Below are 46,802 nucleotides of genomic sequence, written 5' to 3' on the forward strand. Positions count from 1 at the left end.
GGTCCGGGCAGCGTGAAGGCGGTGGGGTGTGTGGTCACGGGGTGCTCCAGGCCGTCATTCGGGGAGCCGGCCGACCTGGACGTTCTCCAGGATCCCTGCCGCGTCGGGCACGAGGATGGCCAGCGAGTAGTAGGCGGTGACGAGGTAGCTGATGATCGCGGCGGAGTCGATGCCCATGAACCGGACGTTCAGGCCCGGCTGGTACTCCTCCGGGATGCCGGTCTGGTGCAGGCCGACGACGCCCTGGTCCGCCTCGCCGGTGCGCAACGCGATGATGCTGGTGGTCTGGTCGTCACTGATCGGGATCTTGCCGCAGGGCAGGATCGGGACCCCGCGCCACGCCGGCACATCGTGGCCGTCCAGGCTCGCGGTGCCGGGCATCAGGCCGCGCCGGTTGCACTGCCGGAAGAAGGCGGCGATCGCCTTGGGGTGGGCGAGGAAGACCTTCGTCTTGCGGCGCATCGACAGCAGCTCGTCCATGTCGTCCGGGGCCGGCGGGCCGGCGAAGGTGCTGACCCGCTGGCCGTAGTCGACGTTGTGCAGGAGGCCGAACTCCCGGTTGTTGACCAGCTCCCACTCCTGGCGTTCGCGGATCTCCTCGACGGTCAGGCGCAGTTGCTGCTCGGTCTGGTCCATCGGGTCGTTGTAGAGGTCGGCGACGCGGCTGTGGAGCCGCAGGACGGTCTGGGTGAGGGACAGCTGGTACTCGCGCGGGGCGAGGTCGTAGTCCACGAAGCCGCCCGTCAGCGTCGGCTCGCCCACGTGGCCGGCCTGCACCGGGACGTCGGCCTCGCCCTTGCGGTTCATCGGCCGGTGCTGCCGGTCGACGTAGGAGCGCAGATGCGCGCCGAGGGAGGGCGCCCGCTGCGTGAGGTCCTCCACAGCGGCCCAGGGCATCGCGAGGACCACCCCGGCCGTCTCGGCCCGCACCGAGGCCGACCACAGCGGGTCGGGCTGCCCCACGGCCTCGTCGCCCAGCTGGTCGCCGTCGGTGACGACCCCGATGATCCCCTCGTCACCGTACTTGCCGCAGGTGTAGCGGGTGAACCGGCCGCGGACGACCAGGTACACCTCCGTCACGGGCTGGCCAGCCTCGAAGAGCACCTGTCCGGCGCGTACCTCCTGGGGCCGGAAGTGGCCGGCGATCTCCCGCAGGACGTCCGTGTCGGCGTAGCCGCGCAGGATCGGCAGCTCCGTGAGCGACTGCGGGATGACGCGGATGTCGTCGCTCCCGTTGTGCTCGAAGTGCACACGGCCACGGTTCGTGCGCAGTTGGAGGCGCCGGTTGACCCGGTACGTGCCGCCCTTGACGTCCACCCACGGCAGGGCCTTCAGCAGCCATCGCGAGGTGATGGCCTGCATCTGCGGTTCGGACTTGGTGGTCGTGGCGAGCTGGCGTGCCGCGCGGGTGCTCAGACTGGTGAGCTGCTCGGCCGCGGGATCAGCGGCGGGTTCTTCGACGGCGGGACCGGTGGCGCTGTCCAGTGTGGACACATTCCCTCCAGCAGGGCTGGTGAACGAACAGAGGTGACCGCAGCGGTCGGTGACGACGTGACGGCGGCGACCCTGTGATCCACTCAATCAGGACGGTCCGGGCGCGGGGTACGGCGTGAACGGGGCGGATCAGCGCTCCGGGGGTGGTAAACCTGCTGTTGGGGGCGGGGGTGGCCGACAGTGTGCTCCTGCGCCGCCGGACCGCTTCCGTGAGCCGTGTGACATCACCCTCCGCAGAGGGTTCACCACCACGAAACCACCGCCAAAACACCCGGGACACCGGCTGCGGGCGAACTTCATTTGAACCGGGTGCGCGAAGAACCCCCCCCCGGGCTGCCTGCGTCGAGCCGTACCGCCGGTTCCCCGGCACCCCATCCGGCAAGCGGCTTCAGGGCGTCCCGTGAGGCGTAGGGGTCCACATTCCATCCGCGCGTCGCCCTCACGGGTGAGTTCGCGACGCGCGAATCGCAGGGCTTCCTCGGCCGGCCCCCAGGCAACACCCACCCCCAGGCCGTCACGCCCCAAGGCACTCCCCGGTCCGGCGTCGCGATGACACGGCGGACACCCGCGGTGCCCCGTCCGTCCGGGTGACGCGCTGCGCCGCCACCACGCGCGGCGTGCCACGTCACGCCGAAGGCGTCCGCACTTCGCGCTTAGGGTGACGCCAGGAGGTGGCGGATGCGAGTGGGGTTGCACGCGCTCGGCATCGGTGACGGTGCCCGTCCGGAGGTCATCGGGGCGGTGGCCACAGCCGCGGAGACGCACGGTTTCGCCCGGCTCTGGTGCGGCGAGCACGTGGTGCTCGTGGACGCGCCCACCTCCCATTACCCCTACTCCGCGGACGGCCGGATCGCCGTACCCGCGGACGCGGACTGGCTGGACCCGCTGCTCGCGCTCAGCTACGCGGCAGCCGTCACCAGCCGGATCGAACTCGCCACCGGGGTGCTCCTACTGCCCGAGCACCACCCGGTCCTGGTCGCCAAACAGGCCGCCACACTCGACGTGCTCTCAGCCGGGCGCTTCTGCCTCGGGGTCGGGGTCGGCTGGTCGGCCGAGGAGTTCGCCGCGCTCGGGGTCCCCTTCGCCGGGCGTGGGCGGCGCGCCGAAGAGTACCTCGCCGCGATGCGCGTCCTCTGGGCCGAGGATCCGGCCTCCTTCGCGGGCGAGTTCACCCGCTTCGACGGAATCCGGGTCAACCCGAAGCCACGGCGCGGTAGCCGGCTCCCGGTCGTGGTCGGCGGCCACAGCGACGCCGCCCTGCGCCGCGCGGTCAGGCACGCCGACGGCTGGTACGGCTTCAACGTCCCGGTGGCCGACGTCGGCTCGCACGTCGCCGTCCTCGCCGACGAGTGCGCCCGCCAAGGTCGCGCCTTCGACGAGCTCACGGTCGCCGTCGCGTTGAGCGACGGCACGCCCGAGCACCTGCCGGCCCTCGCCACTGCGGGCGTCTCGGAACTCGTCGTCGTCGGCGCACCCCCGCCCGCTGCCGACGCGGCGGCCGCCTGGGTCGCGGAACTCGCCCGGGAGTGGATCATCCGGAACGAGTGACCGTGGCCGGTGCGAAGCCGGCGCGCGGCCCCGTGTACCCCATGGGCGGTGGGTCAGATACGTCCTTCTGCGGCGAGCCGCTCCACACGGCCGCCTGCCGCCAGGGTGGCTTTGGCCGCGGCCACATGCAGTTCGGTGACACGGTCGCGGATGCGCGCCAGAAGCGGCCAGTGGCAGGAGAGCTCACTGATCACTGCTGCTGCTTCCCGCGGCCGGCTGAGGCTTGCTCGATGTCCGCGCCGGAGCTGACGTGCCGCTGGGTCTCCTGGGGGCCGTGCCAGTCCAGGCACATCACGGTGGCGTCGTCTTCGAGCCGGCCGCCGGCGGCGTCACGGACTGCGGACGTCAGGGTCAGCGCGGTCTCACGCGGATGCAGGTCCCGGGTGTGCTCCAGCATGTCGAGCAGGTCGACCTGCTGCCCATGGCGCTCGAGCATGCCGTCGGTCAGCATGAGCAGACGGTCGCCGGGGCGCAGATCGATGTCCTGGACCCGGTGAGGGTGCGGCGCGTACGCGGAGAGCCCGAAGGGATGGTCCACCTCGCAGGTGATCACCTCCGCGACCCCCTTGCGTACGCGCAGTGGCCAGGGGTGACCGGCGTTGACGAGCTGGGCCTGCCCGGTGTGGAGGTTGATGCGCAGGAGCTGCCCGGTGGCGTGACCTTGGCCGTGCTCGGCCAGGGCCTGGTCGGCCCGGCGGGCCTGCTCGGCCAGGCCGGCTCCCACACGGCGCGCGCCGCGCAGAGCGCCCACCAGGACCGTGGCGGCCAGGGCGGCGTCGATGTCGTGCCCCATGGGGTCGGTCACCGAGAGGTGCAGGGTGTCCCGGTCCACGGTGTAGTCGAAGGTGTCGCCACTGAGGTCTTCGGAGGGCTCCAGGCTCCCGCACAGGGTGAACTGCGCGGCCTCGCAGGACAGCGACGCGGGCAGCAGCTGATACTGGATCTCCGCTGCCAGGGTGGGGGGCCTAGAGCGTTTGCCCCAGGTGTAGAAGTCGGTGAAGCGCCCGTTGGCGATCACGACATAGGCCAGCGCATGGGCGGCTTCCCCGACGGCATCAAGGACGTCTTCGCCGCAGTCGGTCGGCAGGAGCAGCTCCAGCAGTCCAATGGCGTCCCCCCGGTTGGTGACCGGTATGATCATTCGCTGTCCGCGGCTCGTCGCCGCCTGATACAGCCGCTGGGTACGGATCACCTGCTCGTAGACGCTGCCGAACAGGGGGATCCGTTCCGTTTCCCGCTCACCCCCCACTGCCCCGGCGGTGGACAGCCGCGCCACCGCCTTCCCCGTCAGGTCCACGATGAGGAAAGAGACCTTCGTAGCCTGAAAACGCCGCCGCAGGTCCTCCGCGACCACGTCGACGGCATCCGCCGGCGCCGCTGTCTCGGCGGCCGTCAGCAGCCGGGGAAGTCCACTCTTTCCAGCACTCACGGCCGCGGTCCCTTCCACCAGCCCCCTCACCAGCTTGGCTACCGCAGCGGTGAGCGTCAATCTGTGCCCACTCGCGGCTGCAACCGGCACACTGTGCTCCGCGGGCCCTCAGACATCAACGGCAACAGAGTTCCCGGCCAGCCCTGCGTTTCACGCTCGCCAGGAGCGGATGCGTTCGGCGGCGGTGAACACGTCGGCCTTGCCGCTGACCATGTCGCGGGCGAGCTCCACCGGGGCGTAGGGCGCATTGAGGGTGTGGCCGCTGGCCGTCATGTAGGCCACCGCTGCCATCGCGCCGAACAAGGCGTTGCGCGCGGGGAGGGGGCGGAGCTGGATGATGGTGTGCATCAGGGCGGCCGCGCGCCAGGCCTCGTCGTAATCGGCGCCGAAGGCGGGGGTGTTCACGCGGTGCCGGGCGACAGCTGCGACCAGTGCGGAGTAGTCGCGCACCGCCAGGTCCGTCATGCGGGCCTCTTGGATCTCCAGGAGCCAGCGGACGTCGGTGAAGACTTCCATCAGGCGGCGGCACCCGCTCCAGGGCGGGGTGCGTCGTCGGGGAAGGCCCCGTCGAAGGCGGCCGCATGGGCGTCGTGGAAGTCGAGCGCCGTGGAGACGAAGACCCGGCGGCGCCCTTCGAGGACGGTCGTGGCGTGGATGTAGTCCTCGACGGACATCCCCGCGGCTGCGGCGGCGACTTGCAACTGCCGCAACTCGGCTTCGGTGTAGTCCACGCTCACATCCGGCATGCACCGAAGGTACCGGATCGGTTGCGGCCGTTGCACCCGAGCCCGCGATCTGCTGCGTCATACCGAACCGAGCCTGTCATGGCGCGAAGACCTCAGGTCCCGGCGCACCGAAGGGTGCGCCGGGCCTGATGCGTGTCCTCGGCTACCACCAGATGACGGCGTATCCGTCACCACCGTTGTCGGCGGGTATCAGCGCGGCCACGGTACCGTCGCCGCCCGTGCCCGCACCCTGTGGGGCAGGCTCGACGATGCCGCTCACCGCCGGCTGGCCGCCAGGGCCGGCCAGCCCTTGGGCCACGACGGGAGGCTGGCCCTCGGCGCCCTGACGGGTCGTACCGCCGACCGAGCAGAAGCCGTTGCCGCCGGGACTGGGAGTCAGGGGGAGGAGGCCGGCGCGTCCTCCGGTGCCGCCGTCACCCCTCGCGAGGATACCGCTCGGGCCGGACAGGACGGTGTTCGCCCCGTTGGTACCGTTCACGCCGACGGCGTTGGCACCGGCCCCTCCTAGACCGACGGTCACGTTGTAGACCGTCCCGGGTGTCACGTCCACGGGACACCAGGCGAAGCCGCCGGCACCGCCGCCTCCGCCGAGGGGGACGGGGATGAGTCCGATTCCACCGCCGCCCCCGCCCGCACCCCACACCTGGACGAAGACCCTGGTGACCCCGGCTGGCGGGGTGAACGTTCCGTCGCCGACTCTGAAGTCCACGAGGTCGTGGGGGGCGGCGGCAGGTCCGGGCGGTCCAGCCGGGCCCTGCGGACCCTGCGTTCCGGGGTCGCCCTGCGGGCCGGCAGGCCCGGCCGGTCCCTGCGTTCCGGGCGGGCCCTGGGTCCCGGGGTCACCCTGCGGGCCGGCAGGCCCGGCCGGACCAGCCGGACCCTGCGCTCCGGGAGTTCCAGGCGGTCCGGGCGGGCCCTGGGGGCCAGGAGGCCCGGGGATGCCCGGTCGGCCGGGATGCCACGGACGGCCCGGGTATCCGGGGTAGCCGTGGTAGCCGGGGCGGCTCGGGCAGTACCCGGGGAAGTAGGGGAAGAGGAAGCACGGGTCGGCGAGAGCGGTCGTGGCGCCGGGTTTCACGGCGTCAGCCCGACCGCCGCCGGTGCTCTCCGCGTGCGCGGCACCTGTCAGAGCACTGGACGCCAGGGCCACGCTCGCGGCCATCGTCCACATCCGCAGACCACCTCGGCGTCGCCTTAGGGACGCCTGAGGCAGGGCTATTCGGGACAACACGTCACCTCCAGGAAGGGGCTCACAGTGCGCGGCAGACACCGCCCGGAGAGGAAGCTGGCATGGACAGCAGCGAGCCCACAGCAAGAATCACCCTGCGTTGCATGGCGTGCACATTCAGTAGCCGACCGGGTGACTCCTCGCAGCTCAGCCGGTTCCGGTCATCACGCCACCGGGGCGTCGAAGTCGATCGGGTACCGGAACTGCCAGGCGTTCTTCTCGGGCTTCATCAGCTTGAACATCGTCGGCAGCAGCGCGTCGCGGATCACCCGCGCGACCGGGCCCGCGGCCTTGCGGGCGTTGGTGCGGGCGGTCTCCTTGATGATCCGCTCCACCCGGGGCCGGCGCAGTTCCTCGTAGCGGGCCAGCGCCTGAGGCAGGGGCAGGTCGCGCAGGCAGCGGGCGAGTTCGACGGAGCTCTCCGCGGCGAGCGAGGCGCCCTGGCCGGAGCTGGAGGAGGGCGCATGGGCGGCGTCCCCGGTGAGGACCATCCGACCGCGGCTCCAGCGCACCGGCTGCGGCATGTTCTCGGTGCTGCCGGCGAAGAGCATGGTCTTCGGGTCGGTGGCCGCCAGCATCCGCCCGGCCGGGGTGGCGTCGCCTTCGCAGACCTCCGCCAGGTGTTCCAGCCAATAGGCGCCGCCGCGCTCGCGCTGCTCGTTGACCGAGAGCGGCTGCGCCACGGGCAGGTTGATGAACCACAGGCCCGTGCCGTCCGCGAAGACCTGCCAGGCGAAGAAGCAGCGCTTGCCGAAGGTCATGTGCATCATGCCGTCGGTGGGCGCGACGCCGGCGTCGGCGACCATGGCGCCGAACCCGGCCGTGCCCGCGAACTGCGGTGCGGAGGCGGTCGGATCGATCAGGCCGCGGACCGTGGAGCGCAGTCCGTCCGCGCCGATGAGCACGTCCGCCGTCGCCGTGCTGCCGTTCTCGAAGCGCGCGGTGACACCCTCGGCGTCCGCGCCCGCGTCGACGATGCGTCTGCCGTAGACGGTGGCCACGCCCCGCTCCTCGGCGGCCTCGCGCAAGGTCCGGAACAGCTCCGCGCGGAACACGAAGCGCGTCGGATCGATACCGGGCAGCGTGCCGAACTCGGCCAGCTTCTTGCCGTTCCAGCTCTGCAGCACCATGCCGTTCATCTCGGTGCTGACCGCGCGGACCGCGTCGCCCACGCCGATCGCGTCGAACGCCTGGAATCCGTTCGGCGCCAGTCCCATGCCGCCGCCGGCCTCGTCGGCCGGGCCGTCGTACGCCTCGAAGACCGTCGCCTCGATGCCCGCTTGCCGGAGCGCCATCGCGGTGACGGGACCGGCGATGCCGCCGCCGATGACCAGTGCGGAGCGGACCTTGCCGTTCGTGGTGCCAGTCGAGTTCGTCATGACGTGATAGTTGCACTGCAACTAGTCTCTGGTCAACTAGTTCGACCGTGGGTAGCATCGGGCCATGAGCACTGCGCCCCGGAGTTCCCCCCTCGCCCTGACCGTCCTGGCCCTGCTGCACTACAAGCCGCTGCATCCCTACGGCATCCAGCGGCTGCTCAAGGAATGGGGCAAGGACCAGGTCGTCAACGTCGGTCAGCGGGCCGGCCTGTACCGGACCATGGAGCGCCTGCTCGCCGCCGGGCTGATCGCCGTCCGCGAGACGGGCCGGGACGCGCAGTACCCGGAGCGCACCGTGTACGAGGTCACCGAGGCGGGCAGCGAGGCGGCGCACCGCTGGCTCGACGAGATGCTCGCCACGCCGAAGCAGGAGTTCCCCGAGTTTCCCGCCGCGCTGTCGCTCATCATGATGCTGACGCCGGAGGCACTGCGGGATGCGCTCGGCCGCCGCGCCGAGGCCCTGGAGACGGCCCTCGCGAAGCACGAAGCGGACCTCGCCCGGGAAGCGGACAGCGGGCTGCCGCGGATCGCGACGCTGGAGCTGGGGTACGTGCGCACGATGACGGCGGCGGAGCTGGCGTGGGTACGGGGCGTGCTGGCCGATTTCGCGGACGGGCGCCTGGCCTGGTCGCCCGAGGAACTGCTCGCCCACGCGGGCGATGAAGGGTGACCACCGGGGCGGCCGGGCGGCCCCGCGTCACTTCCCGGCAGGGCCGACGGTGCCGGACGCGGCACCAGGCGCCAGCAGCCCGCGCAGGACGTTGCCCTCCGTCGTCAGATAGCTGGAGCGGTAGTCGAAGCGGCGCGCCCGGGCGAACAGCAGGAAGTAGTACTTGGCGTTCTCGCTGAACCAGTACGCCGGGGTCAGGTCCCCCAGTTCCATCGGGGACACCGTCACGTCCCGGACGACCGTGTAGCCGTTGGGGACCTTGCAGTAGCGCTCCTGACGGCCGAACATCTCGCGGGCGCGTGCGCGGTACAGCTCCTTCCCGGTGGTGAGCCACAGGAGCAGGCAGGAGTTGGCGTACTCCGGGCGCAGCGGGTAGGACGGGTCGATCGCCCGCAGGGTCCGGTAGTCGAAGAGGTCCGGCGGCAGTCGGAAGGTGTCGAGCACGGCCGTCCAGCTGTCGAGGTAGCTCTCGCCGCCGGCGAGGTGGCCGCTCTGGGCGAGCAGGCCGGCGTAGAAGGCGGTCAGCCCGGACTCGACGTGGCCGGCTGCGCGGCCCGTGGTCATCTGCGCCTGCCGGAACCACAGCCGCCCGGTGTCCCGGTCGGCGAGATACCGGAAGATCCCGGCGGTCAGCGTGGTGTACCAGGTGTGCACTTCCTCGTCGCCGTACAGCGCCCAGCCGTGCCACAGACTCTCGTAGAAGGAGTCGACGGGCGGATCGAGGGTGGCGGTGGTGCCGGTCCACGCCCCGGTCTCGACGTTCATGCTGGTGCCCACCAGGTCCAGCCGCGAGCGGCGTTCGTAGACCGCGCGCAGCGCCCGCTTGGCCGCACCGTAGTAGGAGCGGTCGCCGGTGAGCCGGGACAGCTCCCCGAACTCGGTGATGCAGCTGCCGATCTCGGCGACGTAGTTGACCTGGCCGCCCACCGCGCCCGTGGAGAGGTTGACGTAGCGGTAGGGGGCGCCCGTGGGTGACTTGACGAAGGCGGGCATCAGCCGGTCCGCGAGGTCGCGGGCCAGATCCAGCAGCACGGGTTCCCTGGTCGCCAGGTACCCCGACAGCAGCCCGCCGACCAGCCGGATGATCGACTCGAAGACCTGGACCGACACGTCCTGGTCGAGGACGAGTTCGTCGCGCACCCAATGGACGGCCGCGGCCAGGTCCTCGTCCAGCTCCATCAGGTACAGCGTGTCGAGCGCCTCGACGATCGTCAGGCCGAACGTGTGACCCCGGACGAAGAAGTCCGCACCGCAGCCACGCAGCGGCCGCAGCTCGTCACGGCCCCAGGCCAGCCGCCGGTAGGCGTCCCACGACCTACGGAACGAGGCGACGGCCTCCTCCCCCAGGTCCGCATACGGCTCGGGCGCCACGGCGGCCGCACCGGCCGAGGGCACGGCCGGAACGGCAGCGACGGGCGTCAGGGCGGCCACGGCACCGAGCAGCCTGCGCCGTGACACTCCGCCAGGACCCACGAAAGTTCCCATGACCGCACACATGCCCCAAATGCGCCATCCCCTTTCCCGGCCCCACGGGAGATCACCGCATTGACGGGACATCCTTGCCGATGACCGGCTCAAGCAGCGACGCCGACCCCGCACGCCTTCCGCGTCGAGGCCGTGGTCAGGACCGGTCCGCCACGGCGGCGGTGAAACGCGCCACGAGCGCCGCAACCGCGGCACGCAGCTCCTCCCCGCCCTCGACGCGGAAGGCGAACGGCACCCTCGCCAGCCATTCCTGCACGTACATGTCCGGGTTGCGGGTGCTGCCGACCAGCACGCATCCCTCCCCCGAGGGCTCCAGCCGCCCCATGGGCGGCCGGATCCACGGGGCCACCTCGGCCAGGGGCGCGTCGAACACCACGCGGGTGGAGAACTCCCACCCCAGGCCCAGGTTCTCCTCGAGCGCCGCCACCGGGTCGAGGCCCTCGGGCGGCTCGAACCCGTGCCCGGTCGGCCGGACCGCACGGATCCGGTCGAGCCGGTAGGTGCGGATCGCGTCCGCACGATGGGAGTGGCACAGCACGTACCAGCGCCCGTAGCGGACGACGATGGACCAGGGGTCCACCTCCGCCTCCCACTCGTTGCCGGCCTCGCTGCGGTACGTGACCGACACGCGCCGCCGGGCCGCGACGGCGTCGACGATTTCGCTGGTGATGGCCGGATCGGGGCGCGCCGCGTACGGGTCCGCCGCGGCCGACGCGTACTCCCGCAGCAGCGCGGCCTGTTGGCCGACGCTCTCCGGAAGCGCCTTGACGACCTTGCCCAGGGCTGCGCCGACCAGGTCGTCGGTACCGGCCGCTGCCGGCTGGGCGCTGAGCACCGCCATCACCAGGCCCAGGGCCTCGGACTGCGTGAAGTGCACCGGGGGCAGCCTCGTCCCGCGCCCCAGCCGGTACCCGCCATACGGCCCCCGGGCCGACTCCACGGGGATGCCGGCCTCCCGGAGGATCCCGACGTACCGGCGCGCGGCGCGCTCGGTGACGCCCAGCCGCACGGCGAGTTCGCCGGCCGTCGTACCGGGGCGGGTCTGGAGGATCTCCAGGGCGCGCAGCGCCCGCGCGGTGGGGCTGAGGTCGTTCGGCACGGGAGCAGGTTAATCCGGATGAACCGGCAGTGGATCGTCCGGATCTCCTCCTACGGTGGCGTCCACGAAGTTGGAGAAGGGAAACCGACCATGGACATCCTGCTCATCGGCGGCCTGTGGCTGAACGGATCCGTGTGGGGCCGCGTCGCGTCCGCGCTCGAATCGCTCGGCCACCGCCCCGTACCGCTCACCCTGCCGGGCCAGGGGGACGGCTCCGTGTCCGCCACGCTCGACGACCAGTTGGCGACGGTGCTCGCCGCGGTGGACGCCACGCCCGGCAAGCCCCTGGTGGTGGGGCATTCCGCCGCCTCCACGCTGGCCTGGCTGGCTGCCGACCGGCGGCCGGGGCGGGTCGCCAAGGTCGCCCTCATCGGCGGTTTCCCGACCGCCGGCGGTCAGCCGTACGCCGACTTCTTCGAGGTGACGGGCGGCGTCATGCCCTTCCCCGGCTGGGGCCCCTTCGAGGGACCGGACGCCGCCGACCTCGATGACGGCGCCAGGCGGGAGCTGGCGGCCGCCGCGATCCCGGTACCCGCAGGCGTGTCCAAGGCAGTGGTGCGACTGACGGACGAACGGAGGTTCGACGTCCCGGTCGTGGTCGTGTGCCCCGAGTTCACGCCCACGCAGGCGCAGGAGTGGATCAACGCCGGCGACGTCCCGGAGCTCGCCCGGGCCAAGCACGTCGACTTCGCCGACATCGACTCGGGCCACTGGCCCATGATCACCCAGCCCGCCGAACTGGCCCGGATCCTGGCCGGGGCAGCCGACGCGGCCTGACGAGGGAGCCACCGGGCGCTTGATGGGCACGGCTGTCGGCGGCACGCGTTAGGGTGCGCCTCCATGGACGCGGCTGATCTTGACCACCGTACGCGGACGCGGACCGGGTGATCCCGCGCCCGGCCGGACCGTCATGGACCCTCGCGGCGGACGACACACCTCCCTTCTGACTCCGCCCGCAGCCGACCTGACACCCCGACGGGCACCCGCGTCCACTCCCCGCTCGCCGCCTCACACGACCAGGAGCTCCCTGGACTCACGCATGTTCGCTGCGGGCCTGCAGGGGATGGAGCCGGGCGGGCGGGTGCTCGATCGGCAGGTCGGGGCGCCAGGTGGTCAGGCACTGAGCGCTGGGGACGAACAGGCCGTTCGGGAGCCGGTCGAGCGGCCACCACCGCCAGTCACCCACGCGCTCGCCGGGTTGGTCGGCCGGTTCGCCGTCCCATGCGGTGATCACCGCGGCCACGGTCGCCCGCAGCATGCCCTGGGCCTCGTCCAGGAGCAGGCCGAGCAGCTCGACGTCCTCCTCGCGTACGGTGCAGCCGGTTTCCTCCTTCACCTCACGGGAGGCGGTACCGGCCAGCGACTCCCCTCTTTCCACCGAACCCCCAGGCAGCTCCCACGTACCCCGGCGATGCCGGCCCAGCAGAAGACCGCGGGGGCCGTGCAGGATCGCCCCGACGCCGAGGGCGGTGTTCGGCGGCGGCGGGCCGGTGGTACGGGGGCGGCTGGTGACCCGGGTGCGCCGACGTACGCGGAACAGCCGGCAGGACGTCGGGACACCCTCTTCCGGCGCGTCCAGGACCTCGATCCCCTCGATGACGAAGCCGTGTTCCTCCAGCAGGTCCCGCCACAACTCCGGTGCCAGAACCCACATCTGCACGGTCAGCTGCCCGCCGCCCGCCAGGGGCAGGATCTGCGGGCGGGCCGTGACGGTGTCCGAGGGGCCCTGGCCGTCGGAGTCGGTGTGCAGGACCGAGAACACCAGCCTGCCGCCCGGTGCCAGCGCGTCCGCGACGGCGGGCAGCAGCCGTCGCGGGTCGACGTACGCGAAACCGTGGACGGAGTAGATCACCTCGTACGGATCCGCCCGCCGCAGATGCTCGACCGCGTCGGCCAGGATCAGGCGCAGCCCCGGCACGGCCGAGTAACGCGCGGCGGCGCGCTCGTACTGGGTGGGCGAGGCTTCGACGGCGTCGACGTCGGCACCGTGCGCACGGACCAGGTGGGCGGCATGCCTGCCCAGGCCCGATCCGAGGTCCGCGACCCGCCGCCCTCGCACGTCGCCCAGGGCCTCCACGCCGTGTTCGTCCGGCCAGAAGCCCCAGGAGATGTCGTCCGCGTCGGGAACGTCGGTGCCCCTGGCCACGTGGTGGGCTCCGTAGGCGGTCCAGGCGTCGGCGTTCGTCACTTCGACAGGGTCCACAGTGCTGTCCCTACCCACGGTGCGGCCGCGCCTGCCCCCTGACGGCCGTTCGACACCACATCATGCGCCGCCATCGATGCGCGTGCGTGCACTGACACCCGACGATCCGTCAGAACACCTTCGTCGCCGCCTCACAGACATCCGACCTCCTCTCAACATGGACCGTGGAGTTCGAGCCGAAGATGGGGAAATCACGGACTAAAACTCCATAAGATCAACAGCGGCAAGGGAAAAGGTCGGGTTAATTTGGCATCGGCCGTTGACATGGGCGAAACAAGTTGATTATTTATGAATACTTTTCGTGGGCTGCTGTGACCCTGGAAGGGAACCCTTGCCGTGTCCGCTTCTTCCCGACGTGACTTCCTCCGCCTGGCCGGCGCCACCAGTGGTGCCCTCGCCCTGTCGAGCGGCCTCTACCCGTTCGCCGCACATGCCGCTCCCGCCCGTCCGACCAGCGTGGACATCGTCCCGGAGGAGAAGGCCACGTCGCTTTGGTACCGCACGCCCGCCAACGAGGCGCGCATCATCCAGGAGGCACTGCCGGTCGGCAACGGCCGGCTGGGCGCGCTGGTCGGTGGTGATCCGGCGGACGACTTCCTCTACCTGACCGACGGCGCGTTCTGGACCGGCGGCACCAACGACACCCTGACCGACGACGGCCAGTTGCCGTACGGTCCGGACGACTTCGGCAGCTTCGGCCTCCTGGCCAAGCTCCGGATCGCACTGCCCGGCCACTCCGGCAAGGCGGTGAGCAAGTACCGTCGCCGGCTCGACCTGAGCAACGGCGTGGTCTGCGCGGAGTACCTGCACGAGGGCAACCTCCACCGCCGCGAGGTGTACGCCAGCCATCCGGACGACGTGGTCGTCGTCCGGCTCAGCGGCGGGCCGCACACCGGTACGGTCTCGCTGGCCGGCACGCACGGCGAGACCACCGCGGGCGGCAGCGGGCACGTGTCGTTCGCCGGGACGCTGAAGAACGGTCTGCGCTACGCGGCGGCAGTGACCGCGGTCAGTGCGTCGGGCCGGGTCAGCGTGGAGGGCGACAAGCTGTCCTTCGCCGGGTGCCGGGAGCTGCTGATCGTGGTGTGCGGCGGCACCGACTACTCCCCCGACGCCGCGAAGAAGTTCCGCGAGCCGGGCACCGGCCCCCTCGCGGTGGCCCGCGCCAAGATCGCCGCCGCGGCGAAGGTGTCCGGCAACGAGCTGCTCAAGACCCATGTGTCCGACTACCACCGGCTCTACAACCGGTTCAGCATCGACCTGGGCGAGTCCTCGGCGCTGCAGCGGTCCCTGGACTCCTGGTCCCGCATCGCCGTGAGGTACACCGACGCGACCACCCCGGACCCGGAACTGGAGGCCGCCTACGTCCAGTACGGCCGCTACCTCACCATCACCGGCTCCCGCGACTGGCTGCCGATGAACCTGCAGGGCATCTGGGTGCACAACAACAACCCGGACTGGTACGCCGATTACCACACCGACATCAACGTCCAGATGAACTACTGGCTGGCCGACCCGGCCGGCCTGGGCGAAAACGCGTACGCCCTCGCCCGGTACTGCGTGTCCCAGCTGCCGGTCTGGACCGACGTCACCAAGCGGCTGTTCAACGACGGACGCAACCGGTTCCGCAACAGCACGGGGAAGATCGCCGGGTGGGCGGTCGCGTTCTCCACCAACATCCACGGCGGCAGCGGCTGGGCCTGGCACCCCTCCGGCAACGCCTGGCTGTGCAACTCCCTGTGGCGGCACTACGAGTACAGCCAGGACCGCGCCTACCTGGAGCTGATCTACCCCGTCCTGAAGGGGGCGGCGGAGTTCTGGCAGGCGCGCCTGATCAGCACCACGGTCACCGGGACGGACGGCACGTCCCAACAAGTCCTGATCGACGACACCTCCTGGTCGCCGGAGCACGGTCCGGACGGGAAGGGCAACACCTACGGGCAGGAACTGGCGTGGGAGCTCTTCGAGGAGTTCAAGACCGCCTCCCGCGTGCTCCACCGGGACACCGAACTGGCCGCCGAGCTCAGCGCGATGCAGGCCAAGCTCTACCTGCCCCGGGTCAGCCCGAAGACCGGCTGGCTGGAGGAATGGATGACCCCCGACAACCTCGGCGAGGTCACGCACCGGCACCTGTCGCCGCTGATCGGCTTCTACCCGGGCGACCGGATCGCCGCCGACACCAGCCCGGCGGAGCTGCTCGAAGGGGTCCGTGCGCTGCTCACCGCCCGCGGCATGGACAGTTTCGGCTGGGGGTGCGCGTGGCGGTCGTTGTGCTGGTCCCGGCTGAAGGACGCGGAGAAGGCCTACCAGCTGTACCTGACGGTGCTGCGGCCGTCCATCACCAACGGCAACGGCACCTCGGCCAACTGGTTCGACATGTACAGCCAGGGCAGCTACACGATCTTCCAGATCGACGCGAACCTGGGCGGTGCCACCGCCGCGCTGGAGATGATCCTCTACTCACGGCCGGGCGTCATCGAGCTGCTGCCCGCACTCCCCCAGGCCTGGGCGGCCAAGGGTTCCGTGACCGGAGTGGGCGCCCGCGGCGGCTTCGAGGTGGACCTGTCCTGGCGCAACGGCAAGGTGACCGAGGCGACCGTCCGCAGCACCGGCGGGACCGCCACCGAGCTGCGCGCCGGCGACTTCCGCAAGCAGCTCACCCTCAAGCCCGGCAAGTCCGTGACGATACGCATCCCCTAGCCACGGTCTTCGTGACGGCCCGCCGGTTCCTCCGGCGGGCCGTTGCGCATTCCTGGTTCCGCGGCCGCATCCGCAGGCCTGTGGGACGTCCACTCGCCGGTTCCCGCGGACGGTGAAATGGCAAAGGCAAGGAGATGTCTCTCCTTGCCACTCTCAAGGTATAGCGCACCGGGGGGCTTGCGGCAAGGCCCCGGGGGTGGCGCACAATCGTCGGCCGAGGCCACAACCTGCGGAAATGAGGGCACGACGTGCAGTACGTGATCGATCTGCCAGAGGTCGACGAAACGCAGGTCACGGTTGTCGGCGGCAAGGGCGCGCACCTGGGCGGGCTGTCGCGGATCGAAGGCATCCGCGTGCCGGCCGGCTTCTGCGTGACGACGGACGCCTTCCGGCGGATCATGGCGCAGGCGCCGTCGATCGGCGAGCGGCTCGATGAGCTGTCGCGCCTGGACCAGGACGACCGCGAGGCGATCCGCAGGCTCAGCGCACAGATCCGCCGGACCATCGAAGGGATCGTCATCCCTGGCGATCTCGCGGCGGCGATCACCCGCCCGCTCACCCGGCTCGGCGAGCAGGCCGCCTACGCCGTCCGGTCCAGCGCGACGGCGGAGGACCTGCCGACGGCCTCCTTCGCCGGTCAGCAGGACACCTACCTGAACGTCGTGGGGCCCACGGCGATCCTCCGGCACGTCAGCCGGTGCTGGGCCTCGCTGTTCACCGAGCGGGCCGTGACCTACCGCCTGCGCAACGGCATCGACCACCGTACGGTCCACATGGCCGTGGTCGTGCAGCAGATGGTCTTCCCGCAAGCGGCCGGCATCCTGTTCACGGCCGACCCCGTCACGGGCAACCGGAAGGTCGCCACCGTGGACGCCGGCTTCGGCCTCGGCGAGGCCCTGGTCTCCGGCCTGGTGAACCCGGACGTCTACACGGTGCGGGACGGCGAAGTCGTCACCAAGGCGATCGCCGCCAAACAGCGTGCCGTTCACGCCCTGCCGGCCGGCGGCACGCAGGAGGTGGCGATCGACGCGCAGCGGCAGGAGGAGCCGGCGCTGACGGATGCGCAGGTCGTGCGGCTCGTGCAGCTCGGGCGGCGGATCGAAGCGCACTTCGGCCGCCCGCAGGACATCGAATGGTGCCTGGTCGACGACGCCTTCCAGATCGTCCAGAGCCGGCCGATCACGACGCTGTTCCCCATCCCCGAGGCCGGGGACGAGGAGAACCACGTCTACGTCTCCGTCGGCCATCAGCAGATGATGACCGACCCCATGAAGCCCCTGGGGCTGTCCATGTGGCAGCTGACGGCCATGGCGCCGATGCACGCGGCCGGCGGGAGGCTGTTCGTCGACGCCACCCGGCGCCTGGCCTCGCCCGCGAGCCGCGCCGCCCTCCTGGACGTCATGGGGAAGGGCGATCCGCTGGTCAGGGACGCCCTGGAGACCGTCCTCGACCGCGACGACTTCGTCCCGTCGCTCCCGGACGCACCTCCCGGCAAGCCCCCGTTCGGCGCTGCGCCCGCCACGATCGAGACCGATCCGGCCATCGTCACCGAGCTGATCGAGCGCAGCCAGGTGTCCATCGCCGCCCTGGAGCGCGACATCCAGGCGAAGACCGGCCCGGCGCTGTTCGCCTTCCTGCTGGAGGCCTTCGAGGAGCACAAGCGGGTCCTCGGTGATCCGTTGAACATGCAGGCGATCATGGCGGGGATGGAGGCCACCTGGTGGCTCAACGACAAGCTGCAGGAGTGGCTGGGCGAGAAGAACGCGGCTGACACGCTCACGCTGTCCGCCCCCGACAACATCACGTCGGAGATGGGACTGGCGCTGCTCGACGTCTCGGACGTGATCCGCCCGCACGCCGAGGTGGTGGCGTTCCTCCAGGACGTCCAGGACGAGGGCTTCCTGGACGAGCTGCCGAAGCTCGCCGGGGGCACCGAGGCACGCGACGCCATCGAGGGCTACCTCGACCGGTACGGCATGCGCTGCGTCGCCGAGATCGACATCACGAGGCCGCGTTGGCGCGAGCGCCCCACCACGCTCGTGCCCGTGATCCTCGACAACGTCAGGAACTTCGAGCCTGGCGCCGCCCAGCGGCGCTTCGAGGAAGGCCGGAAGAAGGCGCAGGAGAAGGAACGGGACGTGCTGTCGCGCCTGCGGGCCCTGCCGGACGGGGACCGGAAGGCCGACGAGACCAAGCGGATGATCGATCGGGTCCGGACCTTCATCGGGTACCGGGAGTACCCGAAGTACGGCATCGTCAGCCGCTACTTCGTCTACAAGCGGGCCCTGCTGGAGGAGGCCGAACGCCTCGTGCAGGCCGAGGTGCTTCCCGAGAAGGAGGACGTCTTCTTCCTCACCTTCCAGGAACTCCACGACGTCGTGCGCTCGCACCAGGTGGACGCCCGGCTCATCCGGCAGCGCAAGGACGCGTTCCGGTCGTACCACGCGCTCACACCGCCCCGGGTCCTCACGTCGGACGGCGAGGCCCTCACCGGGGCGTACCGGCGCGACGACGTGCCGCCGGGCGCCCTGGTCGGCGTACCGGTCTCCGCCGGGACCATCGAGGGGAGGGCCCGCGTCATCCTCGACATCGCGGAGGCCGAACTCGAGGCGGGCGACATCCTGGTCACGACCTTCACCGACCCCAGCTGGTCGCCGTTGTTCGTCGGCATCGCAGGCCTGGTGACGGAGGTCGGCGGTCTGATGACCCACGGCGCGGTGATCGCCCGGGAGTACGGCTTGCCGGCCGTCGTGGGCGTGGAGCAGGCCACCCGGCTGATCCGGGACGGTCAGCGGATCCGCGTGCACGGAACCGACGGGTACGTCGAGATCCTGCCGTGACGGAGAGGGGGTGCGCCGGGATTCCGGCGCACCCCCTCACGCATCTCGGCGTCACACGGCGCCGTGCGGGGTCAGGAGCCGGGCGAGCCAGTCGGTGCGGGTCCGGCGGGCCGTGGCCGAGATGCGCGCCTGCGGGTACAGGGCGTCGAAGCCGTGGAAACCGCCTGCCCAGACGTGGAGTTCGGCTTGGCCGCCGGCCGCCCAGATGCGGGTGGCGTAGTCGGTGTCCTCGTCGCGGAAGACTTCGGCGGAGCCGGTGTCGACGTAGGTGGTCGGCAGGCCCCAGAGGTCGTCGGCCAGCGCGGGCGAGACGTACGGGGACACCTCGGCGTCGGTGCGGACACCGAGGACCGCACGCCATCCGAACGCGTTCGTCGGTTCTGTCCCTCGTGGATACCCCGGCCTTCAGGCCAGGAAGGAAACGAGGCTCCTGTGGAGCAGGGCAGAAGGAGTCAGTTTGCCGTCGGGGAGGACTAGCGTCCACCGGCGACCCGGCCGAAACCCAACACTCACACGGAAGCAGGTAGATTGTGGGCGTGACGCAGAAGGTCAAACGGGCGTTCAAGTACCGCCTTTACCCCACGGACGAGCAGGCGGCTGAGCTGTCGCGCACGTTCGGCTGCGTCCGCCTCGTGTACAACAAGGCGCTGGAGGAGCGAACACGGGCTTGGCACGGCGAGCAGCGACGCATCTCCTACCTGCAGTCCTCCTCCGCGCTGACACAGTGGAAGAAGACCGAGGAACTGGCTTTCCTGACGGAGGTGTCCCCCGTCCCGCTCCAACAGGCGCTTCGCCATCTTCAGACAGCGTTCGGGAACTTCTTCGCCAAGCGTGCGAAGTACCCGCGCTACAAGTCGCGGAAGAAGTCGCGCGCGTCGGCCGAGTACACGCGCAGCGCATTCACGTGGCGCGAGGGGCATCTGACTCTGGCCAAGATGGCCGAGCCTCTGGACATTCGCTGGTCGCGTCCGCTGCCTGAGGGCGCGGAGCCGACCACTGTGACGGTGTCCCGCGACGCGGCAGGACGCTGGTTCGTTTCCCTGCTGTGCGAGGACGCCATCGCCCCCGCGCCCGCCACCAGGACGGCGGTCGGCCTGGACGCCGGGATCACGTCCCTGGTGACCCTGTCCACCGGCGAGAAGATCGCCAACCCGAAGCACGAGCGCCGCGACCGCGCACGCCTTGCTCGCGCGCAGCGGGAGCTGTCGCGGAAGGCCAAGGGTTCGGCGAACCGGGAGAAGGCTCGCCGGAGGGTCGCTCGCGTCCACGCGCGGATCGCCGACCGGCGCCGCGACTTCCTGCACAAGCTGTCGACTCGCCTCGTCCGTGAGAACCAAACGGTCGTGATCGAGGACCTCACCGTCCGCAACCTGCTGAAGAACGGCAAGCTCGCGCGCGCCATCTCCGACGCCTCGTGGACGGAACTGCGCTCCATGCTGGAGTACAAAAGCGCCTGGTACAGGCGCGACCTTCGTGATCGACCGCTGGTTCCCCAGCTCGAAGCTGTGCGGGGAATGCGGCGCGGTCCGTGAGAAGCTGCCGCTGAACGTCCGGGAGTGGACGTGCGACTGCGGTGCCGTGCATGACCGCGACGCGAACGCGGCGCGCAACATCCTGGCCGCCGGGCAGGCGGTGTCTGCCTGTGGAGACGGTGTAAGACCTCTACGGGAGTCTTCCCGGACCGGGCGGTCGTCGGTGAAGCAGGAACCCCAGCGGGCAACCGCTGGAATCCCCCGCCTTTAGACGGGGGAGGAAGTCAACTCCCGGGTCCAGACGCCGGGCCCGCCGGAGTACTGGCGACGGCCAGAGATGAGCCTGATCCAGTTCCAGAAGCAGATCCGGCTGCAGGAGGCACGGCTGCTGCTCGCCAACCACCCGGGCGACGTCACCGGAGTCGGCCAACGCGTCGGGTACGACAACCTCTCGCAGTTCAGCCGCGAGTACCACCGCCAGTTCGGCGCTCCCCCGAGCCGGGACGCCGCCCGCATGCGGAACACGGCACACACCCCGTAGGCGCCCCGTCCGCAGCCGAGGCGCGCAAGGGAGCGGGAACGAGGGCCCGTTGGGGCCGCTGACGGAGCCGGGGCCTTTCCGTCGCCCGTACCCACGGTGGTGTTTCCGCTGCCCTCCTCCGTGGGCGGCCCGCACGCCGCGCGCATCACCAGTATGGGTGATATCCGTTCCTGTCCCCGGATCCAGGGAGCCGGCCGTTCGTCGCGTGAATGGGGTAATCGGCGCCGTGCGCGCGCGATCGCGCGAAACATTCATTGACGCATCACCGCGCGGCCGATGAGACTCCATTTCCGGTAAAGAATGTGCAAGGGGCAACTATGAAGTCGTTCGTGCATAGAGGACAGATCACGAAAGTGGTCTTCGGCAGCGGAACGCGCAAGGGGCTCGCCGACGAGGTCAGGGCGCTGGGGCGCGGCCGGGCCCTCGTGCTGTGCACCCCCGGGCAGACCGACCAGGCCCGGGAGGTGAGCGAGCTCCTCGGCCCGCTCGCCGCCGGGGTGTTCGGCCAGGCGGCCGCGCACACGCCCGTGCCCGTCACCGAGAAGGCGGTCGACGCGGCCCGCGCGGCCGGCGCGGACTGCCTGCTCGCCGTGGGCGGCGGCTCGACCATCGGCCTCGGCAAGGCCGTCGCGCTGCGCACCGGGCTGCCGCAGCTCGCCCTTCCCACCACCTACGCGGGTTCGGAGATGACCCCGATCCTGGGCGAGACCCAGGGTGGTGTGAAGACCACCCGGCGGCTGCCGGAGATCCTGCTCGACACGGTCGTGTACGACGTCGACCTCACCTTGACCCTGCCCCCGCACGTCGCCGCGGTCAGCGGGCTCAACGCCATGGCGCACGCCGTGGAGGCGCTGTACGCCCAGGACGGCGACCCGCTCGCCTTCCTCACCGCCGGTGAGGCCCTGGACGCCCTGGCCACGGCCCTGCCGGCGATCCTTCGGGATCCCGCGGACACCGAGGCGCGCGCCGCCGCGCTGTACGGGGCGTGGCTGGCAGGGACCTGTCTGGGCACCGTCGGCATGGCCCTGCACCACAAGGTGTGCCATGTCCTGGGCGGCTCCTTCGGTCTGCCGCACGCGGAGACCCACGCCGTCGTGCTGCCCCACGTCATCGCGTACAACGCCCCGGCGGCCGAGGCGGCCATGGCCCGGATCGGCCGGGCGCTGCCCGGCGCCGACCTCGATCCCGCGACGGCGGTCTTCGACTTCGCGGGCGACATCGGCGCGCCCCGGGCGCTGCGTGACCTCGGCATGCCCGAGTCGGGCATCGGCGAGGCCGCCGACCTGATCGTCCGGGACGGCTACTGGAACCCGCGCCCGGTACGGCGGGACGCCGTACGCGACCTCCTGCAACGGGCCTGGGCGGGCGAACCGCCCCACCGGGCCGCCGACGACCATTCCTCCGACCCGACGGGAGCCCGTCATGCGTGACCTCACCGATTCCACCATCACCGAGGCCGTCGTCGCCACGGTCCGCGACGCGAAGGACGACCGCCTCGCCGAGATCCTCGAGTGCCTGGTCAGGCATGCGCACGACTTCGTCCGTGAGACCGGTCTGACCGAGCAGGAGTGGGCGCGCGGCGTGGACTTCCTCACGCGTACGGGGCAGAAGTGCACCCCCACGCGGCAGGAGTTCATCCTGCTGTCCGACGTGCTGGGGATCACGATGCTGGTCGACGCGCTCGGCAACCGGCGGGCGGAGGGATCGACGCAGAACAGCGTCCTCGGTCCCTTCTTCCGTGACGACCGCCCGCAGGCGGCCGACGGCGCCGACATCTCCGAGGGGCTGCCGGGCACGCCCTTGTTCTTCGAGGGGGTGGTGACCGACGACCACGGCGCGCCGGTCGCGAACGCCGGGATCGACGTCTGGCACAGCGACGCGGACGGCCACTACGACGTGGACGTCCCCGGCCTGTCCGACCCGGCCATGCGGGCCCTGCTGCGCACCGACGGCGAGGGGCGCTTCCGCTTCCGCTCGATCCGCCCGTCGAGCTACCCCATCCCCGACGACGGTCCGGTGGGCGAGATGATGCGGGCCACCGGCCGGTCCGTGATGCGGCCGGCGCATCTGCACGTCATGATCGCCGCCGAGGGGTTCCAGCGCGTGACCACGATGCTGTTCCCCTCCGACGACCTGTACCTCGACCAGGACCCGGTCTTCGGCGTCAAGCAGTCGCTGGTGACGCAGTACGCGAACCACCCGGCCGGCACCGGTCCGTACGGCACGCGGACCGACCAGCCGTACACCCTGCTCCGTCACACCTTCGTGCTCGAGCCGGGACGGTCGGCTCATGACCCCCGGCCTTCCTGACGGGCGGCGCCCGGCCCTGCCGGACCTGCCGGCGCACGTCGTGCCCCGGCCGCGGGTGACCCGCCGTGTCCTTCAGGCGCTGGCGGGACATCCGGTGCTGGTCGTCGCGGCCTCCGCCGGGTCGGGCAAGACCACCGCGGTGCTCCAGGCGGCACGGGCCCTGCCGGGCCCGGCCGCCTGGATACCCCTGGGCGGCCTCCCCACCGGGGACGGCGCCGGTGAGGTCCTCCGCGGCCGTCTGACGGAGGCCGTGTCCGCCGGCGGCGCGGGGCCGCCCTTGCTCGTGGTCGACGGGCTGGAGCACGTCGCAGGGCGGGCCATGGCCGAGGAGGCGCTCACCGCACTCGTCGTGGAACCGCCGCGGGGGCTCCGGCTGGTGCTCGTCACGCGCACGGAGCCGCCCCAGGGCATCGGAGGGCTCGCAGACGTCCATCGCGTGGCGTTCCTCGACGACACCGACCTCGCCTTCGACGTCTCCGAGGCGGCCCGCGCCCTGCGACCCACCGGGCAGGACGGCCAGGCGCAGTTGCGGGTGCGGGCCACCGGGGGCTGGGTCACCGGGGTCCTGCACGACTGGTGGGCCACGGACCCCGCGGCCGCGGCGGGCAGGCTCGACCTGCTCTCCGCCGACCTGCTGCGGCAACTCACCGAGGACGAGACGGCACTGCTCGTGGCGACCAGCGTGCTGGACGAGGTGACCGCCGAGTCCGCCAACGCGCTGGGGCTGTACGGGACGGACCGGGTCATGGCCTCCCTGCGCCACCGCCGGCTGCCGCTGACCTGGTCCCGCGACGGCACCATGCGGGCGCTGCCACGGTTCCGTCAGTACCTGCGCAAACGCGCCGACGCCATGGAGGAGGGCGCCCGGCGCGAGCTGAGACGCCGGCACGCCGCGTTGCTGGAGACGGCGGGCCGTCACGAGGACGCCGTCACCGAGCTGCTGATGGCCGGGGAGTCGGCGGCGGCCCGGCGCGCCGCAGAACAGGTCCTGCCCGGCATCCTGGAGCGGCTGGACCTGGCCACGGCGGAGAGCTGGCTCGACCGGATGCGGCCGGTGCCCGGGCCGCCCGCCCCGGGGATCGCGTCCGCCGCGCTGCGCGTCGCGTTCGGCCGTGAGCAGTGCTGGCGCGGGCTGCGGCTGGCCGACCACCACGGACGGTCCTGGTGGGGCCGGCTGCCCGACCAGCCCGGCGGCAGCGAGGACCTGACGCTGCTGGTGTGGTGCTTCTGGCACGCGGGCAGGCTCGAAGAGGCCCGGCGGATGCTGCAGGTGATGCCCCCCGGCCGCCACCGCGACATCGCCGCCGCGCTGATGTCGCTGGCGGACGGCGGCCCCCTCACCCCGCTCCCGGACCTGCGGGCCGACGCCGCGGGCCCGGTCGAGGTCATGCTGATGCGGATCGCCTACATGGGCGGACGGCTCGCCGAGCTCCAGGACGATCCCGCCCCGCCCGGTGCCTGGCGCCGGGCGACCGGCGCCCCGTGGACCGTCGCCGCGCTCCGCGCGACCGGCCGCATCTCCCAGGCCGGCGAGATGTACGCGTCCCTCGGGGACGGACCCCGGCCGGTGTGGCTGACCGCCATCGACGACGTGGAGCTGATGGCCGACCTCGGCCGGCGCGAGGAGGCCTGGGCCGCGCTGGCGGCCGGACGCCCGGCCATCGCCGCGACCGGCTCACGCGTGTACGAGATCCTCAGCCTGCTGCTGGAGGCCAAACTGGCGCTGCGGCTCGACCGCGACCTGGCGCGGGCCGCCCGGGCGCTGACCGCGGCCGGACTTCGGGGCAGCGCCCGCTACGCCTTCACCGGGGAACTGTCCGGCACGTGGCGCGGCCTGCAACTGCTCCTGGCGGGCCGGGACCAGGAGGCGGTCCGCCCGCTGGCCGACGCGGTCGCCGCCATGACCGCGGGCGACCGGCTGCTGGAACTGCCGACCGCGGCCGTCTACTTGAGCGAGGCGATGTGGCGGGCCGGTGACGTGGAGGCCGCGGACGCCGCGGCCGACCTGGCCCTGGGGGTGTCCGCCGCCCAGGGCGGCCGTCATCTGCTGCTGCAGGCGCTGGACGACATGCCGGCGGTCGCCGTGCGCAGGGCCGACGCCGAGCCCTCGCACTCCTCACCCTGGCACGAGTTGGTGGCGGCGCGGTCCTCCGGCCCGGCGCTCAGTGCTCCCGTCGCACCGCGTCTGGTCCTCGAGGAGTTTGGGGCGGTCCGGCTGTCCGCGGACGGGCGGGAGGCCCAGCCGCGTCTGGCCAAGAGCACCGAACTGCTGGCGTTCCTGCTGGCCAGGCCCGCCGCGACCGCGCGGCGCCCTATCTTGCTGAGCGCCCTGTTCCCCGGCCGGAGCGACGCCGCGGGGCGCAGTTACCTGAGGCAGGCGGTGTACCGGCTGCGGGAGGTGCTGCCGGATGGGCTGGCGCTCCTGCAGGACGGCGACGTCTACCGGCTGACGCCCGAGGCGTCCGCGACGGGCTCCTCGGGAGCCTTCCGGCGGCTGCTGGCCGAGGCCGGCAGGCAGGACGGCGAGCACCGGCTCCACACCCTCCTGCAGGCACTGCGGACCGCGGGGCGCGGCCCGTACTTCGAGGGCGTGTCCACGCCGTGGCTGGACGCCCGGCGCGAGGAACTGGCGGCCGCGCTCATCCAGGCGCAGGTCGACGCCGGCGCCGTCGCCCTGCGCCTGGGCCGGATCCGTGAGACACGGGAGCTGGCGGGAGCGGCGCTGGAACGTGATCCGTACCGCGAGCAGGCCTGGCGGCTGGCGCTGGCCGGCGCCGAGGCGGCCGGGGACGACGACGAACTCATCGAGCTGTACCGGGGTTACCTGCGGGCCATGGCCGATCTCGGCGTGCGCCCGTCGGAAGAGATGAGACGCCTGGTCGAGCGGCTGCGCCGATGAGCCGTGAACCCCCGGCCACAGTGCGGTTTCCCTCCTATTAACAGGCGGCGGCGCACAGTTCACCACGTCCACCAGGGCTCGGCACACTCCTTCCCGGAGGTCTCCCATGACTGAAACCCTCGACATGACCGTCGCCTTCCGCGCCACGATGGGACGCCTGGCCACCGGGGTCAGCGTCATCACCACCCGGACCGCAAGCGCCCCCGTGGGCATGACGGCCAGTGCGGTCTCCGCACTGTCGCTGGACCCGCTGCAGCTGATCGTGTGCATCGGCAACCACCTGTTCACCCGCACCGCGATCTCCGAGCACGGCCGTTTCGCCGTCAACGTCCTGGGCGAGGACTGCGAGCACCTGGCCCGCACCTTCTCCGCTCCGGTGAAGGACCGCTTCGCGGGCGTGAGCGTCGACGAGGACCACGGCGTGCCGGTGCTCAAGGACGCGATCGCCAGGATGGTCTGCGACGTCTCCCAGGCGCTGCCCGGCGGCGACCACACCATCTTCGTCGGCGACGTCCGGCACTTCGAGCACAAGGCGCAGGCCCGTCCGCTGCTGTACTTCGCGGGCGGCTTCGGCGTCCTGAGCTAGGCCCTGTCGTGACAGTCCCCCCGGTGCCCGGTGCCGTGTCGTGCCCGCCGGGCACCGGGGCCCCTACGGCCCGGTGGGAGGCTCCTTGAACCCTCCCCGTGCTGACGCAAGGGGATTCCTGGCTCAGGAAGCCCCGCGGGTCAGCGACCCGCAAGGTCTTACTCCCTCAACACCAGCCGGGACGGAACCCGCCCGGTTGTGTATGCCAAAGCTGAGGTGGCTCGTGCTTGGTTCTCGCAACGCGCCGTCGCGCTGGCCTGGTTCTCGCTCAGCACGACACACGCACTACCCGCCGGTCTTTCGCCCTGGGCGCGATACCTCGTTTCCTGCCCTGCTCCGCAGGGGACCGATGCCTCGCCGGTCCGCAGGACGGGGCATCCTCGGAGGAACCTGGTGAACACCATTGCCGAGTACAAGCTCCACCCGCCCGCGCGGCCACGGCAGTTCGTGCCGCGGCCGCGGCTGCTGCGTCGTCTGGACGCCGCGGTGGAGCCCGTGGTCGTCGTCTCGGCGCCGCCGGGCGCCGGGAAGAGCGTGCTGCTCGCCGACTGGGCCCGTGCCCTCCAGGCCCGTGACGGCCAGGTGGCGTGGCTGGAGCTGGACGCGTACGACAACACCCCGGCGCGGCTGTGGGCCGGGGTCCTCGCTGCGCTGCGCCCGTTCCGGCCGGGGCTGCCCACTCCCCCGCCCGCCGGGGCATGGACGCTGGAGGCCTGGGTCGAGGACCTGCTGCCCCGCATCCTGGCTGCGCCGGCGGGCGGATCGCCGCTCACCCTGGTGCTGGACGGGGTGGAGTGGCTCACCGACCAGGCGGCCCTGCGCTGCCTGGGGGACTTCCTGACCGCGCTTCCCGCGGGCATGCGGGCCGTGCTGGCCACCCGCCACCTCCCCGGGGCGCCGGTGCCGGCGCTGCGCGCCCGGGGGCTCGCCGCCGACCTCACGGCGGACGAGCTGCGTTTCACCCCTGACGAGGCGGCCGCCCTGCTGGCGTGCCGCTCCGCCGGCCCGGTGGACGAGCGGAGGGTGCGCGAGCTGTACCACCTGACCGAGGGATGGGCGGCGGGCCTGTGCATGCTGGGGCGCACGCGCGCCGGGGACGCGGCCGGTGCCCGTCCCGGCGGGCCTGCCGTCGACGGCGCCCGCGCGGTCGCCGACTACCTCGGCACCGAGGTCCTGGACCGGCTCACCACCGAGCAGCGCGCCTTCCTGCTGCGCACCAGCGTCCTGGACGAACTGAGCCCGGAGTCCTGTCGTGCCGTCACGGGCAGCGACCGCGCCGGAGTGCTGCTGCGCGACCTCGCGCGGACCGTGCAACTGCTCGTGCCCTCGGGTACGGCTCCGGGGGCCTACCGGCACCACCCGGCGTTGCGCGCACTGCTGGCCGGGGTCCTGGCCACCGAGCAGCCAGGTGGGGCCGCGGCGCTGCACCACGCGGCCGGGCACTGGTACGGCGAGCGGCGTCGGACGACGCCCGCCGTACGGCACTTCGTGGAGGCCGGCGACATCCCGGGCGCGCTGACGGCCGTCCTTCAGGCCTGGGAGGAGACCCTGGCCGCGGGCCGGACCGCGGACGTCGCACGGTGGCTGCGCATGCTGCCGGCCCGCGCGGTCCGCGCCGACGCCCGGCTGTGTGTCGTGGCGGCGATGACGGCGCTGTGCGAGGGCGATCCCGAGGCGGCGGAGCGGTGGCTCGACGTGGCGAAGGCCCGGCCGTGCGGGCCGGGCACCGTGGGGGAAGGGGGAACGGTGGCGCAGGCGGCGGCCGTTGCCCAGGCTCTCGTCCGCTGTCTGCGGGGGGAGAGCGCCGCCCAGGTCCGGCTCGACGGGGCGGATGTCCGCCGTCCCGCCGCGCTGACCGCCTGGCGGGCGCTGGCCTGCGTCGCCCAGGGCACCGCGCTGCTGTGGCAGGGGCGTACGCAGGAGGCGGACGCCCACCTGGCCGAGGCGGTCCGCGACGCGCACGGCGCCCGGCACTCGCTGGTCCTCGTCCGCGCCCTGGGCTCGCGGGCCCTGTGCGCGTATCTGGACGGGAACCGGGAACGGGCGCGCACCTTGGTGGAGCAGGCGCTGGACACGGCCCGTGCCGAGGGTCTGACCGGCCACTTCGCCGCGGCGCCCGCCCATCTGTGCCATGCGGGACTGCTGTTGGAGGACCTCGCCCGTACCGACGCCGCCGAGGCCCTGTCCGGCGCGGCGCGGGCGATGACGGCGACCGTCCACGGCGGCGAGCCGCACTTGTGGGCGCTGGCCGGTGTCGTCGCCTCGGGTCTGCCGCGCGGCGTTCGCGGCGCCGTCCCCGTGTCCGTGCCCGAGGAGGGCGGTGCCGTTCCTGAGGTGCTGGGCGGTCTGCTCGCGCGCCTTGGCACGGCACGGCCCGGGCCCGCAGCAGCAGGTGCAGGTGCAGTACCGCGAGCGCAGGACCTGTCCCCCGGGGAACGCCGGATCCTGCGCGCCTTGTGCGGTCCGCTGACGCTGCGGGAGATCGCCGCCGAGCTGCACGTGTCCCGCAACACCGTGAAGACCCAGGTCAGTTCCCTGTTCCGGAAGCTCGACGCGCACAGCCGCAGCGGCGCGGTGGCCCGGGCCCGGGAGTGCGGCGTGCTGCATCCCGGGCCCGGCACCTCCTACGAGGCGTCCTGCCGGCGGGCGTAGTCCGCCTGGGCCGTGTACGCGGTGTCCTTCTCCTCCGCGGGACCGTCGATGCCGCACACCTTCCGGGCGAGGTCGGCGATGGGCCCGCTCGGGGACAGCTCGGCGCGCTTCATGGTGAGCGTGCGGATCGCCAGCAGCGGCGTGCCGTTGAAGTTCTCGAAGGTGCTGATGCGGTCGCCCCAGTCGGACAGGAACAGGTCGCGGATCACCCGGCTGATCTTCAGCCGGTCGTGCGGCCTGCCGACCGGGCCGGTCTGCAGTGCCTCCAGCCAGGGCCGCAGCTCCGGGCGCTGCCACTGCCCCTCGGTGGGGAAGATCAGCGAGGCGCGCCCGGCCAGGTCGATCACCTCGTTGACCATGCGGGCGATGTTCTCCAGGTAGTACGCCCTGCCGTAGTCGAACATCAGGACGTTCGGCTTGTACAGGCCGCCCGGGGTGGTGAAGCCCTCGTCCTCGCAGGCGAGCACATGGGCCTTCAGCGTCTGGTGGAACCCGGCGAACTGCGAGATGCGCGCCTGCACCGGGGGCAGTTGGTAGGTGCCGATGTGCTCGGTGATCAGCAGGGTCAGTCCGAGCATCAGCTCGGCGCGCACCATCTGCCGCACGAGCGCCTGGTAGTGCAGCCAGTCGAAGACGCGCTGCGGGTACAGCGCGGCGTGCTGGGGGTTGCCGATGTGGAACACCCGGTCCCAGGGGATCAGCACGTCCTCGAAGAGGATGACGCTGTCGAGCTCGTCGCCCTGCGAGGCGAGCGGGTGCTCGACGTCCTCGCCGTCGCGGACGTTGCTCTCCCGGCAGATGATGGTGACGCCGGGCGCGTTGGGCGGGACCGCGCCGAAGATGACCTGCTCCGGCTGGATGCCCGGGCGGTAGAACACGCCGATGTGGATCCAGTCGCCGAAGGCCGCGCCCGTGCCGATGGCCTTGACGCCCCGCACGGTGATGCCCTCGTCGGAGGTGGCCACGACCTTCAGCGCGGGCGATTCCGCCTGCGCGGACTCCCGGGAACGGTCGGTCTGCGGGTCCACGAACGCCGGCGTCGTGTTGAGGTCGCCGTCCCGCGCCTGCCGCCAGAAGTCGAGGATCCCCGCGGTGAGGTCCCGGCCGTCGGTCCCCACCGCCTGGCTGCTCCAGGGCTCGGGGTCGTCGACGTAGGTCAGCAGGACGTAGTTGTTGACGTCGGGGGTGCGCGGGGTGGCGCCGCCGCCCAGCTCGTGCAGCACGGTCTCGATGTAGCGCCGCTTGCGCTTCAGGTCGTCCTTGCTGCGGTGCTGGAACCACGTCATGGACCGGCGGACCCCGTCCTCGTCCACGAACGTCATGACGTCCTGGAGGTCCGGGCGGTGGTGCAGGTCGTAGAACTCGGCGATCCGCCGGGCGTACGCCCTGGTCTTCGGGTGCGTGGCGACGTTGTCGACGAGCTCGTCACCCACCCACACCTTCCGGCCGTCGTCGAGTGCCGCCAGGTATTCCTTGCCTGTACGCACGTCGTGCTCCTTTCCGGGACACGGGATCTGGACGGAACGCAGCCTGCGCCCCGACGGGGTGAGAGCGCGCCCCGCCGCGGCACATCACCCCGGGTGAAACCGCCGGTCACAGGCCCTCCGGCATTGAGGAGGCCCGGTCCCGTGCGGCACGATTGCGGCATGCACGATGCGGTCTCCCGGACGACGCACTCCCCCCGCCTGAGGGGCCGCGACGACGAGATCGCCGCCCTGCGCGCGGCCCTTGACGGGGTGCTCCGCGGGGAGGGCGCGTGCGTCCTCGTGGAGGGCGCGTCCGGCACCGGCAAGAGCGGACTGCTGACCCGCCTGGGAGAGCTGGCGGGCGCGGCCGGGTTCGACGTCCTGTGGGTACGGGCCGACGAGCTCGACCAATACGCCCCGCTGGCCGCGCTGCACGCCGCGGTGCACGGCCCCGCCGCCGGCGCCGGCCGGGCCCCCGAGGCCACCGGCGACCGGCGGCTGTGGCTGCTGGACGGCATCACCGACGCCCTGGAGGACCGCGCCCAGCGCGCCCCGGTGGCGGTCCTCGTCGACGACGCGCAATGGGCGGACCCGGCCACCTTGTTCGCCCTGCGGACGCTGCCCGGGCGGCTGGCGGCCTCCCGGGTCCTGTGGGTGATCGCCGTACGTTCCGGCACCGAGCGGTCCGACGTCACCCGGATGAGCCGTACGCTGCGCGACCGGGGGGCGCGCGGGCTGACCCTCGGGCCGCTCCCGCCCGCGGCGCTGCGGCAGCTGGCGGCGGACGTCCTCGGGGCGGCGCCCACCCCCGCCCTGTCCCGGCTGCTGGACGGCAGCGCGGGCAACCCCTTCCTGGCGATCGAACTCCTGCGCTCGCTGCGCGACGCCGACGCCGTCGGCATCCACGGCGGCACCGCGACCCCCCTGACCCAGGAGATGCCCGCCGGATTCCGGCGGAGCGTCCGGGAGCGGCTGGACCGGCTGCCCGAGGACGCACGGCATCTGCTGCAGATCGGCTCGGTGCTGGGCCGCGCGTTCGACCTCGGCGTCGTCGCCCGGATGCTCGGCAGGCCCGTCGGCGGGCTGCTGTCCGCCGTGGACAGCGTCCTGGGCGCACAACTGCTGGTCAGCGCGGGCCGCCGGTTCGCCTTCCGGCACGACCTGATCCGGCAGGCCGTCCACGACGACCTCCCGCTGCCCGTGCGCGTGGCCCTGCACCGGGAGGCCGCCGACGCCCTGCGCGACGGCAGCGGCGACCGGGCGGAGATCGCCTGGCACCTCGTCCTCGCCGGCGGCACCATCGACGACGCGTCCGTGCACACCCTGACCACCGCCGTCCGGGAGCTGTCGCGGACCGTCCCCGGATCCGCCGCCGACCTCGCACGCCAGGCGGCGGACCTGCTGCCGGCCCACGACCCGCGGCGCGTCGAACTGCTCACCCACGCGGCCGAACTGCTCGGCTGGACCCGGCGGGTCAACGAGGCCCTCGAACTGGTCGACGCCACCATCTCCGACGGGCTGCAACCCGCCCAGGAGGCCGCACTCCGGCTGGTCGGCGGCGAGATCCACCAGGCGGCGGGCGACGACGCGGCCGCGATGAGCCATCTGCGGCGGGCCCTGGAGCTGCCCGACCTCCCGCAGGACCTGCGCGTCCGGCTGCTCAAGGCCAAGGCGACCGCCCACATCCACCGCCGCGAGATCGCGGCCGCGGAGGAGACGGACACCGGGCTGGTCGAGGCGGCGTACCGCAGCGCCGACCCGGCCGTCGTCGTCAGCGCCATGGTCTTCCAGTCGCAGACCGCCTTCTACCGCGGCCACCTGGACCGCGCCCTCGAACTCGCCGAGAACGCCTCCGGACGGGCCGCCACGACCGCCGACGGCCTGCGGTTGCGGCCGCCCCGCATCCCGGCCCTGTGGCTGGCCATCGTCATGCTGTCCACCGACTGGCTGGAGGACGCCCCGCGGGTACTGCGCGAGGGCCAGCGCTCTGCCGAATCCCTCGGCCTGGGCTGGTCACTGCCCCACTGGCACGCCTGCCGGGCCATCGCCCTGCTGGAAGGCGGTGCCCTGGACGACGCGGCCGTGGAGGCCGAAGCCTGCCTCACCGTAGCCGCGGAGCTGGAGACGGCCCGCGCGGTGCCCCTGGTCCGCGCCGTCCTGGCCCTGGTCGACACCGCGCGCGGTGACCTCGCCCAGGCCGGTGCGCATCTGCGGGCCGCGACCGCGGCCGCACCCGACGGCACCCCGTACGGCCCGTGGACGGCGCTCGCCCACGCCCGCCTCCTGCAGGCCCAGGGCCATGGCGCGGCGGCGGCCGAGGCACTCGGCGCCTTCTTCCACACGGGTGACCGTACGGCCTGGCTGCTCTGTCTGCCCCCCGGCCATTGGCCGGCCCTGGCGCGTACGGCACTGCGCGGTGGCGACCGGGCGACGGCCGAGGCGGTGGCCACGGTCGTGCGCGCCGTGGCCGAGGAGAACGGCGGTCAGGACGTCGTCCTGGCCGTACGGGACCACATCGACGGGCTCCTTCTCGACGACGCCGCGGCACTGCAGGCAGCCGTCGCAGATCACCGTCTCGGGGGCCGCCTCCCGGCGTTGGCCGCGGCCCACGAGGACCTGGGCACCCTCCTGGCCGCGCACGGCCGTACCGATGCGGCGGTCGCGTCGCTGGAGGAGGCCGCGCGGCTCGCCGCCGCGACCGGGGCCCTCCACGACAGCGAGCGCGTCCGCCGCCTCCTGCGGGACCTCGGCGTACGCGCCTCCGGTATGACCCGCCGCGCGGCCGCCACCTCCGGCTGGGACAGCCTGACCGAGTCCGAGCTGAAGGTGGTGCCCCTCGTCGCGGAGGGACTCACGAACCGGGCCATCGCCGACCGCCTCTACCTGTCCGTCCACACGGTCAACACCCACCTGAAGCACGTCTTCACCAAGCTCGGCATCAACACCCGCGTGGAACTGACCCGGTTGGCGGTGGAACGGACCGGCGCGGGCGCCGACCGGACCTGACCGCCGCCTGACCGCCGCCTGACCGCCGCCTGACCGCGGCCTGATCGCGGCCTGATCGCGGCCTCACCGCGCGGGCCGCCAAGATCCCTTGAATGGGCGATGCCCGCCCATGGCCCTCCTCCCGATGCTGGTGGCGGGGCAGGCCTCCGGTCCGGTGGCCGCCCCACTCAGTTCCGGGAGTGAGGGACCATGACGACCGCGCGCGGATACCGCGGCTCTCTCCAGGGCATCGTGGCGGCCGGCGCGGCACCCCACGGCTACACCCTGGCCCTGTGGACGGCCACCGCCGTGACCGCGTCCGCACGGGACGCACCGTCCGCCGCGGAGGTGCTGGCGCTGCTCACCGGCGCCACGCTCACCTACGTCGCGGTGGGGGCCGCCGCCCACGGCGGCCTCGGGCGTCCCCTGGCGCGCACGGCACCACCGGCCGGCCCCGTCTGGGCCGCACTGCACCTGGCCACGGTCGCCCTCGGCGCCGTGCTCAGCGCACTGCTGGCGCACGTCCTGTCCGGCCCCCTGCTGTGGGGCCTGGTGGGGGCCACCGCCACCGGCGTGTACCTGCTCGGCGCGGGCGCCCAGTTCTGGTGGGCCAGGACCGTACGGCGCCCCTCACCCCCGTCACCCGGACCGACCGTACCGACCGTACCGACCCGAGGAACCGCCATGACGCTCGTACTCGACCCCGCCGCACAGGACCTGCTCTTCCGTGAGGCCCGCACCGCCAATACCTTCACCGACGCCCCGGTCACCGACGAGCAGGTCCAGGACATCTACGACCTGGTCAAGTACGGCCCGACCTCCATGAACCAGCAGCCGCTGAGGGTGATCCTGGTCCGCTCCGAGGACGCCCGCGCACGCCTTGTGCAGCACCTGGCCGAGGGCAACAAGAAGAAGACCGCGACCGCGCCGCTGGTCGCCCTGCTCGCCGCCGACAACGAGTTCCACCAGGAACTGCCCGCCGTCTTCCCGCACTTCCCGCAGGCCAAGGACGTGTTCTTCGCCGAGCGCGCGGTCCGCGAGCGGTCGGCCGCCCTGAACGCCGCCCTGCAGGTGGGCTACTTCATCGTCGGCGTCCGCGCCGCCGGGCTCGCCGCCGGCCCGATGACCGGCTTCGACGCCGACGCGATCAACAAGGAGTTCTTCCCCGACGGCGACCACTCCGTCCTCGCCGTCGTCAACATCGGCAACCCGGGCACGGACGCGTGGTTCGCGCGCAGCCCGCGACTGGCCTACGACGAGGTGGTCAGCACCGTCTGACGCCGGACAGCGAGGATGGCCGCGCTCAAGCCCCCGGGGCCGCTCCCGGGGGCTTGAGCCATTTCGCGCGGGCCGGATTCCACCCGATCGGCATTCGACAGCAGACCAGGCGGAGGAGCCGATTCCGCTTTAGGATCCTCGATGGGCCGGCTGCCGCAGCGGATTCGCATTCCGGAGCCCTTCGTATTGCGCGCCGCACATCGCAGAATTCGAACAGGAATAGGAGAGCCGCCATGACCCCGATGGCGTTCCGTCGTGGCATTCTCGCTTTCGGCCTCACCATGGCGGCTGTCGCCGCATGCGCCCCCGCGGCGAAGGACGGCGCCGGCGAGGCGCCGGCCGCCGTCGTCGCTCCGGCAACGTCCATGCGGCCGACCGACAAGCTGTCCGTCCTGCTCGAGCAGGCTCTCCCGAACGTCAAGGGCAAGACGTTCACCTCGGCGGTCGTCGACTACCCGCCCGATGGGAGCACGCCCCCGCATCGGCACGGGGATGCCTTCGTCTACGCCTACGTCCTCAAGGGCACGGTGCGCAGCCAGCTCGCCGGAGAGCCGGTTCACACCTACCGCAAGGGTGAGTACTGGGTCGAGCCGCCGGGCGCCCACCACGTGCTGTCGGAGAACGCCAGCCGAACGGAGCCCGCGCAGTTGCTGGTCGTCTTCATCGGCAACACGGGGGATGCGATCAAGGTCGACGATCCGTCGAGCTAGGACGTCGGTTGCGGTCGGCACCGCCGCGGCACGCTCGGAGGAGAAGCATGAGCAGCCATGACGACGCGGATTACGCGGCCAGGGCGGCACGGCTGGGCTGCGCCACGCTGGTGGACGCGATGGGCCGCGTCCACAGCCATCGCGCGCACATCCTCGCCCTGTCGAGCCCCGTTGCCTCCAGGACGCTGTTCGGTCCGGCCGCCACCATCGCGTACCTGCCCTACCGCGACGATCTGCCACAGGCCGGGACCGGCTTCGGTGAACTCTTCGACCAGGCGGTCGGCGACGACCCGGCCGGGAAGGTCCTCGTGCTGTCCAGCGGCGGGTACCCGGACGTCTCGCACGGTGGCGGCACGAAACTGTCCCGGGTCAAGCGTCACCAGCTCGCCGGTGTGCTGGCGGACGGCAGGCTGCGGGACTTCGCCCAACTGCGCGACCACGGCTTCGCGTCATGGTGCCGGGGCGAGGCGACACGCTGGGGCGGCGACGTCGTCATGCCGTACGCGGCCGGCGTCGCCGTCGAAGTCGCGGGGGTGTGCATCACTCCCGGTGATTACGTCTTCGCCGACGCGGCGGGAGCCGTGGTCATCCCTCAGGCCAGCCTGGAGCGGGTGTTCCAGGAGGCGGCCAAGGTCGAAGCCGAGGACGCCGAGTCCGTCGCCCGGCTCCTGGACGAACGCCCGCCCCGGTAGCGGCCCAGGTTCCCGGCGGCCGCAGGCCCACGACACGACACACGACGACGCGACACATCGCTCCTCGTCACCTCGTCCGCGGACAGCCTGTGGGGTCCGCTGATCGGCGAACTGGCCGAAGTGCTGCCCGACGGGGCCAAGGTCATCGACCGCAGCACGGTCAACGCCTGGCACGACGACCGGGTACGTGAGCGCATCACGTCCACCGGACGCGGCAAGCTCATCTTCTCGGGCATCTCATTGGAGGTGTGCGCGACGCTGCCCGCCATCGCGGCCGCCGCGGAGGGCTACGACACCTACGTCGCGCTCGACGCGTCCGGGACGTTCTCCGGCGCCAAGCGGGAGGCCGGCCTCATCCGGCTCCAGCAGGCGGGTGTCATCGTCAGCGACTACGCCACGCTGATGGTCGAGATCCTCGGCGACAACGCCTCGGCCAAGGCCGCCGAGGTGTACGCGGCCCTCGACATGCCGTTCGCCGTGCTCGTCGGGCAGATCTCCGCCGCGTACGGCGCGTAGCGCCGCGTGCCTTGTCCCGGCGCCGGGACCGCCATCGGCCCCGGCACCGGGATGACGCGTGCCGCCTCGGCTACTCGCCGGTCTGCTGCCGCAGCCGCTCGTCCAGCCAGGTACGGGCCACGCCCCAGGCGTGCCCGTCCGGGTCGATCACGTCGAAGTGGTCCGCTCCGGGTGAGATCGCGAGTGTGACGTCCGCTCCCTTGGCCGTGGCGGCTTGCGCGTAGGTCTGCGCGTAGGCCGGCGGGATCACCTCGTCGGCCGAGCCGTGGACGACCAGGACCGGGACCCCGCCGTCGGCGAGTTCGACGGGGGAAGCGACCGCGTACCGGTCGGCGTGTTCCGCGACGCTCCCTCCGAGCAGCAGCCGGGCGATGCCGTCCCCGGCCTGAGCGGCCACCGCAGGCCACACGTCGGCGCGGGACGGCGGCGGCGCGTTGGGCGGGACGTCGGCATCGGAGTCCGTCATGCCGTTGCCGAGTGCCACCGAGTCGGCGTGGACCAGGTCCAGCACGCCGGCCAGCGACACCACTGCGACGGGCTTGACCCGGGGATGCGCGCCGGGAACGCCGTCCGGCAGGGCGGAGCGGTGCGCGACCCATGTGGCCAGGTGCCCGCCCGCCGAGTGTCCGACCACCAGAACGCGGCCCGCGTCGACCGCCGGGTCGAGGTGGGCGACGGCGTCCACGGCCGCCGCCATGTCGTCGAACGTCCCCGGCCACCCGCCGCCGGGTTCGCCGATCCTGCGGTACTCCACGTTCCAGACGGCGTAGCCGCGTGCCACGAGGTCCTCGGCCAGCGGTACGACCTGCCGGCGGTCGAACATGGCCGTCCACCATCCGCCGTGCACCAGGACCACGACGGGGAAGGGCCCCTCGCCCTCGGGGAGGTAGAGCTCTCCGACCTGGGACGGCTCGGGTCCGTAGGCGACGGTCCGTACCGCTCGGGAGCCATCGGCCGCGTCGTCGTAGCGCACCCCGCTGTCGGCGCTGACGAGCCGGTCGATCGTGGCGAAGAACGCGGCGATCTCGGGGAGGTTGCCCCCCTTCGCGCGCGACTCGTCGAAGGCCAGGGCGTCCGCCCATTCGACGACGTCCAGCCAGGTGTCGTCGGCGACGCGCACCAGGCGTGCGCCGATGAAGCCCCTGCGGTCCTTGCGGAACGCCGACAGCATGCCGGAGCGCGCCGACAGCATGTCCGACGTCCTGTCCGGTGCGACGACGAACGTCGTCAGCTCGATCACAGACATCCTCAGCTCCTGACGGGTGATGCACGGAACACGATTAGTGAGCAAACTTGATAGTCACTGATCTTGACTATTCACCTTAGGTGTCCCCGGGGACGGCGGCAAGCGAGAGCGGAGGCCGGACGGAGGGCCGGGCGTCATGCGCGTGGTCATCCACCGCGGTGAACACACGGGCGGTGCGCCCCGGATGCACAGCGGGCACCCGGCGAGGCCGCCACACTACGATCGACCGTAGTGAGGGACTCCAGACGCAAAGGGGTGGCCGGCCGTGCGGCGCAGTGAACGGAAGGTGACGGATCCCGACATCGGGATCATGTCCGCACGCCTGCTCTTCTCGGTCCAGAAGGAACTCTTCGAGAAGCTCGCCGAACAGGGCCATCCCGAGCTGCGCCCCCAGCACGGCGCGGTGCTGGGGTACATCGACGAAGAGGGCAGCCGGGCGACGGAACTGTCCCGGCTGTCCGGGGCCCACAAACAGGTCATCGGCAATCTGATCGACGAACTCGAAGCCCTGGACTACGTGGAGCGCCGCCCGGACCCCAGCGACAGGCGCGCGAAACTGATCGTGCCCACCGCCCTGGGACGCGACCAGATGCGCAAGTCCGACGCCATCATGGCCGCCATCGAGGAGCGCCACGCCGAGGAGATCGGCAAGCAGGAGTACGCACGCTTCAAGGACGCGTTCCGGCGGATCACCGCACTCCAGACCGAACGCTTCGACGAGGCCACGACGCCCCGGCGGCGGCGTCCGGCGGCCGGAGACTGACCGTCTACAGGCGGGCGGTCATCCCGCCGTATATCGCGAGCGCGGCTCCGGTGATGAACCCGGTCTCGTCGCTCAGCAGGAACGCCGCGAACGCGGCGATCTCCTCCGCCCGGGCCATCCGCCCGAGCGGATGCATCGCTTCGGCCGAGCGCCAGGAGTCCTCCGGCGTCAGGTCCGGGTCGGCCTGCGCGAGAGCGCGCGACAAGGGCGTGTCGACACCGCCGGTGACCAGGGCGTTGACCCGGACGCCGGCCGCGGCCGCGTCCGGCGCCGCCGACTGGGTGAGCCCGATGACGCCGTGCTTGGCCGCGTTGTAGGGGGCCATGTGCGGGCACGCGGCGACGCCGCAGACGGAGGCGTTCTTCAGGTCGCGCCCCCGCCGCTCGCCTGGAGCGCGGGTATCTCGTACTTCAGGGCGTAGAAGACGCTGGTGAGGTTCAGCTCCAGGTCCGCGTGCCAGGCCCCGCTGTCGACCTCGGTGACCCTGCCGTCGGCGGTGGGGGCGCCCGCGTTGTTGAACGCGCCGTCGAGCCTGCCGTACAGGCCCAGCGCCTGCCCGACCGCCTCCTCCACGTCGGCCTCCACGGTCACGTCGGTGGGTACGAAGGTCGCCTCGCCTCCGGCGGCCTTGATGTCGGCCGCCAGCGCCTCACCGACCTCCCGGCCGCGTGCCGCGAGGACGAGCTTCGCGCCCTCGCCCGCGACGCGCTCCGCCGTCGCCCAGCCCATGCCCGAGGTGGCCCCGGTGATCAGGATGACCTTCTCTGCGAAACGTGCGTACACGATCACTCCCCTGGCCGGTCGGGCCGGAAGGTGGAACTCCCAGCGTTGTCGTACCCCCGGCGTAGCATCCGCCCGGAGTCGGGATTGCGGTGTGCGGCTGACGGAGGCGCGTGGATGACGAGCACAACAGGCGAGACCGTGACGGTGTCCCGGCTCTTCGGGACCCCGGCGGGGGACATCTTCCGGATCCTGGCGGACCCGGGACAACACTCTGCGTTCGACGGCTCGGGGATGCTGCGCGGTGCCGCCACCGACGCCCCCGTTTCGGGCGTCGGAGACGTCTTCGTGATGCGGATGCACCACGAGCGTCACGGTGACTACGAAATGAACAACCACGTCGTCGAGTACGAGCCGGACCGCCGCATCGGCTGGGAGCCGCGACCCGGCCGCGGGCATCCGGACGTCGCCGCGCCTGGTGCGGTGTGGGGGCACCGATGGATCTTCGATCTACGCCCGAACGGCGCCGGGGCGACGATCGTGACCGAGATCTTCGATGGTTCGCGCATGCCGGAGGACAAGCGCACGGAAGTGGTCAACGGGCGCGCCTGGTGGCAGAGCCAGATGGCAAGCACCCTGGAACGCCTCGCCGAACTGTGCGCCGTCCGGTGACCGCCGAATTCGACGCCCTCAAGGGCGGCCTGGACCGGCAGCGGCAGCATGTCCTCGGGATCCTCGCCGGCCTCTCGGAGGACGATCTGCGCCGGCCCGTACTGCCCAGCGGCTGGAGCTGCCTGGCCCTGGTGCGGCATCTGACCCTGGACGTCGAACGCTTCTGGTTCCCCGGCGTCATCGCGGGCGAGCCGGCTGTGGCCCGGCAGCTCACGGCGGGGGCGCAGGCACACTGGTCCGTGCCCGAGACGATGAGTGCCGAGGAGGTCTTCGCCGACTACCGGACGGCCGTCGAGCGCGCGGACGCCGTCCTGGCTTCCACGGCACTCGAACAGCCGCCTGCCGCCTGGCCCGAGGAGATCTGGCCCGACTGGCGGCTGCCCGACGTGCGCCACATCCTGATCCACGTGCTCACCGAGGTCGCCTGTCACAGCGGCCACTTGGACGCCGCCCGCGAACTGATCGACGGCACGACCTGGCTCGGCGGCGACCCCTACGCCCGTGACTGACCGCAGCGGGGTGTGACGGCTCGTCAGGAAGCCGAGGGGTCGGGCCCGGCGCCCGCGATTCCCGCGGCGTCACGCTGGAGGCGGGCGAGGGCGTGGACCGTGTCGCGGGTCGCCGGGTACAGGCCCCGGTAGAGGCTGTGCAGCCTGTCGTACGCAGTCTCCGTGGCCGGGTCCGGTACGCACTGCTCCTGGACGGGGTTCCACGTCGCGGTGGCCGTTCCACCGTCCCATTGGGCGGCGAGCCGGGCGGCCCCGTAGGCGGCTCCGACGGTGACGGTGGGAATGTCCTGGGGCAGCCCGGTGACGTCGGAGACGATCTGCGTCCAGAGCCTGCCCTGCGTGCCCCCGCCGACCGCGACGACCCGCTCGATGTCGGCGCCCGCCCGGCGCATGGCCTCGACGTTGTGGCGCACGCCGTGAGCGGTGGCCTCCAGCGCGGCCCGGTACAGGTCGCCGCGGGTGTGCTCGACGGTCAGACCGGCGATCACCCCGCGAGCGTCGGGGTCGGCGATCGGCGTCCGCTCACCGGCGAAGTACGGGAGCATCGCGAGCCCGCGCGCGCCGACGCCGCTGGCCGCGGCCTCCGCCAGCAGGTCCGCGCGGCCGGGTGAGCCGAACAGGCCGCACAGCCACTCGGTGACCGCACCGGAGGTGGCCATCCCGGCGGCGAGGGAGCGCGTGCCCGGGAAGGCGCCGACGGTGCTCCACAGTTCGGGCACGCGCAGCTGCGCGGTGACGGTGGCGATGAGGAACATCGTCGTGCCGTACATGAGCATCAGGTCGCCCGGTCCGGTCGCGTCGACGCTGACGGCCTCGGCCCAGGCGTCGATCGTCCCGGTCAGGACGGGTGTCCCCGGCGGGAGCCCGGTTGCCGCTGCCGCCCCGGCCGTCACCGTGCCGGCCTGGTCACCGGGCCAGCGCAGCTCGGGCAGTTCCGCGTGCGGCCACACCGCGTCCACCCAGGGGCAGTACCACTCCTGCGCCCGGGTGTCGTAGAAGGGGACCGACTGGCTTGCCGAGTGGTGGTCGAGCACGTAGGCGCCGGTGAGCCGGTGGGCGAGGAAGGAGGCCGGCATGAACAGCCGCCGTGCCGCGCGGAACACCTCGGGCTCGTGCTCGGCCACCCAGGCCACCTTCGGCCCCACCGCCTGTGTGGACAGCACGCTGCCGCACCGGTCGAGGACGGCCCCGCGGCCGAGTTCGGCGTCGAGCCGGGCGATCTGCGCGACGGCCCGCGTGTCCACGCCGTACAGGACGGCCGGACGCAGCGGCCGGTTCGCGGCGTCGGCCAGAGCGACGCACGGGCCCATGCCGCTGACGCCGACCGCATCCACGCGCGTACCGCCGGACAGGAGGTCGCGGGTGATGTCGCAGAACTCCCGCCACCACACATCGGGGTCCATCTCGACGTGTCCTGGTCTCGGGCGGGAGACGGTGTGCGTGCGCACGGCGGTCGCGATCACCGTGCCCGATGCGTCGACCAGGACGCCCTTGCTGCTGGATGTGCCGACGTCGACACCGAGGAAGGCCATACCTGCATGTCACCACACGGGTGGGCCGTGACACCGAGAACGCGGTCCTGCTGTGGGCGGACGCGCATCATTCGCCGCCGGCCCCGCATTCAATCGTTCCAGCGGTTCATGCTGCCCTCGTCACGGCAGAAGACCAGGCGGCCGTTGCCGGCGCGCGTGGACCGGCCGCCCGGCCGGCCGCCTCCGCCCGTCAGCTCCGGTAAGTCGGGTGACGGAGCGCCGCGGGCCTGGTAGAACAGGCGCCGATGGGCATCCGGGAGCGCGACCGCAAGGTGTACCGGCCGCTGCGGCGGGCCGGCCTCGAGGTGATCCCGAACGCCGTGCCGGACGGCACGATGCCGTTCGTCCACGGATACGCGACCGAGGACGTGGACGGCAGCTTCTGCCACCCGTACGACACCCACGGCTCGTCGAGCGGCTCAACGAGGACGGGTACGACCTCGCCGTCGCCTCGGGACTCTTCGACCATCGCCGCGAATTCCTCGTCCAGCTTCCGCAGGGCGCCCGAACGCGCCAGGCCGCCCTGCGGAAACAGCACAGCGGCAGCCACGTCGCGCCGGCGGTCTGGGCCCGGGTCCGGCTCCTGGAACGCTGGGACGTCATGGGAATGGGCGCGGCATCGGCGTTCCTCGGCGTCCACGCGGGCCATTCCGGCTTCGCCATGATGGCGCTCGACGACAGCCCCTACGTCATCCGCGAGTTCAAGGGGCGGATCGCCGCCTGGCTCGCCGGCCGCACACCGGACGCCGTCGGCCTTCCGGGCGGCTGACGCCGCGATCCAGGCGACAGGCGGCAGGCCACGGCCGGGAGCGGCAGCCGGGAGGCAAGTTGATCGTTGCACCACACACCCATTAGGCTCTTGCCTGATCAAGTAAATTGTCGGACGTGCAGGCGCTCCCGGCGAACGGTGAGCCGACGAGGACGCCTGACACGCCACCGGTCTGCCACGCACCGGGGAAAACAGGAACGAGCGGCCGGTCAGCGCCGCGCATGTGAGGGAGGAACCGGGGTGTCCGGCAGATCACACAACCCCTACGGCTTCTGGTACCGGCTGGCCGCGGCCATCGCGAAACCCGTGCTGTTCGTCCTCGTCAGGCACCGGTGGCGCGGGCACGAACACATACCCGCCGAGGGCGGTTTCATCACCGCCGTCAACCACATCTCGTACTTCGACCCGCTCACCTACGGGCACTTCCAGTACAACAGCGGTCGGCCGCCCCGGCTTCTGGCCAAGGCGTCCCTCTTCACCATCCCCTTCGTCGGCACGGTGCTGCGCAAGACCGGCCAGATCCCCGTCCACCGCGGAACGGCCGACGCCGCGCTGGCGCTCCGGGACGCGATCGCCGCCGTCAACAAGGGAGAGTGCGTCGCGGTCTACCCGGAGGGCACCGTCACCCGCGACCCGCAGCTGTGGCCGATGGCCGCCAAGACCGGTGCGGCACGCATCGCGCTGACGACCGGCGCGCCCGTCATCCCGGTCGCCCAGTGGGGCGCGCACCGGATCGCACCGCCTTACGCGCGCGGGGGACGCGGCAACCGCCGGGTGTGGCTGGTGCCCCGCCAGACCGTGCACGTCGTGGCGGGACCCCCGGTCGACCTCAGCCGCCACCACGGCAAGGAGCTCACGCCGGGCGTTCTGAAGGACGCCACGGAGGACATCATGACCGCCATCACCGCGCTCCTCGCCGACATCCGCGCCGAGCAGCCCCCCGCCGAACGCCACAGCGTGCGCCGCGCCGCGCGCGAGCGCGGCAAGTGACCCGCGACGCTGCGGGGCCGCGCGGAGCGGCAACGGGTACTGCCCACAGGTGAGTTGATCGTCGGACGTGCCGCGGCCCGTGGCGGAGGGTTCTCCGCCACGGGCCATTCGACGGCGCCCGGGGCCCAGCCGTCACACGCTCTGGTCGCGCCCCCGCCCCCGGGCCGTGGTGCGCGCCGTCACGATGGGCTCGAGCAGCCGCCGCGGGGTGTTGATCGCACTGGAGACGGGATCGTCGTCGGTCCCCTGAGGCTGGAAGCCCGGTCCGGGCTCCATGCGGATTTCCGGGACCGGGACGCCCGCACCGCATTCCTGGCAGCGTCCGTCGGGGTCGAGGAGGCCCCCGTCGAGGTCATGGCGGATGAGGCGCTTGGTTCCGTTCGGGGAGTAGCTGGGAGTGCACGACATCGGGCGGCCGAAGAAGGGCGAGACCGTCGTCGTCACCGCCGCGGGCGGCGCCGTGGGGTCTGAGCCCTTCATCTCCATGGACCACCAGGCTCGCTTCGACGAGATCGAGGCCGGCCTCCTGCCCCGGGTGCGCCGGGGCGAGCTGCGCAGCCGCGGGCACGTGATCGAGGGGCTGACCGCGGCCCCGGCAGCCCTCCACAGGCTCTTCGACGGCACGAACACGGGCAAGCTCCTCGTCCGCGTCGGACACTCCTGACCCACCCGTGCCGCGCGGGCCGCCCGGCCGTGGCGCATCGCCCACCGCAACCAGGAGGTCGATCATGTCGTCCGTACTCATCACCGGCGCGTCCAGAGGCATCGGGCGCGCCATCGCCGTCGAGCTGGCGGCTCGGGGCCATCGCGTGATCGCCACCGCACGCCGCCCGGAGACACTGGCCTGCTTCCCCGTCGACCGGCGCCTGCGGCTCGACGTCACCGATCAGGAGAGCGTCGACCAGGCCGTCCAGGACGCCGGCGGGTCACTTCGGCATCAAGGTGAGCATCGTGCAGCCCGGCGCCGTCTCCTCCGGTGGCGGGGAGCGCGCCAAGGTGTTCCTGAAGGAGGACGATCCCTACGCCCCGCTCTACGCGGCCCTGCCCGCCCTCCGGGGTGAGCTCATCACCCCCGAGGACGTGGCCGCCGCGGTGGCCGGCACGATCGAACAGCCCGCGCCTGCGCTGCGCGTGCCGGTCGGCGCGCCCGCCGAGCAGGTGTTGCGGGCCCCTAAGGAGGCCCCGGAGAACGATCCCTTCCTGATGGCGAAGATCAACTGGTAAGGGCCCCGGAGGCACCCTTCGCCTGCCACAGGTCGCGGAGCAGGGCGATCTCGGCCATGTGGTGGATGAGTTCCAGGTTGCCGCCCGCGAGCACGGCGACGAACGGCTCGTCGGGGTCGGAGCCGTACGGGTACTGCGAGAAACCGATCGTGTCGAGTTGCTCGTCGGTGACGGTGGCGACACTCTCGCGCCAGCGGTCGATCACCGCCCAGAACCGCTGGAGCGCCACGGCTGCGGAGGGCGTGAAGTCGACGAGCAGCTTGGGCTCGTGCCGCCGTTCGCCGAAGGTCCACTCCCATCCGCCCGCGAAACAGAAGTGCAGGTGCCCCAGGCGCCACGCGATGGTCGTGAACGGTACTCGGTCGGGCTCCGGCGGGCCGGTGTGGGCCAGGACCTGCGCGACCCGTTCGACGCTCACGCTCCAGTCCTCGGCGATCTTGTCGACGGTCATGCCGCCCGCGGCCTGCCGGGCCACCTCCGCGTACTCGCTCGCCGGGATGTCCGGGGCACCCAGGTCGAGCACCCACTCCCCCGGACCGAACGCCCTGGGCGTCGTCGCCTCACACCGCCGACGGACCGACCAGCAACCGGGCACCGGTTCCCACAGGTACTCCTCGTCACCGAGCCCCTCGAGCCGTACCTGGGCCATCTCCCGGGCGTGGTCGAACTGGTCGAGCAGCAAGCCCAGTCGGCCGGTCCGCGCGCCCTCTGTCGCCATGTGTCCGGCTCCCTCCGCGGTCGCGTTCCCTCGCTGCTCACAGGCGAAGCTAACGGCTCACCTCACGGGACGCGACCGATTTCCCGGCCCGCGTCCTCAGCGCTCGGCGCACGGCGCACGGCGCTCAGATGCGGACACCGAACTGGAACGGCATGTTGTTGATGGACTCGTAGCGCACGAGCGTGCCGGTGCGCGGCGCGTGCAGGACCATGCCGTTGCCCGCGTAGAGGCCGACGTGGTGCAGGTCGCCGTAGAACAGGACGAGGTCGCCGGGCGCGAGCTGGCTCATCGACAGGCGCGTGCCCGCGTTGGCCTGCAACTGGGAAGGCCGCGGTATGTGTGCGCCGGCCTGGGCGTAGGCCCAGGAGGTGAGGCCGGAACAGTCGAAGGCATTGGGACCGGACGCGCCGTAGACGTACGGCAGGTTGAGCCTGGTCTTGGCCGCGGCGAGGGCGGCGGCGGCGAGCGAGGAGGCCGGCGGGACGTTGCCCAGGTCGACGCGGTCGTTGGAGCGGTTGGCCCGGTTCTCCGCGGCGGTGAGGGACGCACGCTGGGCGGAGGTCAGCGAGTTGAGGAGCTTCTGCGCCTCGGCCAGCTTCGCCTGGACTTCCTTCTTCTTCTTGCCCAGTTCGGTGCGGGTCTCGTCGAGCTCGTTGAGCTTGCTCGCGGCCTCCGCCTTCTGCTGGTTGAGGGTGCGCTTCTTCTCCGCGATCTGCTGGAGCGCCTCGGCC

42 protein-coding genes and 3 pseudogenes are annotated in these 46,802 nt (G+C 72.1%); 25 read left to right on the top strand and 20 right to left on the bottom strand.

Annotation, left to right across the window (positions count from 1 at the left end; genetic code table 11):
- Positions 1-54 precede the first annotated feature (54 nt).
- The gene (locus PV341_RS12885) at positions 55-1,494 is read right to left on the bottom strand and encodes a family 2B encapsulin nanocompartment shell protein (protein WP_500328311.1); all 1,440 of its coding nucleotides are present in this window, start codon (positions 1,492-1,494) and stop codon (positions 55-57) included.
- 678 nt (positions 1,495-2,172) lie between these two features.
- On the opposite strand from PV341_RS12885, the gene PV341_RS12890 reads away from it, so the two are divergent.
- A complete protein-coding gene (locus tag PV341_RS12890) occupies positions 2,173-3,042 on the top strand; it encodes an LLM class F420-dependent oxidoreductase (RefSeq protein WP_500357794.1) in 870 nt (289 codons plus the stop codon).
- A 53-nt stretch (positions 3,043-3,095) separates the two neighbouring features.
- Here the strand turns inward: PV341_RS12890 and PV341_RS12895 are convergent, their stop codons facing one another.
- From PV341_RS12895 to PV341_RS12920, 6 genes are all read right to left on the bottom strand, one after another.
- The gene (locus PV341_RS12895; protein WP_500328314.1) at positions 3,096-3,236 is read right to left on the bottom strand and encodes a hypothetical protein; all 141 of its coding nucleotides are present in this window, start codon (positions 3,234-3,236) and stop codon (positions 3,096-3,098) included.
- A complete protein-coding gene (locus tag PV341_RS12900; RefSeq protein WP_500357795.1) occupies positions 3,233-4,471 on the bottom strand; it encodes a SpoIIE family protein phosphatase in 1,239 nt (412 codons plus the stop codon). The genes PV341_RS12895 and PV341_RS12900 overlap by 4 nt, the downstream gene beginning before the upstream one ends.
- A gap of 150 nt (positions 4,472-4,621) precedes the next feature.
- A complete protein-coding gene (locus PV341_RS12905; RefSeq protein ID WP_500357796.1) occupies positions 4,622-4,987 on the bottom strand; it encodes a toxin Doc in 366 nt (121 codons plus the stop codon).
- Positions 4,987-5,217 carry a hypothetical protein gene (locus PV341_RS12910; RefSeq protein ID WP_500357798.1) on the bottom strand — a complete coding sequence of 77 codons (231 nt, stop codon included), beginning with the start codon at positions 5,215-5,217 and terminating at the stop codon, positions 4,987-4,989. The genes PV341_RS12905 and PV341_RS12910 overlap by 1 nt, the downstream gene beginning before the upstream one ends.
- A gap of 142 nt (positions 5,218-5,359) precedes the next feature.
- On the bottom strand, positions 5,360-5,926 hold the full coding sequence (locus tag PV341_RS12915) for a glycine-rich domain-containing protein (RefSeq protein ID WP_500328320.1): 567 nt from the start codon (positions 5,924-5,926) through the stop codon (positions 5,360-5,362).
- 683 nt (positions 5,927-6,609) lie between these two features.
- Positions 6,610-7,824 (bottom strand): FAD-dependent oxidoreductase, encoded by a 1,215-nt coding sequence (locus PV341_RS12920; protein WP_500328322.1) that lies wholly within the window; start codon positions 7,822-7,824, stop codon positions 6,610-6,612.
- Positions 7,825-7,888: 64 nt separating this feature from the next.
- Here PV341_RS12920 and PV341_RS12925 point away from each other — a divergent pair, with 64 nt between their 5' ends.
- On the top strand, positions 7,889-8,494 hold the full coding sequence (locus PV341_RS12925; RefSeq protein WP_500328323.1) for a PadR family transcriptional regulator: 606 nt from the start codon (positions 7,889-7,891) through the stop codon (positions 8,492-8,494).
- A 27-nt stretch (positions 8,495-8,521) separates the two neighbouring features.
- Here the strand turns inward: PV341_RS12925 and PV341_RS12930 are convergent, their stop codons facing one another.
- Both PV341_RS12930 and PV341_RS12935 read right to left on the bottom strand, forming a co-directional pair.
- Positions 8,522-9,979, bottom strand: a complete 1,458-nt coding sequence (locus PV341_RS12930) for a glycoside hydrolase family 47 protein (RefSeq protein ID WP_500357800.1) — start codon at positions 9,977-9,979, stop codon at positions 8,522-8,524.
- Between the two features lie 136 nt (positions 9,980-10,115).
- Positions 10,116-11,078, bottom strand: coding sequence for a helix-turn-helix transcriptional regulator (locus tag PV341_RS12935; protein ID WP_500328326.1), 963 nt, complete (start codon positions 11,076-11,078; stop codon positions 10,116-10,118).
- A gap of 90 nt (positions 11,079-11,168) precedes the next feature.
- On the opposite strand from PV341_RS12935, the gene PV341_RS12940 reads away from it, so the two are divergent.
- A complete protein-coding gene (locus PV341_RS12940) occupies positions 11,169-11,855 on the top strand; it encodes an alpha/beta fold hydrolase (RefSeq protein WP_500357802.1) in 687 nt (228 codons plus the stop codon).
- Positions 11,856-12,111: 256 nt separating this feature from the next.
- On the opposite strand, the gene PV341_RS12945 is transcribed toward PV341_RS12940, so the two are convergent.
- Positions 12,112-13,266, bottom strand: coding sequence for a bifunctional class I SAM-dependent methyltransferase/NUDIX hydrolase (locus tag PV341_RS12945; RefSeq protein WP_500357804.1), 1,155 nt, complete (start codon positions 13,264-13,266; stop codon positions 12,112-12,114).
- Positions 13,267-13,617: 351 nt separating this feature from the next.
- On the opposite strand from PV341_RS12945, the gene PV341_RS12950 reads away from it, so the two are divergent.
- The gene (locus PV341_RS12950; protein WP_500357806.1) at positions 13,618-15,981 is read left to right on the top strand and encodes a glycosyl hydrolase family 95 catalytic domain-containing protein; all 2,364 of its coding nucleotides are present in this window, start codon (positions 13,618-13,620) and stop codon (positions 15,979-15,981) included.
- 248 nt (positions 15,982-16,229) lie between these two features.
- Entirely contained in the window at positions 16,230-18,821 is a 2,592-nt protein-coding gene (rph, locus tag PV341_RS12955; RefSeq protein WP_500357808.1) for a rifamycin-inactivating phosphotransferase, read from the top strand.
- Positions 18,822-18,872: 51 nt separating this feature from the next.
- Here rph and PV341_RS12960 read toward each other — a convergent pair.
- Positions 18,873-19,205, bottom strand: a pseudogene (locus PV341_RS12960) (alpha/beta hydrolase); the annotation flags it as partial.
- 152 nt (positions 19,206-19,357) lie between these two features.
- Between PV341_RS12960 and PV341_RS12965 the strand changes: the two are divergent.
- The 7 genes and pseudogenes from PV341_RS12965 (at position 19,358) to PV341_RS12995 (ending at position 29,281) form a co-directional block, all read left to right on the top strand.
- Positions 19,358-20,564 (top strand): annotated as a pseudogene (locus PV341_RS12965) (RNA-guided endonuclease InsQ/TnpB family protein).
- A gap of 66 nt (positions 20,565-20,630) precedes the next feature.
- A pseudogene (locus PV341_RS12970) lies at positions 20,631-20,834 on the top strand (helix-turn-helix domain-containing protein); the annotation flags it as partial.
- A 317-nt stretch (positions 20,835-21,151) separates the two neighbouring features.
- A complete protein-coding gene (locus PV341_RS12975; RefSeq protein ID WP_500328334.1) occupies positions 21,152-22,264 on the top strand; it encodes a maleylacetate reductase in 1,113 nt (370 codons plus the stop codon).
- Positions 22,257-23,144: a dioxygenase family protein gene (locus PV341_RS12980; RefSeq protein WP_500328335.1), complete on the top strand. Its 888-nt coding sequence runs from the start codon at positions 22,257-22,259 to the stop codon at positions 23,142-23,144. Before PV341_RS12975 ends, PV341_RS12980 begins: the two co-directional genes overlap by 8 nt.
- Positions 23,125-26,043, top strand: a complete 2,919-nt coding sequence (locus PV341_RS12985; RefSeq protein ID WP_500357809.1) for an AfsR/SARP family transcriptional regulator — start codon at positions 23,125-23,127, stop codon at positions 26,041-26,043. Before PV341_RS12980 ends, PV341_RS12985 begins: the two co-directional genes overlap by 20 nt.
- Positions 26,044-26,149: 106 nt before the next feature.
- Positions 26,150-26,629: a flavin reductase family protein gene (locus PV341_RS12990; RefSeq protein ID WP_500357811.1), complete on the top strand. Its 480-nt coding sequence runs from the start codon at positions 26,150-26,152 to the stop codon at positions 26,627-26,629.
- 393 nt (positions 26,630-27,022) lie between these two features.
- Positions 27,023-29,281: a helix-turn-helix transcriptional regulator gene (locus tag PV341_RS12995; RefSeq protein ID WP_500357813.1), complete on the top strand. Its 2,259-nt coding sequence runs from the start codon at positions 27,023-27,025 to the stop codon at positions 29,279-29,281.
- On the opposite strand, the gene PV341_RS13000 is transcribed toward PV341_RS12995, so the two are convergent.
- Complete coding sequence (locus tag PV341_RS13000; protein WP_500328340.1) at positions 29,254-30,768, bottom strand: 4-hydroxyphenylacetate 3-hydroxylase family protein; 1,515 nt, start codon at positions 30,766-30,768, stop codon at positions 29,254-29,256. The two genes, PV341_RS12995 and PV341_RS13000, sit on opposite strands and share 28 nt — an antisense overlap.
- A 159-nt stretch (positions 30,769-30,927) precedes the next feature.
- Between PV341_RS13000 and PV341_RS13005 the strand changes: the two genes are divergently transcribed.
- The 5 genes from PV341_RS13005 (at position 30,928) to PV341_RS13025 (ending at position 36,928) form a co-directional block, all read left to right on the top strand.
- A complete protein-coding gene (locus PV341_RS13005) occupies positions 30,928-33,753 on the top strand; it encodes a helix-turn-helix transcriptional regulator (RefSeq protein WP_500357815.1) in 2,826 nt (941 codons plus the stop codon).
- 663 nt (positions 33,754-34,416) lie between these two features.
- Positions 34,417-35,010, top strand: a complete 594-nt coding sequence (locus PV341_RS13010; protein ID WP_500328371.1) for a malonic semialdehyde reductase — start codon at positions 34,417-34,419, stop codon at positions 35,008-35,010.
- 233 nt (positions 35,011-35,243) lie between these two features.
- Entirely contained in the window at positions 35,244-35,720 is a 477-nt protein-coding gene (locus tag PV341_RS13015) for a cupin domain-containing protein (protein WP_500328343.1), read from the top strand.
- A gap of 47 nt (positions 35,721-35,767) precedes the next feature.
- On the top strand, positions 35,768-36,412 hold the full coding sequence (locus tag PV341_RS13020) for an RraA family protein (RefSeq protein WP_500357817.1): 645 nt from the start codon (positions 35,768-35,770) through the stop codon (positions 36,410-36,412).
- 102 nt (positions 36,413-36,514) lie between these two features.
- Positions 36,515-36,928, top strand: a complete 414-nt coding sequence (locus PV341_RS13025; protein WP_500357831.1) for an isochorismatase family protein — start codon at positions 36,515-36,517, stop codon at positions 36,926-36,928.
- Positions 36,929-36,998: 70 nt separating this feature from the next.
- On the opposite strand, the gene PV341_RS13030 is transcribed toward PV341_RS13025, so the two are convergent.
- Positions 36,999-38,174 (bottom strand): alpha/beta hydrolase family protein, encoded by a 1,176-nt coding sequence (locus tag PV341_RS13030; protein ID WP_500328347.1) that lies wholly within the window; start codon positions 38,172-38,174, stop codon positions 36,999-37,001.
- 286 nt (positions 38,175-38,460) lie between these two features.
- Between PV341_RS13030 and PV341_RS13035 the strand changes: the two genes are divergently transcribed.
- On the top strand, positions 38,461-38,937 hold the full coding sequence (locus PV341_RS13035) for a MarR family winged helix-turn-helix transcriptional regulator (protein WP_500328348.1): 477 nt from the start codon (positions 38,461-38,463) through the stop codon (positions 38,935-38,937).
- A 4-nt stretch (positions 38,938-38,941) separates the two neighbouring features.
- Here PV341_RS13035 and PV341_RS13040 read toward each other — a convergent pair whose 3' ends face one another.
- Positions 38,942-39,262 carry an SDR family oxidoreductase gene (locus PV341_RS13040; protein WP_500357819.1) on the bottom strand — a complete coding sequence of 107 codons (321 nt, stop codon included), beginning with the start codon at positions 39,260-39,262 and terminating at the stop codon, positions 38,942-38,944.
- A gap of 38 nt (positions 39,263-39,300) precedes the next feature.
- Entirely contained in the window at positions 39,301-39,720 is a 420-nt protein-coding gene (locus PV341_RS13045; protein ID WP_500357820.1) for an SDR family NAD(P)-dependent oxidoreductase, read from the bottom strand.
- Between the two features lie 114 nt (positions 39,721-39,834).
- Between PV341_RS13045 and PV341_RS13050 the strand changes: the two genes are divergently transcribed.
- Together PV341_RS13050 and PV341_RS13055 are read left to right on the top strand one after the other, a co-directional pair.
- The gene (locus PV341_RS13050) at positions 39,835-40,329 is read left to right on the top strand and encodes an SRPBCC domain-containing protein (protein ID WP_500357822.1); all 495 of its coding nucleotides are present in this window, start codon (positions 39,835-39,837) and stop codon (positions 40,327-40,329) included.
- The gene (locus PV341_RS13055; RefSeq protein ID WP_500328351.1) at positions 40,326-40,838 is read left to right on the top strand and encodes a DinB family protein; all 513 of its coding nucleotides are present in this window, start codon (positions 40,326-40,328) and stop codon (positions 40,836-40,838) included. Before PV341_RS13050 ends, PV341_RS13055 begins: the two co-directional genes overlap by 4 nt.
- A gap of 23 nt (positions 40,839-40,861) precedes the next feature.
- Here PV341_RS13055 and PV341_RS13060 read toward each other — a convergent pair whose 3' ends face one another.
- Both PV341_RS13060 and PV341_RS13065 read right to left on the bottom strand, forming a co-directional pair.
- Complete coding sequence (locus tag PV341_RS13060) at positions 40,862-42,370, bottom strand: FGGY-family carbohydrate kinase (protein ID WP_500357824.1); 1,509 nt, start codon at positions 42,368-42,370, stop codon at positions 40,862-40,864.
- 190 nt (positions 42,371-42,560) lie between these two features.
- Positions 42,561-42,908, bottom strand: coding sequence for a hypothetical protein (locus tag PV341_RS13065; RefSeq protein ID WP_500357826.1), 348 nt, complete (start codon positions 42,906-42,908; stop codon positions 42,561-42,563).
- A 63-nt stretch (positions 42,909-42,971) separates the two neighbouring features.
- Between PV341_RS13065 and PV341_RS13070 the strand changes: the two genes are divergently transcribed.
- Positions 42,972-43,139: a hypothetical protein gene (locus tag PV341_RS13070; RefSeq protein ID WP_500357828.1), complete on the top strand. Its 168-nt coding sequence runs from the start codon at positions 42,972-42,974 to the stop codon at positions 43,137-43,139.
- A 240-nt stretch (positions 43,140-43,379) separates the two neighbouring features.
- Complete coding sequence (locus tag PV341_RS13075) at positions 43,380-44,129, top strand: lysophospholipid acyltransferase family protein (protein WP_500328357.1); 750 nt, start codon at positions 43,380-43,382, stop codon at positions 44,127-44,129.
- 132 nt (positions 44,130-44,261) lie between these two features.
- Here PV341_RS13075 and PV341_RS13080 read toward each other — a convergent pair whose 3' ends face one another.
- Positions 44,262-44,537, bottom strand: a complete 276-nt coding sequence (locus PV341_RS13080; protein ID WP_500328359.1) for a hypothetical protein — start codon at positions 44,535-44,537, stop codon at positions 44,262-44,264.
- Here PV341_RS13080 and PV341_RS13085 point away from each other — a divergent pair.
- The 3 genes from PV341_RS13085 to PV341_RS13095 all read left to right on the top strand — a co-directional run bounded on the left by PV341_RS13085 (position 44,527) and on the right by PV341_RS13095 (position 45,353).
- Positions 44,527-44,793, top strand: a complete 267-nt coding sequence (locus tag PV341_RS13085; protein ID WP_500328361.1) for a hypothetical protein — start codon at positions 44,527-44,529, stop codon at positions 44,791-44,793. The genes PV341_RS13080 and PV341_RS13085 overlap by 11 nt on opposite strands.
- Before the next feature lie 64 nt (positions 44,794-44,857).
- Positions 44,858-45,190, top strand: coding sequence for an SDR family NAD(P)-dependent oxidoreductase (locus PV341_RS13090; RefSeq protein ID WP_500328363.1), 333 nt, complete (start codon positions 44,858-44,860; stop codon positions 45,188-45,190).
- On the top strand, positions 45,081-45,353 hold the full coding sequence (locus tag PV341_RS13095) for a hypothetical protein (protein ID WP_500357833.1): 273 nt from the start codon (positions 45,081-45,083) through the stop codon (positions 45,351-45,353). Before PV341_RS13090 ends, PV341_RS13095 begins: the two co-directional genes overlap by 110 nt.
- Here PV341_RS13095 and PV341_RS13100 read toward each other — a convergent pair.
- Both PV341_RS13100 and PV341_RS13105 read right to left on the bottom strand, forming a co-directional pair.
- The gene (locus PV341_RS13100) at positions 45,343-46,071 is read right to left on the bottom strand and encodes a DinB family protein (RefSeq protein ID WP_500327432.1); all 729 of its coding nucleotides are present in this window, start codon (positions 46,069-46,071) and stop codon (positions 45,343-45,345) included. The genes PV341_RS13095 and PV341_RS13100 overlap by 11 nt on opposite strands.
- 124 nt (positions 46,072-46,195) lie before the next feature.
- Positions 46,196-46,802, bottom strand: a 607-nt coding sequence (locus tag PV341_RS13105) for a C40 family peptidase (RefSeq protein WP_500357830.1), incomplete at its 5' end; no start/stop codon positions are given.

Origin of the sequence: Streptomyces sp. PA03-1a (assembly GCF_033792805.1) — a bacterium.
Lineage (GTDB): Bacteria > Actinomycetota > Actinomycetes > Streptomycetales > Streptomycetaceae > Actinacidiphila.

Bases quoted from the DNA above. Each gene is read 5' to 3' on its own strand.
- PV341_RS13090 (WP_500328363.1), top strand. From the start codon at position 44,858: ATGTCGTCCGTACTCATCACCGGCGCGTCCAGAGGCATCGGGCGCGCC.
- PV341_RS12985 (WP_500357809.1), top strand. From the start codon at position 23,125: ATGACCCCCGGCCTTCCTGACGGGCGGCGCCCGGCCCTGCCGGACCTG.
- PV341_RS12980 (WP_500328335.1), top strand. From the start codon at position 22,257: ATGCGTGACCTCACCGATTCCACCATCACCGAGGCCGTCGTCGCCACG.
- PV341_RS13015 (WP_500328343.1), top strand. From the start codon at position 35,244: ATGACCCCGATGGCGTTCCGTCGTGGCATTCTCGCTTTCGGCCTCACC.
- PV341_RS12890 (WP_500357794.1), top strand. From the start codon at position 2,173: ATGCGAGTGGGGTTGCACGCGCTCGGCATCGGTGACGGTGCCCGTCCG.
- PV341_RS12905 (WP_500357796.1), bottom strand. From the start codon at position 4,987: ATGGAAGTCTTCACCGACGTCCGCTGGCTCCTGGAGATCCAAGAGGCC.
- PV341_RS13060 (WP_500357824.1), bottom strand. From the start codon at position 42,370: ATGGCCTTCCTCGGTGTCGACGTCGGCACATCCAGCAGCAAGGGCGTC.
- PV341_RS12930 (WP_500357800.1), bottom strand. From the start codon at position 9,979: ATGGGAACTTTCGTGGGTCCTGGCGGAGTGTCACGGCGCAGGCTGCTC.
- PV341_RS12910 (WP_500357798.1), bottom strand. From the start codon at position 5,217: ATGCCGGATGTGAGCGTGGACTACACCGAAGCCGAGTTGCGGCAGTTG.
- PV341_RS13100 (WP_500327432.1), bottom strand. From the start codon at position 46,071: ATGGCGACAGAGGGCGCGCGGACCGGCCGACTGGGCTTGCTGCTCGAC.
- PV341_RS12940 (WP_500357802.1), top strand. From the start codon at position 11,169: ATGGACATCCTGCTCATCGGCGGCCTGTGGCTGAACGGATCCGTGTGG.
- PV341_RS12920 (WP_500328322.1), bottom strand. From the start codon at position 7,824: ATGACGAACTCGACTGGCACCACGAACGGCAAGGTCCGCTCCGCACTG.
- PV341_RS13040 (WP_500357819.1), bottom strand. From the start codon at position 39,262: ATGGCCCCCTACAACGCGGCCAAGCACGGCGTCATCGGGCTCACCCAG.
- PV341_RS13010 (WP_500328371.1), top strand. From the start codon at position 34,417: ATGACGCTCGTACTCGACCCCGCCGCACAGGACCTGCTCTTCCGTGAG.
- PV341_RS12975 (WP_500328334.1), top strand. From the start codon at position 21,152: ATGAAGTCGTTCGTGCATAGAGGACAGATCACGAAAGTGGTCTTCGGC.
- PV341_RS13050 (WP_500357822.1), top strand. From the start codon at position 39,835: ATGACGAGCACAACAGGCGAGACCGTGACGGTGTCCCGGCTCTTCGGG.
- PV341_RS13080 (WP_500328359.1), bottom strand. From the start codon at position 44,537: ATGTCGTGCACTCCCAGCTACTCCCCGAACGGAACCAAGCGCCTCATC.
- PV341_RS13070 (WP_500357828.1), top strand. From the start codon at position 42,972: ATGGGAATGGGCGCGGCATCGGCGTTCCTCGGCGTCCACGCGGGCCAT.
- PV341_RS12925 (WP_500328323.1), top strand. From the start codon at position 7,889: ATGAGCACTGCGCCCCGGAGTTCCCCCCTCGCCCTGACCGTCCTGGCC.
- PV341_RS13030 (WP_500328347.1), bottom strand. From the start codon at position 38,174: ATGTCTGTGATCGAGCTGACGACGTTCGTCGTCGCACCGGACAGGACG.
- PV341_RS13005 (WP_500357815.1), top strand. From the start codon at position 30,928: ATGCACGATGCGGTCTCCCGGACGACGCACTCCCCCCGCCTGAGGGGC.
- PV341_RS13020 (WP_500357817.1), top strand. From the start codon at position 35,768: ATGAGCAGCCATGACGACGCGGATTACGCGGCCAGGGCGGCACGGCTG.
- PV341_RS12990 (WP_500357811.1), top strand. From the start codon at position 26,150: ATGACTGAAACCCTCGACATGACCGTCGCCTTCCGCGCCACGATGGGA.